This is a genomic window from Paeniglutamicibacter sp. MACA_103 (genome assembly GCF_045798555.1).
Taxonomy (GTDB): domain Bacteria; phylum Actinomycetota; class Actinomycetes; order Actinomycetales; family Micrococcaceae; genus Paeniglutamicibacter.
The window spans coordinates 1-57,146 of the sequence record NZ_JBIXLN010000028.1 but is presented as its reverse complement, the minus strand read 5'-3'; the positions used below and the strand labels follow the sequence as shown (position 1 = coordinate 57,146).

The 57,146-nt window shown below is 63.2% G+C and carries 49 protein-coding genes and 1 pseudogene (1 of these 50 running past the window's edge); 19 read left to right on the top strand and 31 right to left on the bottom strand.

What is annotated here, in order from left to right; all coding sequences use genetic code 11:
- The 3 genes in view from ACIPVK_RS14055 to eat are tightly spaced (at most 40 nt apart) and all read right to left on the bottom strand, a layout consistent with a single transcriptional unit that may run on beyond the window.
- Window positions 1-430, bottom strand: the 5' portion of a protein-coding gene (locus ACIPVK_RS14055; protein WP_407612602.1) for a gamma-glutamyl-gamma-aminobutyrate hydrolase family protein. 314 nt of this gene lie to the left of the window's left edge; only the first 430 of its 744 coding nucleotides appear in the window; the start codon lies at window positions 428-430; the stop codon falls past the left edge of the window.
- A complete protein-coding gene (locus ACIPVK_RS14050; protein ID WP_407612601.1) occupies window positions 430-1,803 on the bottom strand; it encodes a glutamine synthetase family protein in 1,374 nt (457 codons plus the stop codon). The genes ACIPVK_RS14055 and ACIPVK_RS14050 overlap by 1 nt, the downstream gene beginning before the upstream one ends.
- 40 nt (window positions 1,804-1,843) lie before the next feature.
- Window positions 1,844-3,280 (bottom strand): ethanolamine permease, encoded by a 1,437-nt coding sequence (gene eat / locus ACIPVK_RS14045; protein WP_407612600.1) that lies wholly within the window; start codon window positions 3,278-3,280, stop codon window positions 1,844-1,846.
- 182 nt (window positions 3,281-3,462) lie between these two features.
- Here eat and ACIPVK_RS14040 point away from each other — a divergent pair, with 182 nt between their 5' ends.
- The 3 genes from ACIPVK_RS14040 (at window position 3,463) to ACIPVK_RS14030 (ending at window position 6,432) form a co-directional block, all read left to right on the top strand.
- The gene (locus tag ACIPVK_RS14040; protein ID WP_407612599.1) at window positions 3,463-4,224 is read left to right on the top strand and encodes a FadR/GntR family transcriptional regulator; all 762 of its coding nucleotides are present in this window, start codon (window positions 3,463-3,465) and stop codon (window positions 4,222-4,224) included.
- Between the two features lie 58 nt (window positions 4,225-4,282).
- Complete coding sequence (locus ACIPVK_RS14035; RefSeq protein ID WP_407612598.1) at window positions 4,283-4,549, top strand: Lrp/AsnC ligand binding domain-containing protein; 267 nt, start codon at window positions 4,283-4,285, stop codon at window positions 4,547-4,549.
- A gap of 347 nt (window positions 4,550-4,896) precedes the next feature.
- Complete coding sequence (locus tag ACIPVK_RS14030; protein WP_407612597.1) at window positions 4,897-6,432, top strand: class I adenylate-forming enzyme family protein; 1,536 nt, start codon at window positions 4,897-4,899, stop codon at window positions 6,430-6,432.
- A gap of 106 nt (window positions 6,433-6,538) precedes the next feature.
- Here ACIPVK_RS14030 and ACIPVK_RS14025 read toward each other — a convergent pair whose 3' ends face one another.
- Genes ACIPVK_RS14025 through ACIPVK_RS14015 form a run of 3 tightly spaced genes read right to left on the bottom strand, consistent with a single transcriptional unit; the run spans window position 6,539 to window position 10,082 of the window.
- Window positions 6,539-8,182, bottom strand: a complete 1,644-nt coding sequence (locus tag ACIPVK_RS14025) for an AMP-binding protein (RefSeq protein ID WP_407612596.1) — start codon at window positions 8,180-8,182, stop codon at window positions 6,539-6,541.
- Complete coding sequence (locus tag ACIPVK_RS14020; protein WP_407612595.1) at window positions 8,179-8,658, bottom strand: MaoC family dehydratase; 480 nt, start codon at window positions 8,656-8,658, stop codon at window positions 8,179-8,181. Before ACIPVK_RS14020 ends, ACIPVK_RS14025 begins: the two co-directional genes overlap by 4 nt.
- A gap of 53 nt (window positions 8,659-8,711) precedes the next feature.
- Window positions 8,712-10,082 carry an MFS transporter gene (locus ACIPVK_RS14015; protein WP_407612594.1) on the bottom strand — a complete coding sequence of 457 codons (1,371 nt, stop codon included), beginning with the start codon at window positions 10,080-10,082 and terminating at the stop codon, window positions 8,712-8,714.
- 358 nt (window positions 10,083-10,440) lie between these two features.
- Between ACIPVK_RS14015 and ACIPVK_RS14010 the strand changes: the two genes are divergently transcribed.
- From ACIPVK_RS14010 to ACIPVK_RS13990, 5 genes are read left to right on the top strand one after another with little or no spacing between them, the layout of a single operon-like run.
- Window positions 10,441-11,094 carry a TetR/AcrR family transcriptional regulator gene (locus tag ACIPVK_RS14010; protein WP_407612593.1) on the top strand — a complete coding sequence of 218 codons (654 nt, stop codon included), beginning with the start codon at window positions 10,441-10,443 and terminating at the stop codon, window positions 11,092-11,094.
- A 55-nt stretch (window positions 11,095-11,149) separates the two neighbouring features.
- Entirely contained in the window at window positions 11,150-12,760 is a 1,611-nt protein-coding gene (locus tag ACIPVK_RS14005; protein WP_407612592.1) for a carboxyl transferase domain-containing protein, read from the top strand.
- Between the two features lie 46 nt (window positions 12,761-12,806).
- A complete protein-coding gene (locus ACIPVK_RS14000; RefSeq protein ID WP_407612612.1) occupies window positions 12,807-14,876 on the top strand; it encodes an acetyl/propionyl/methylcrotonyl-CoA carboxylase subunit alpha in 2,070 nt (689 codons plus the stop codon).
- On the top strand, window positions 14,873-15,388 hold the full coding sequence (locus ACIPVK_RS13995; protein WP_407612591.1) for a MaoC family dehydratase: 516 nt from the start codon (window positions 14,873-14,875) through the stop codon (window positions 15,386-15,388). The genes ACIPVK_RS14000 and ACIPVK_RS13995 overlap by 4 nt, the downstream gene beginning before the upstream one ends.
- Window positions 15,389-15,390: 2 nt before the next feature.
- Complete coding sequence (locus ACIPVK_RS13990; protein ID WP_407612590.1) at window positions 15,391-16,212, top strand: HpcH/HpaI aldolase/citrate lyase family protein; 822 nt, start codon at window positions 15,391-15,393, stop codon at window positions 16,210-16,212.
- 183 nt (window positions 16,213-16,395) lie between these two features.
- On the opposite strand, the gene ACIPVK_RS13985 is transcribed toward ACIPVK_RS13990, so the two are convergent.
- From ACIPVK_RS13985 to ACIPVK_RS13950, 8 genes are all read right to left on the bottom strand, one after another.
- Window positions 16,396-17,547, bottom strand: coding sequence for an acetyl-CoA C-acyltransferase (locus ACIPVK_RS13985; RefSeq protein WP_407612589.1), 1,152 nt, complete (start codon window positions 17,545-17,547; stop codon window positions 16,396-16,398).
- A gap of 5 nt (window positions 17,548-17,552) precedes the next feature.
- Complete coding sequence (locus tag ACIPVK_RS13980) at window positions 17,553-17,987, bottom strand: MaoC family dehydratase (RefSeq protein WP_407612588.1); 435 nt, start codon at window positions 17,985-17,987, stop codon at window positions 17,553-17,555.
- The gene (locus ACIPVK_RS13975) at window positions 17,920-19,197 is read right to left on the bottom strand and encodes an MFS transporter (protein WP_407612587.1); all 1,278 of its coding nucleotides are present in this window, start codon (window positions 19,195-19,197) and stop codon (window positions 17,920-17,922) included. The genes ACIPVK_RS13980 and ACIPVK_RS13975 overlap by 68 nt, the downstream gene beginning before the upstream one ends.
- Before the next feature lie 5 nt (window positions 19,198-19,202).
- Entirely contained in the window at window positions 19,203-20,582 is a 1,380-nt protein-coding gene (locus ACIPVK_RS13970; protein WP_407612586.1) for an MFS transporter, read from the bottom strand.
- Window positions 20,583-20,591: 9 nt separating this feature from the next.
- Window positions 20,592-21,032, bottom strand: coding sequence for a Zn-ribbon domain-containing OB-fold protein (locus ACIPVK_RS13965; protein ID WP_407612585.1), 441 nt, complete (start codon window positions 21,030-21,032; stop codon window positions 20,592-20,594).
- Window positions 21,029-22,192, bottom strand: coding sequence for a thiolase family protein (locus ACIPVK_RS13960; RefSeq protein WP_407612584.1), 1,164 nt, complete (start codon window positions 22,190-22,192; stop codon window positions 21,029-21,031). Before ACIPVK_RS13960 ends, ACIPVK_RS13965 begins: the two co-directional genes overlap by 4 nt.
- Window positions 22,189-24,144, bottom strand: a complete 1,956-nt coding sequence (locus ACIPVK_RS13955; RefSeq protein WP_407612583.1) for an AMP-binding protein — start codon at window positions 24,142-24,144, stop codon at window positions 22,189-22,191. Before ACIPVK_RS13955 ends, ACIPVK_RS13960 begins: the two co-directional genes overlap by 4 nt.
- 135 nt (window positions 24,145-24,279) lie before the next feature.
- Window positions 24,280-25,530, bottom strand: coding sequence for a PucR family transcriptional regulator (locus ACIPVK_RS13950; protein WP_407612582.1), 1,251 nt, complete (start codon window positions 25,528-25,530; stop codon window positions 24,280-24,282).
- 431 nt (window positions 25,531-25,961) lie between these two features.
- Between ACIPVK_RS13950 and ACIPVK_RS13945 the strand changes: the two genes are divergently transcribed.
- Window positions 25,962-27,317 (top strand): D-serine ammonia-lyase, encoded by a 1,356-nt coding sequence (locus tag ACIPVK_RS13945; RefSeq protein ID WP_407612581.1) that lies wholly within the window; start codon window positions 25,962-25,964, stop codon window positions 27,315-27,317.
- Window positions 27,318-27,346: 29 nt separating this feature from the next.
- Window positions 27,347-27,739, top strand: a complete 393-nt coding sequence (locus tag ACIPVK_RS13940) for a VOC family protein (RefSeq protein WP_407612580.1) — start codon at window positions 27,347-27,349, stop codon at window positions 27,737-27,739.
- Window positions 27,740-27,823: 84 nt separating this feature from the next.
- Here ACIPVK_RS13940 and ACIPVK_RS13935 read toward each other — a convergent pair whose 3' ends face one another.
- The 4 genes from ACIPVK_RS13935 to mmsB all read right to left on the bottom strand — a co-directional run bounded on the left by ACIPVK_RS13935 (window position 27,824) and on the right by mmsB (window position 32,708).
- Window positions 27,824-29,032, bottom strand: a complete 1,209-nt coding sequence (locus ACIPVK_RS13935) for a glycerophosphodiester phosphodiesterase family protein (protein WP_407612579.1) — start codon at window positions 29,030-29,032, stop codon at window positions 27,824-27,826.
- 125 nt (window positions 29,033-29,157) lie between these two features.
- Window positions 29,158-30,150 (bottom strand): quinone oxidoreductase family protein, encoded by a 993-nt coding sequence (locus ACIPVK_RS13930; RefSeq protein ID WP_407612578.1) that lies wholly within the window; start codon window positions 30,148-30,150, stop codon window positions 29,158-29,160.
- Between the two features lie 126 nt (window positions 30,151-30,276).
- Window positions 30,277-31,785 (bottom strand): CoA-acylating methylmalonate-semialdehyde dehydrogenase, encoded by a 1,509-nt coding sequence (locus tag ACIPVK_RS13925; RefSeq protein ID WP_407612577.1) that lies wholly within the window; start codon window positions 31,783-31,785, stop codon window positions 30,277-30,279.
- Window positions 31,786-31,787: 2 nt separating this feature from the next.
- Window positions 31,788-32,708 carry a 3-hydroxyisobutyrate dehydrogenase gene (gene mmsB / locus ACIPVK_RS13920; RefSeq protein WP_407612576.1) on the bottom strand — a complete coding sequence of 307 codons (921 nt, stop codon included), beginning with the start codon at window positions 32,706-32,708 and terminating at the stop codon, window positions 31,788-31,790.
- A 132-nt stretch (window positions 32,709-32,840) separates the two neighbouring features.
- On the opposite strand from mmsB, the gene ACIPVK_RS13915 reads away from it, so the two are divergent.
- Entirely contained in the window at window positions 32,841-33,719 is an 879-nt protein-coding gene (locus ACIPVK_RS13915) for a LysR family transcriptional regulator (protein ID WP_407612575.1), read from the top strand.
- A gap of 83 nt (window positions 33,720-33,802) precedes the next feature.
- Here the strand turns inward: ACIPVK_RS13915 and ACIPVK_RS13910 are convergent, their stop codons facing one another.
- Together ACIPVK_RS13910 and ACIPVK_RS13905 are read right to left on the bottom strand one after the other, a co-directional pair.
- Window positions 33,803-35,200 (bottom strand): MFS transporter, encoded by a 1,398-nt coding sequence (locus ACIPVK_RS13910; protein WP_407612574.1) that lies wholly within the window; start codon window positions 35,198-35,200, stop codon window positions 33,803-33,805.
- A gap of 645 nt (window positions 35,201-35,845) precedes the next feature.
- A complete protein-coding gene (locus ACIPVK_RS13905) occupies window positions 35,846-37,240 on the bottom strand; it encodes a PLP-dependent aminotransferase family protein (protein WP_407612573.1) in 1,395 nt (464 codons plus the stop codon).
- A 130-nt stretch (window positions 37,241-37,370) separates the two neighbouring features.
- Between ACIPVK_RS13905 and ACIPVK_RS13900 the strand changes: the two genes are divergently transcribed.
- Window positions 37,371-38,258 carry a dihydrodipicolinate synthase family protein gene (locus tag ACIPVK_RS13900; RefSeq protein WP_407612572.1) on the top strand — a complete coding sequence of 296 codons (888 nt, stop codon included), beginning with the start codon at window positions 37,371-37,373 and terminating at the stop codon, window positions 38,256-38,258.
- Between the two features lie 168 nt (window positions 38,259-38,426).
- On the top strand, window positions 38,427-39,686 hold the full coding sequence (locus tag ACIPVK_RS13895; RefSeq protein ID WP_407612571.1) for an MFS transporter: 1,260 nt from the start codon (window positions 38,427-38,429) through the stop codon (window positions 39,684-39,686).
- A 124-nt stretch (window positions 39,687-39,810) separates the two neighbouring features.
- Here ACIPVK_RS13895 and ACIPVK_RS13890 read toward each other — a convergent pair whose 3' ends face one another.
- The 6 genes from ACIPVK_RS13890 to betT all read right to left on the bottom strand — a co-directional run bounded on the left by ACIPVK_RS13890 (window position 39,811) and on the right by betT (window position 46,127).
- Window positions 39,811-39,969, bottom strand: coding sequence for a hypothetical protein (locus ACIPVK_RS13890; RefSeq protein WP_407612570.1), 159 nt, complete (start codon window positions 39,967-39,969; stop codon window positions 39,811-39,813).
- A gap of 232 nt (window positions 39,970-40,201) precedes the next feature.
- Window positions 40,202-40,999: an IclR family transcriptional regulator C-terminal domain-containing protein gene (locus ACIPVK_RS13885; RefSeq protein WP_407612569.1), complete on the bottom strand. Its 798-nt coding sequence runs from the start codon at window positions 40,997-40,999 to the stop codon at window positions 40,202-40,204.
- Between the two features lie 119 nt (window positions 41,000-41,118).
- Window positions 41,119-41,778, bottom strand: a complete 660-nt coding sequence (locus ACIPVK_RS13880; RefSeq protein WP_407612568.1) for a 3-oxoacid CoA-transferase subunit B — start codon at window positions 41,776-41,778, stop codon at window positions 41,119-41,121.
- Window positions 41,778-42,449: a 3-oxoacid CoA-transferase subunit A gene (locus tag ACIPVK_RS13875; protein WP_407612567.1), complete on the bottom strand. Its 672-nt coding sequence runs from the start codon at window positions 42,447-42,449 to the stop codon at window positions 41,778-41,780. The genes ACIPVK_RS13880 and ACIPVK_RS13875 overlap by 1 nt, the downstream gene beginning before the upstream one ends.
- A gap of 63 nt (window positions 42,450-42,512) precedes the next feature.
- A complete protein-coding gene (locus tag ACIPVK_RS13870) occupies window positions 42,513-43,724 on the bottom strand; it encodes a thiolase family protein (RefSeq protein WP_407612566.1) in 1,212 nt (403 codons plus the stop codon).
- A gap of 198 nt (window positions 43,725-43,922) precedes the next feature.
- A complete protein-coding gene (gene betT, locus ACIPVK_RS13865) occupies window positions 43,923-46,127 on the bottom strand; it encodes a choline BCCT transporter BetT (RefSeq protein WP_407612611.1) in 2,205 nt (734 codons plus the stop codon).
- 356 nt (window positions 46,128-46,483) lie between these two features.
- Here betT and ACIPVK_RS13860 point away from each other — a divergent pair, with 356 nt between their 5' ends.
- From ACIPVK_RS13860 to ACIPVK_RS13850, 3 genes are all read left to right on the top strand, one after another.
- Window positions 46,484-47,233: an IclR family transcriptional regulator gene (locus ACIPVK_RS13860; protein WP_407612565.1), complete on the top strand. Its 750-nt coding sequence runs from the start codon at window positions 46,484-46,486 to the stop codon at window positions 47,231-47,233.
- 39 nt (window positions 47,234-47,272) lie between these two features.
- The gene (locus tag ACIPVK_RS13855) at window positions 47,273-47,425 is read left to right on the top strand and encodes a hypothetical protein (protein WP_407612564.1); all 153 of its coding nucleotides are present in this window, start codon (window positions 47,273-47,275) and stop codon (window positions 47,423-47,425) included.
- A 465-nt stretch (window positions 47,426-47,890) separates the two neighbouring features.
- The gene (locus ACIPVK_RS13850; protein WP_407612563.1) at window positions 47,891-48,628 is read left to right on the top strand and encodes a PIG-L deacetylase family protein; all 738 of its coding nucleotides are present in this window, start codon (window positions 47,891-47,893) and stop codon (window positions 48,626-48,628) included.
- Window positions 48,629-48,838: 210 nt separating this feature from the next.
- Here the strand turns inward: ACIPVK_RS13850 and ACIPVK_RS13845 are convergent, their stop codons facing one another.
- Complete coding sequence (locus ACIPVK_RS13845) at window positions 48,839-49,729, bottom strand: LysR family transcriptional regulator (protein WP_407612562.1); 891 nt, start codon at window positions 49,727-49,729, stop codon at window positions 48,839-48,841.
- Window positions 49,730-49,886: 157 nt separating this feature from the next.
- Here ACIPVK_RS13845 and ACIPVK_RS13840 point away from each other — a divergent pair, with 157 nt between their 5' ends.
- Together ACIPVK_RS13840 and ACIPVK_RS13835 are read left to right on the top strand one after the other, a co-directional pair.
- Window positions 49,887-50,957, top strand: coding sequence for an MBL fold metallo-hydrolase (locus ACIPVK_RS13840; RefSeq protein WP_407612561.1), 1,071 nt, complete (start codon window positions 49,887-49,889; stop codon window positions 50,955-50,957).
- A gap of 31 nt (window positions 50,958-50,988) precedes the next feature.
- Window positions 50,989-52,413 carry an MFS transporter gene (locus ACIPVK_RS13835; RefSeq protein ID WP_407612560.1) on the top strand — a complete coding sequence of 475 codons (1,425 nt, stop codon included), beginning with the start codon at window positions 50,989-50,991 and terminating at the stop codon, window positions 52,411-52,413.
- Window positions 52,414-52,540: 127 nt separating this feature from the next.
- Here the strand turns inward: ACIPVK_RS13835 and ACIPVK_RS13830 are convergent, their stop codons facing one another.
- From ACIPVK_RS13830 to ACIPVK_RS13820, 3 genes are all read right to left on the bottom strand, one after another.
- Window positions 52,541-53,905, bottom strand: a complete 1,365-nt coding sequence (locus ACIPVK_RS13830; protein WP_407612559.1) for an MFS transporter — start codon at window positions 53,903-53,905, stop codon at window positions 52,541-52,543.
- Window positions 53,906-53,994: 89 nt separating this feature from the next.
- Window positions 53,995-55,005: a PDR/VanB family oxidoreductase gene (locus ACIPVK_RS13825; protein ID WP_407612558.1), complete on the bottom strand. Its 1,011-nt coding sequence runs from the start codon at window positions 55,003-55,005 to the stop codon at window positions 53,995-53,997.
- Between the two features lie 41 nt (window positions 55,006-55,046).
- On the bottom strand, window positions 55,047-56,141 hold the full coding sequence (locus ACIPVK_RS13820) for an aromatic ring-hydroxylating dioxygenase subunit alpha (RefSeq protein WP_407612557.1): 1,095 nt from the start codon (window positions 56,139-56,141) through the stop codon (window positions 55,047-55,049).
- A gap of 112 nt (window positions 56,142-56,253) precedes the next feature.
- Between ACIPVK_RS13820 and ACIPVK_RS13815 the strand changes: the two genes are divergently transcribed.
- Window positions 56,254-56,835 (top strand): PadR family transcriptional regulator, encoded by a 582-nt coding sequence (locus ACIPVK_RS13815; RefSeq protein WP_407612556.1) that lies wholly within the window; start codon window positions 56,254-56,256, stop codon window positions 56,833-56,835.
- 112 nt (window positions 56,836-56,947) lie between these two features.
- On the opposite strand, the pseudogene ACIPVK_RS13810 reads toward ACIPVK_RS13815, so the two are convergent.
- Window positions 56,948-57,146, bottom strand: a pseudogene (locus ACIPVK_RS13810) (ABC transporter ATP-binding protein); the annotation flags it as partial.

Below are 57,146 nucleotides of genomic sequence, written 5' to 3'. Positions count from 1 at the left end.
GCTGGTAGTTCGATTCGGGCAGCAGGTCCGGTACGTGTTGATGCAGCGTTCCCCCCAGGGCAACATTGAGGATCTGGGCACCCCGACATATTGCAAAGAGCGGCAACCCGATTTTCAACGCCGAGCGGGTCAATCGGATGTCGTGGTCATCCCGCTCGGGTTGCGCAGCGGTCAGCGGATGCGGGGTGGCGTCATAGTTGGCCGGGTCGACGTCTACTCCGCCAACGACGATCAGTCCGTCCAGCAGCCCGAGTACTGATTCGTCCGTGGCAACAGGTGGCAGCAGTATCGGCGTTCCGCCGGCATTCGCTACCCCGGTGACGTACTTGCCCGGGACTATGGCCGCGCGAGCGTTCCACACACCCCACGATGCGTCCTGCCAGTAGGTGGTCAGGCCGATCCTTGGCCGGTATGTTTCCTTGGTAGTCATCAGTGGCGCTCGAATCCGCGTCGGACTTCCCAGTCGGTGATCGCCGCATTGAAGGTTTCGATCTCCACGTCCGCATAGTGCGTGTAGTGGTCCACGACTTCCTGGCCGAAGACTTCCAGGGCAATCTCCGAGTTGGCAAAAAGGTCACGGGCCTCCGCCATGGTGTGCGGCACATGCAGGGCGTCCGATTCATAGGCGTTACCGTCGACCTTGGCCGGTAATTCGAGCTGGTGCTTGATTCCATAGAGCCCGCCGGCCAGCATGGCAGAAAGCGCCAAGTACGGGTTGGCGTCGGCACCGGGCAGCCGGTTTTCCATTCTGGCCGAATGGCCCTTGCCCACGAGGCGGACGGAGCAGCTGCGGTTGTCCAATCCCCAGGCGACCGCGGTCGGCGCGAAGGATCCCTTTGCGAATCGCTTATACGAATTGATGTTTGGCGCGTAGAAGAGCGTGAAGTCTCGCATCGTGGCCAGAACACCGGCAATGAAATGGTCGTAGAGGGGCGTTCGTTCGCCCTTCTCGGCATCCCAGAAGGCCATGGCACCGTCGAGTCCCCGCAGCGACATATGGATGTGGCAGGAAGATCCGTCGCGCTCGTTGGGCTTGGCCATGAACGTGATTGATTGGCCCCGTTGCGCAGCCATTTGCTTGGCTGAGAGCTTGTAAAAGGTGTGGTTGTCTGCGGTGGTGATGACATCGTCGTATTTGAACGCGATCTCATGTTGTCCGAGGTTGCATTCGCCCTTCGCGGATTCGACGATCATGCCGGCCTCATACATGGCGTTGCGGATATCCCGCAGTAGCGGTTCCACACGCATGGAGCCCAGGATGGAGTAGTCCACGTTGTAGAGGTTCGCCGGAGCCAGGTTCAGGTAATGCCCGTTCTGCGCATCTTCGTAGCTGGTGTTGTAGATCATGAATTCCAGCTCGGTGCCGGCAACAGCCTTGAACCCAAGCTTTCCGGCCTTCTCCTGCTGCGCACGCAGCAGGCTGCGGGGCGAAACCGCAACGCGTCCACCGGCGGTGTGGTTCAGGTCGGCCTGGATCATGGCCGTTTTCTCCAGGTACGGGACGCGACGAATCGTGTCGAGATCCAGGTCGAAGACCATGTCGCCGTATCCCTTGTCCCAGCTGGTCATGGCGTAGCCATCGACGGTCCGCATGTCGGTATCGACTGCCAACAAGTAGTTGCAGGCTTCGGAGCCTTCTTCGAGCGCAGAGTCGACAAAGAATCCGCCATGGATGACCTTGCCCTGCAGCCTGCCTTGCATATCGGTGAACGACAGAATCACGCTGTCGATCTCCCCCGCCCGGACGGCTTGGCGCAATTGCTCGACGGTGAGCATCTTCTCGCTTCTGGGATGCGAATTCATGGCAACAGGTTCCTCAATGCTTGTGGATGTAGTCATGGCTCTACTTCAGTCTCTTTTCTTGTTCTTGGAGTAAGGCAAATTCTTCTTCGGGGGCGCTGGCAACCAGCCGGTGACGGCTGTAGAACCAGAAGTATCCGATTGCGGCCAGGAAGACGGCGGCGGTGATGCTTGCGGCCACGACATCGACCACGAAAGTGGCAATGAGTGCGACAACGGCAAGGACCAAGGCAATACCCGTGGTGGCGACGCCACCGGGAGTCCGGTATCCGCGTTGGAGGTCGGGTTCCTTGATACGCAACATGATGTGGCTGAGGTTCAGCAGCACGTATGAGACGGTTGCGCCGAATACCGCGATGTTGATCAGCAATCCGCCGTTTCCGGTGATGGCGGCGAGCAGGAATCCAATCGTTCCCGGAACCAGCAGTGCCACCCACGGCGTGTGCCGGGATGATGTCAACGACAGGAATTTCGGGAGGTAGCCAGCTCGGGAGAGCGCGAAGAGCTGGCGCGAGTAGGCAAAGACGATGGAGAAGAAACTGGCAACCAGGCCCGCCAATCCTGCGTAATTGACGATGTCGGCAACCAAGGCATTTTGGCCGTAGACAGCGCGGATTGCCTCGGGCAATGGAGATTCCGATGTGCTCATGGCCGCGGCACCGGCCGTTCCCGGAACCAGAATCAGCATCGCCGCACCCGACAGAATCAGAAACAGCACCGCGACGATAATGCCGCGCGGCATGTCCTTGACCGGATCGGCGGTTTCTTCAGCGGCCAGCGGAACGCCTTCGACGGCGAGGAAGAACCAAATACCAAATACCAATGCGGCCAGCACTCCCGATACGCCAAAGGGCAGGAATGCGCTGGAACCCAAAGATCCATCGGGGATGATGTCGAACAACTTGGCACCCTCGAAGTGCGGAAGCAATGCGAGCGCAGTAATGACCAACGCGACGACGGCGATGGCAGTGATGCCAAAGATCAGTTTGAGTGCTTCACCGACGCCCCACATGTGGATGCCAATGAAAATGACGTAGGTAACCAGGTACACGGGCCATGAGTTGGTTAGGCCGAATAGTCCGAGCGCCTCGACGTAGCCACCAATAAAGGTGGCAATGGCAGCCGGAGCCACCGCATACTCGATCAAGACCGCCATTCCCGTTGCGAAACCACCCAACGGGCCGAGCGCCCGCCGCGCGAAACCGTACCCCGCGCCAGCCGTTGGCAACGTGGAGGAAAGTTCGGCGAGACCAAACACCATGCAGGTGTACATCAAGCCCATCAGGATGAAAGCGATAAGCAGGCCACCCCATCCGCCAACCGCGAGACCCAGGTTCCAGCCCGAAAAGTCTCCGGATATAACGTAGGCGATTCCGAGACCTGCAAGCAGGACCCAGCCTGCAGCGCCGCGCTTGAGCTGCCGGTGTTTGAGGTAGTCCTCTTTCACCTCGCCGTATTCGATATGGGATGTTCGCGCCATGGGTGCCTCGCTGCTCTGTGAAGGGTTTCAACTGCGATAACCGAACTTTAATGGAATGTTTTCAGTCCATTGAACAGAACCAAGAGTGACGCAAACCACGCTACGGTGTCAAGGGTCCCATTGCGAAGAGCTCCAAGGACGAGGCGACTCGCTGGAGATGGCGACCCAATTCATGGCATGCTATGACGATGGAAGCGACAGAGGAGTACCAGCCGGCGAGTGACCCTCGATACCGCCTTTTGGGGCGGGCTCGCAAGGGAAACGCCTTTGAGGAAACCGTCGAGCAGCTGCTTCGCGGCATCAGAATCGGCATCTTCGCACCGGGGGAACGACTACCCGCAGAGCGCGATCTTTCCGAGGTCCTGGGCGTTTCCCGCGCAACATTGCGGGATGCACTTGCCGAACTCCAAAAGGCTCAGTACCTAACCATTCAGCGCGGACGTTATGGTGGAGCCTTCGTGACATCCGACCCTCCGGCGCGGAGCGAAAAACTTGGATGGAAAGATCAGGAAATGGTTGAAGACGTACTGGCGTTTCGTGCGGTCGTCGAACCGGCGGCCGCTGCCTTGGCCGCCGAATCATCGCTTACCGCCGCACAGCGAACCCGCCTGCTCGATACGCTCCGCGCAGTCTCGACGGCGACGCCTGGACAGTATCGACCCTTGGATGCCCGTCTTCACATCTGCATCGCCGAGCTGACGCCATCACGCAGGCTCGCGGCGGCGGTTGCCGAAGCGCGAGCCGCAACAAGCGACATGCTGGATCGAATCCCCTTCCTTGAACGCAATATTGAGCACTCCGAAGAACAACACCAAGCCATCGTGGATGCAATCCTGGGCGGGAATCCCACCAGGGCACGCGCCCTCATGGAAGAACACCTCGAAGGTACGGCAGCGCTGCTTCGGGGATTTCTTGCAGGAAAGCGCGACGAGCCGTCCGCTTAGGTCGCTTTCGGCTCTGCTCCAGAAGCCGAGGCACCGCGTCATTCCTCGCGCAGGCTACGTGGATGAGCTGAACACCGAGGCGCTGCTGTGGATCCACACCGCCCCCAACCCGGTCGAGGCCCTCGGCGCGGCCCTGGCCAAGCGCCCGGAGGTCCGCTACGCCGCAGCGGTCGCCGGGGATTGCCAGCTGGTCGCCGACATCACTGTCGCTAATCCCGCGCAGCTCTACGACTTCCTTGCCGATTCGCCCTGGAGCAAGTCGATGACCCATCTGCAAACCACCGTGGTGCTGCAGGCGCGCAAGCGCGGCGGTCAGCTGCTCTGAAGCAGCGGCGGTTCGCCGAGGGAACACGAATGCCAGGAGCGGGGCCATCGCACCGAGGACCCACTCGGAGTCTCGGACACCCCGCACATGATCATGCCGACCCAACACTCCCGTGCCGACGGAACCAATTCGCCAGCGGACCTATTTACGCGAATCCCAATCAAACGATTGACAGTGACCCGCATTACAGTGTTTCCTGATCATAGAGAGTCAATCGATCGATTGAAGCCCTCTGTGATTCTAGGTCCAGGAGCACGCCGTGACGAACGGTTCGGCAAGGACCCTACGCCGACTGCCTCGTCGGGTCGGAATCCCACACGACCAACCTCTCGAACGAAGGACATGACATGAGCCCGCTCCACGGACCCGGGGAGATCCTCCCTGCGAGTGCAGCACAGTACGGGGACAAGGTTGCCTTGGTCACCGAGACCCGCACCCTGAGCTTCAACGAACTGGACGAGCTCTCCACCCGTATCGCCTCCCGTCTGTGGGAACGGGGTATCGCCCCTGGGGATCGAGTCTCGATCTACGCGGGCAATCGGTGGGAGTGGGTCGTGGCCTACCACGGCGCACTCAAGGCCGGGGCCGTGGTCAACCCCATCAACGTGATGCTGACCCCGGAAGAGGTCCACTTTGTGCTGCGCGATTGCGCGTCCTCGGCGTTGTTCGCCTCGGCCGACAAGCTTGAGGCGATGGCAGGGACAGGGCAGACGGTGGAAGGCTTGAAGCTCGTGGTTGACTTTGACGGGCACGGTCATGCCGCCGACTCATTCGAGGACTTGCTGTCCGCCGAGGCCTCAACGGACTTTCACCGACCCGCGGTCCTTCACGATTCCCCGTCCACCATTGGATATACCTCAGGAACAACCGGCCACCCCAAGGGAGCGGTCCAGTCACAGCAGGCAGTACTGCTCAATTGCGAATCAACGGCGCAGATGCATGGGCGCACCCAAGAGGATGTCGTGATTTCCGCGCTTCCGGCACCACACGTGTATGGAAACGTGGTCATCAACGGTACGTTGCTCAAGGGAGGCACCGTGGTGTTGATGGCACGCTTTGACGCCAAGGATGCACTTGCCCTGGTTGCCAGGCATCGCGCGACCCTCTTCGAGGGAGTGCCCGCCATGTACTCGATGATGCTCAATGACCCAACGGTTGCCGAGGCCGACCTCTCTTCGATCACCCGCAGCACCGTTGGCGGGCAGACCATTTCCACATCGGTGATCGAGGCCTGGGAAAAGCTGACCCATGCGCCCATGCTCGAGCTGTGGGGCATGACGGAACTGGCCGGACTGGGTGCCACCCATTGGTACGACAAAGAGCCGGTGCGCGGCTCGATAGGCGTGGCGCTGCCAGGTCTGGAGCTACGCGTCGCGGACCTTGCCGACCCGCACAAGGATGTCGAGCAGGGGCAGCCAGGCGAACTCATGGCGCGAGGGCCCATGGTGATGCTGGAATACTTCGGCAATCCCGCGGCAACCGCCGAGGCGCTTGAAACCGACGGCTGGCTGCACACCGGAGACGTGGCCATCCAGGATGAGGCGGGCTACTTTTTCATCGTCGATCGCCGCAAGGACATGATCATCACCAGCGGCTACAACATTTACCCGGCGGAAATCGAGCGGATCATTGCCGCCAACCCCGCGGTGGCCATGGTCGCGGTCGGTTCGCTGCCCGATCCCGTGAAGGGTGAAATCGCGTGTGCCTATGTGGTGCGCCGCGAGGGCACGGACCTGGAGGCCGAGCAGGTCCTGGCATACTCGCGGGAACACCTGGCCGCCTACAAGGTGCCACGCAAGGTGGTCTTCGTCAGTTCCCTCCCGCAAACCTCTACCGGCAAGATCATGCGCAGGAAGTTGAGCACGTTCGGCCACGAGCTGTAAAGAGCTATACGCACATCAGTTCCAAAGGGGGTCTTGGCGTCGCCAAGACCCCCTTTGGAACTGGATAAATTGCTGGTTCATGAAACGCCAGCGGAGACATCAACGCTCAGTCGGAGCCCACGATCTCACGCAAGCTGCGACGCATGATCTTGCCCGTGGTGGTCATGGGCAGTTCCTCGAGGTAGTTGATGCGCCGGGGGTATTGGTAGAAGGCGAGCTTATTCTTGACGTGGTTCTGGAGCTCCTTGGTCAGCGCGTCGGACCCGCAATACCCGGGGTTCGGCACGATGAAGGCCTGCACGGCCTGCCCACGAAGCTCGTCCGGGACGCCGATGACCGCCGCCATGGAAACCGCCGGATGGGTGGCGAGGCAACTTTCGACCTCGCTGGGGCCCACGCGGTAGCCGGCGGTGGAGATGACGTCGTCGGTGCGGCCGGAGTACCAGAAGTCGCCGTGCTCGTCCTTGCGTGCCAGATCCCCCGTGTGGATCCAGCCGTCGTAGACCTTGGAGCGGGTCTTCTCAGCGTCGTTCCAGTAACCCAAGAACTCTCCGGGGTTGCCCGTCTTGATGCAGATCTCGCCGACTTCCCCGGTGGGCACTTCCACTCCGTCAAAGTCCAGGAGTGCAGCCTCGAACCCGAGGAACGGGCGCCCCATGGAACCCGGGGCCGTCAGCCGCTGGGCGCGTGAGGTTCCGATCGTCAGGTTCATTTCGGTCTGCCCATAAAATTCGTTGATCGGGCATCCGAAGGTATTGTTGACCCACGTTTCCAGGGATTCGCCGAGCGCTTCGCCGCCCGTCGCCAAGGTGCGGCAGACCGTGCCGACCGCGTGATTGGACTCGACACCCGCACTGCGCATTTGTTTCAGCGCCGTTGGCGGGATGAATGCAGAGGTGATTGAATGCCGTTTCATCAGCCGAAGCGCATCTTCCGCCGTAAACTTTCCGGCAAATGCCACCACCGGTCGCCCCAGTGCGAGCGCCGGGAACAACACGTCGAAGAGTCCACCGATCCAGGCCCAATCCGCAGGTGTCCAGAATACGTCGCCGGCCTGCGGAGCGTTGTCGAATGTCGTCCGTACAGAGGTCATATGGGCCAGGAGCACCTGGTGGCTGTGCAGCGCACCCTTGGGATTCCCCGTGGTTCCGGACGTGTAGATAATAATGGCCTTGGACCGCGCCGTCGTTTCAACGGGGCGTTTAGAAGGTTCAACCGCGTCGATCGCCTGCCAAAAGTCATAGGTCCACTCGTCCTGCTTGAAGGTGGAGCTCTGCTCCGAACCGACCACGAGGATCTTCTGGACACCGGATGCCCGAACGGGCCCCATGTCCAGACGATCGAAGTTGGCGACATCGATCACCAGGACCTTGGATCCGGAGTTTTCCACGCGATATGCAACGGCCTCCGCTGCGAACTTGACCGACAGCGGCACGGTGATGAACCCGCCACGGAAGCCGCCGAGGTGTGCGGTGAGCACCTCGATGCCTTGAGGCACCATGATCGCCACCCGGTCCTCGGCCGCGAGACCAAACGAGTCGAGCAGAGCCACGAACTTGCGACTCAACTCCCCCAACTCGCCGAAGCTGAAAACTCGTGTGGAGTCCCCCGAATCGACAATGAGGGCCGGATCGCTGCTCGGCTGCAGGTCGGTACAAGCCTCGCCGATGTTGAATTGTGCCGGGATCGTCCATTCAAAGTTCTCGGCGTCAAGATCCTGCCACCACGAGTGTCTCAGTGCTGTACTCACCGCACGCGCTCCACCAGCATGCGCGGGTCATCCAGTGCGGCTTCAGTGCCTGCAACAAGCATCGAGAAGTCGCCGCTCAGCACAACGTTCCCGTCTTGGTTGATGACGCGTGCATAGCTGCCGACGACGGCAGACATTCCGCTTTTGCCTGGGTTGACCGACGTAATTTCGGTAACGACGTGAATCGAGTCCCCAAAATATGTCGGCGCTTTGAACTCCACGTTGTTCAAGCCATAAAAGCATTGCAAGTAACTCGGGTGCAGTTCGACCAAACCGAGGAGGGTGGAAATGATCAATGCACCATGCGCGATTTGCTTCCCAAAGCGGGTCTCTTGCGCATACTCCGGCATCAGGTGCAGCGGGTGTCGGTCGCCCGTCAGTTCTGCAAAGGCGCGTACATATTCCTCGGTGATGGTCTTTGATGACGTCGTTTCAATGTCGCCAATCGAAATCTCTTCATACGGTTTCGAGATCATGGAGGTTTTCCTTTTCTTTTCGAACTGTTTCGAGCACTGCAGCCATGCGAATGCTACGAATTGGAGGCGAGGTTGTCCTGTGGGTTGTAGACGCCATCATCATCGATGTGCATGTCGGCGCTTCCCTCTTCCAGGTCGCGGTCCCGAACGAGGTAGATGCTAACGAAGGAGACGATCGACAATGCCGTCACGTACAGGGCCACTGCATATCCACTGCCGGTTGCCGCCACGAGGGATGCTGCGATCATTGGTGCGATCGCCCCACCGAGCAGGACACCCATGTTGAAGCTGATTGATGCCGCAGAGAAACGAACACGGGCGTCAAAGAGTTCGGCGATGAAGGTTGCCTGAGGACCGTAGGAGACACTCAACATGAATCCGCCAACTATCAGCGCACCGGCGACAAGCCACGGGTTGCCTGAATTGATGGCTGCCATGGCGGGGAAGACCCACAGGCCCATCCCGGCGACGCCCCACATCAGCAAGCGGCGCCGCCCCACGCGTTCGGAAAGCTGGCCGAAGACCGGAATGAAGATCACGGCGGTCACGGCAGAAGCCATCACCGAAAGCAGCATGATGTTGCCCGGGACCAACTTGAACTGCTGTGCATAGGTCAACGAGTAGGTATTCAAGATATAGAAGTACGCCCCGGTGCTAACCATTGAGCCCGTGGCAAGAAGGATTTGGCGCGGGTAGACCTTGAACGCGGTCACCAAGGGAATCTTGGTTTCGGCCTTGGATTCCTTGACCCGAGCAAAGGTAGGAGTTTCTTCCAATGCGATTCGGATGTACAGACCGACGGCAACAAGCAGGATGCTCAACAGGAATGGAATACGCCAGCCCCACACCAGAAACTGGTCCCCGGTGAGCGCACGGGTAATGAAGATGACGGCAGTCGCCAGGAGCAAGCCGGCAGGGACCCCAACTTGCGGCAGGCTTCCGTAGAATCCGCGGCGGTTCTTGGGCGCATATTCGACGGCGGTGAGTACCGCACCGCCCCACTCCCCTCCGACACCGAATCCCTGGATGAGTCGGAGTAGAACAAGTAGTACAGGCGCCCATGCGCCGATCTGCGCCGAAGTGGGTAATACCCCGACGAGGAACGTTGCAAAGCCCATGAGTAACAGTGCAAGAACGAGCACTTTCTTTCGGCCCATGCGGTCACCGAAGTGGCCGAGAATGACGCCGCCAAGCGGACGCGCAAAGAATCCCACGGCGAAAGTTGCAAATGACAGGATGATGGCCAATGAGGGTTCGACCCCGGAGAAGAACAACGGCGCGAACACCAGAGCAGCTGAAGCGCCGTAAAGCTGGAAGTCGTACCATTCGATCGTTGTTCCAACCAGAACGGACCCTGCAACGCGACGCAACGCCGTCTTGTCAACGACTGTCGCTTCCTTGGAGACCTGAGAACTTGTTGCCATGCGTGTACTACTCCTTGCAACGTAAACGGGAAGTGCGAGGGCGAAGAATTGAAGCTGTCGATTCCGACCCTAAAGTGTGAGCCGCCACACAGTCAAGACAAATCTGTCAATCGATTGATTGACAATATGTAAATTTCGGCCAAATCACATGACTGCATCACCAATCGATCGATTGAGAAGCTCAACCCCGCGGCCACATTCGGAGATGCTGGTCGCAGCCTGTCAGGCCATCGATAAAACCCACACTGATTCCCAATCGATTGATTGACAGTGCTTGCAGTTTGGGTTTTACTAGTGAATAAGTACCAATCGATTGATTGGCTTCGATGTTTAGAACCACCAGAAACGAGTCATCCTCATGAATTTAGGCAAGGTACAGCAAGCAGCCGTTTCACTCTTTGCCACACGCGGTTTTGCTGCTACCGGAATTCGTGAGCTCGGTGCGGCTGCCGGCATCAACTCGGCAACGCTCTATCACTACGTTGGGAGCAAGGAAGACCTTCTCGTTAGCATCATGCGGGATTGCCTCGACGAGATGATTCGATCCGGCTCCGAAGCGCTGCGTGGCAGTGCCGAACCAGCCATCCAGCTAGCCGGCCTGATTTCTTCACACGTCGGCCTCACAGCCACCAACCAGCTCACCGCGAGGGTCGCAGAATACGAAATGCGCGCCCTCTCAGAGGCAAACCGTCCTGCCATGCAACAGCTCCGTGACGAATATGAGGCACTCTTTGCCCAGGTGCTCGAACGCGGGGCACGCGTCGGGACCTTCAACACCGATGACCTCACCATGGCCCGCCTGGCCCTCATGGAAATGGGCACCGGTGTCGCCCACTGGTTCCGCCACGATGGGCGTCTTCAGCTGGAAGAAGTTCAGCAGTACTTCGTGAATATGGCGTACAGGATCCTTGACGTGGACAACTCCACCCTCCAGGGGGTCGACTTCATCGTTGCCCCACGCCGCCTCGACAGCGAGCCCGAACCTGTGCCGGGACGCGCACACGCGTCCTAGTGCCCATCGGCTCTTATTCACTCCCATTCTTGATTCCCGCGACGAAAGAGACACCGTGGATACATTGAGCAGCAACGTTGACACCACCGACCCGGCTATTGTGCTGAACGCCGAGCGGCAGTCAGTCCTGGTCGACGAGCTCCGTAGCCGTTTGGCACGAGCGGCCCTGGGTGGCTCGGAAAAATCACGCCAGCGCCACCTGGACCGCGGGAAACTCCTGCCTCGCGAACGAGTCAACACCCTGCTCGACGAGGGCTCCCCCTTCCTTGAGATCGCGCCTCTTGCGGCCGAAGACATGTACGGCGGGGAATGCCCCGGTGCCGGAGTCATTGCCGGGATCGGGCTGGTACACGGTCGCCACGTCTTAGTGATCTCCAACGACGCCACGGTCAAGGGCGGCACCTACTTCCCGATGACGGTGAAGAAGCACCTGCGGGCCCAGGAAATCGCCATGGAAAACGGTCTGCCCTGCGTTTACCTCGTTGATTCCGGCGGGGCATTCCTGCCTATGCAGGACGAGGTCTTCCCCGACCGCGACCACTTTGGACGCATCTTCTACAACCAAGCCAACCTGTCGGCCCGCAAGATCCCGCAGATCGCCGCGGTCATGGGATCCTGCACCGCCGGCGGCGCCTACGTGCCGGCCATGAGCGACGAGACTGTCATAGTCCGCAACCAGGGAACCATCTTCCTTGGCGGCCCTCCCCTGGTGAAGGCAGCCATCGGCGAAATCGTCACAGCCGAGGAACTCGGTGGCGGCGACCTGCACGCCAAGACTTCCGGGGTGGTGGACCACTTGGCCGAAAACGATGCGCACGCCTTGGCGATCGTCCGCAACATCATCGAGACCCTGCCTCCGTCCCCGGCCCCGGCATGGGACATCGCAGCACAGGTCGCCGAGCCGCTGGCCGACGCCGAGGAAATCTACGGTGCAGTGCCCACCGACGTGAACGCGCCCTATGACGTCCGCGAAGTCATCGCCCGCGTGGTTGACGGCAGCGAGTTCCATGAATTCAAGGCCAACTACGGGACCACCCTGGTCACCGGGTTCGCCCGCATCCACGGGCACAAGGTCGGCATCATTGCCAACAACGGCGTGCTGTTCTCGGAATCCGCACTCAAGGGCGCCCACTTCATTGAGCTGTGCGACCAACGCGGTATCCCGCTGGTCTTCCTGCAGAATCTCGCCGGCTTCATGGTCGGGCGCGACTACGAGGCCGACGGCATCGCCAAGCACGGCGCCAAGATGGTCACCGCGGTGGCCACCGCACGGGTGCCCAAACTGACGGTCATCATCGGGGGTTCCTTCGGGGCGGGCAACTACTCCATGTGCGGCCGGGCCTATTCGCCACGTTTCCTCTGGATGTGGCCGGCTGCCCAGATCTCGGTGATGGGCGGCAACCAGGCCTCCTCGGTCCTCGCCACGGTCAAACGCGACCAGATCGAAGGTGCGGGCAGCACGTGGGGCACCGAGGACGAGGAGAGCTTCAAGTCTCCCATCAAGGAACAGTATGAATCCCAGGGAAATCCGTACTACTCCACGGCCCGACTCTGGGACGACGGGGTCATCGACCCCGCGGACACCCGTCGCGTGCTCGGCATGGCCCTTGACGTGTGCGCCCGCCAGCCGCTGCCGGAGACATCCTTCGGCGTCTTCCGCATGTAGTTCGGCTCCCGCCCCTCCCAAGATCACTTGACTCCAGAACGGACCAATCGTGAACAACCAACTTTTTGACACGGTGCTCGTGGCCAACCGCGGGGAAATCGCCGTCCGCGTCATCCACACGCTCAAGGCCCTGGGCATCCGCTCGGTGGCGGTGTATTCGGATGCGGATGCAGGCGCCCGCCACGTGGCGGAGGCCGACATGGCGGTGCGCGTCGGGCCGGGCGCCGCCAGCGAAAGCTACCTCAGCATCGAGGCAATCCTTGGGGCCTGCCGCCGCAGCGGCGCCCAGGCGGTGCACCCGGGATACGGCTTCCTTTCCGAGAACGTCGAGTTCGGCCGTGCCCTGGAAGAAGCCGGAATTGCCTTCATCGGTCCGGATGTCATTTCCATCAACCTCATGGGCGACAAGATCCGTTCCAAGAACCACGTCATGTCCCACGGAGTCCCGGTGGTCCCGGGCATCGCCAAGCCGGGCCTGAGCAACGGAGAACTCGCCGATGCCGCCGGCGAGGTGGGCTTCCCCCTGTTGATCAAGCCCTCCGCCGGCGGAGGCGGCAAGGGCATGTTTGTGGTGGAATCCCCGACCGAGCTGCCCGAGGCGCTGGCCAGCGCCCGCCGGACCGCAAGCAGTGCCTTTGGCGACGACACGCTCTTCCTTGAACGTTTGGTGCGCAACCCGCGCCACATCGAGGTCCAGGTGCTTGCCGACCGGCACGGCAACACCGTGCACCTGGGCGAGCGCGAATGCTCGCTGCAACGCCGGCACCAGAAGGTCATCGAGGAGGCACCCGCGCCCCTTTTGGAAAACCTCGCGGACGGCGAACGCATCCGTGCCGAGATCGGCGCTGCGGCAGTCGCTGCCGCCCGGTCGGTGGACTACGTGGGTGCGGGAACCGTGGAGTTCCTGGTCAGTGACGAGAACCCCGGCGAATTCTTCTTCATGGAAATGAACACCCGGCTGCAGGTCGAGCACCCGGTGACCGAGGAGGTTGTCCGTATCAACGGCCGGCGCCTGGACCTCGTCGAATGGCAGGTGCGCATTGCCGCCGGGGAAGCGTTGGACTTCACCCAGGACCAGGTGGAACTTCACGGCCACGCAGTCGAGGCCCGGGTCTACGCCGAGGACCCCTCCCATGACTTCCTCCCGTCGATCGGAACCGTCCTGTCGGTAACCGAACCCGCCGGAGAGCGCATTCGCGTCGACTCGTCCCTGCTCGACGGACTGGAGGTGTCCTCCTTCTACGATCCCATGCTTTCCAAGGTCATTGCCTGGGGCCGAGACCGGAAGCAGTCCCTGGCGCGCCTGGACCAGGCATTGTCGTCCACGGTGATTCTGGGGGTGCTCACCAACATCGAATACCTGCGGATGCTCCTTGCCGATGCGGACGTGGCCGCCGGCCACCTGGATACCAACCTCATCGGCCGCAAGATGCCGCAGATGCGCTTCCGGGCGCTCTCTGACTCCGAGCTTGCCCTGGCCGCGCACCTGTCCCTGGCCACGCACGGGCACTCCGCCAATCCGTGGCATCGGGCAGACGGCTGGCGCTTGGGCGAATCGGCCGGCACCACGCAACACTTCGAGGTCGATTCTCACACACGGTCGCTGGCCTTCCGCAACACCGCCGCGGGCTCCGCCATTGCCATCGACGGCCGGGAATTTATGGTGAAGCCCACCGGACCGGGCCGCTATTCCGTCAACGGGCTGCAGCACCGCGTGGCCACCGCACTGGCCGCGGACGGCACGGTGTGGCTGAGCCATGACGGGTGGACCGCCGGCGTCAGGCCCGTGGGCCGTGCCGAGATGCTGGGCCGCGAACTTGCAGCCATGGACCGCGGCGCCGGAGCCCTGTCCCCCGAGGTCCGCTCCCCCATGCCCGGAACCGTCATTGCGGTACAGGCCAGCGACGGGCAGCAGGTTGTCGCAGGACAGGTCCTGGCCTCGATCGAAGCCATGAAGATGGAACACCAGATGCTCTCGCCCAGCGACGGGGTCGTCCACATGAGCCACCTCAAGGTCGGCGACCTGGTCAAGGCCAACCAGATCATTGCCACGGTGAAAATCGTGGAAGCCGACGACACCGAACCCACCCGGACCGAATTGGAGCACAGCGCATGAGCATCCAGACCCCCGAACGCGTGGAGCAACGCGGTTTCTACCTCGACGAACTGCGCGAGGGGGTTGTGTACGCACACCGCCCCGGGCGCACGCTGACCGAGACCGACAACGTCCTGTTCACCTCGCTGACCATGAACAACCAGGGCCTGCACCTGGACGCGGCCTGGAGCGCAACCCAGCCCTTCGGGCAGCGGCTGATGAACTCTCTGTTCACGCTGGGAACCATGATCGGCCAATCGGTGCCGCAGATGACCGAAGGGACCATCATCGGCCAGCTCGGCATCGACGCGGTGAAATTCCCGCACCCGATGTTCCACGGCGACACCCTCTACACGGAAACCGAGGTCACCGGCATCCGGCTTTCCAAGTCCCGCCCGGGGCAGGGCATCGTCACGATGAAGCACACCGGGCGGAACCAGGACGGCGTCGTGGTGGCAACCGCCACGCGCACCTGCATGATGTGGACCAAGGACGCCCACGCGGCCTCCATGAATACCAACGAAGAGGACTAGGCATGGAGAACTTCACCATGGGCCCGGCCATCCTGTTCTGCCCGGCAGACCGCGCTGATCGCTATGCCAAGGCGCTGGAGCGGGCCGATGCGGTGATCCTGGATCTGGAGGACGCCGTCGCTACAGAGAACCGCGACGAGGCGCGCCGCATGCTCATCGACAACCCCCTGGATCCCGAGCGCACCATCGTGCGGGTCAATCCGGCCGGCACCCCGGACTTCGACGAGGACCTGGCAGCGGTCCGGCAGACCCCGTACCGCACCATAATGCTCGCCAAGGCCGAGACCCTTGACGACTTGGCCGCCGTGGCAGATTTCAGAGTCGTGGCCTTGTGCGAGACAGCGCTGGGGGTTATCAACGCCCCGCAGATTGCCGCCGCGGACAATGTGGTCGCCTTGATGTGGGGCGCCGAGGACCTGGTCGCCTCTCTGGGTGGCTCATCCTCCCGTAAGGAATCGGGCACCTACCGTGATGTGGCCAGGCACGCCCGTTCCCAGGTGCTGCTGGCCGCCGGCGCGTACGGCAAGGTCGCCATCGACTCGGTCTATATAGACATTCCCGACCACGCAGGGTTGCTGGGCGAATCCGTCGATGCCCAGGCGTCGGGCTTCGGGGCCAAGGCCTCGATCCACCCGGGGCAAATGCCGATCATCCGCCAGGCCTTCACACCGACAGCTGATCAGGTCGAGCGGGCACAACGCATTCTTGCCGCGGCGGACGCCGCCTCCGGCGTGTTCACGTTCGAGGGACAGATGGTGGACGAGCCGCTGCTGCGCCATGCCAGAGCAACTCTGGTTCGGCATCAAGTCTCCGGCACCGCTTGACCCTAGCCTGCTACTAACCCCAGTGCTTGCCAGACTTCGTCGAGAGCTGTTGGCCAGGCAAATGTGGGAGCCTTTTTGCAGCAGTGACACAAGGAGCCAATTGGGTGAGCAAACCCGATCCGATTTAGTGGGATTGGGGCTGCTCACGCAACGGTGGCGCGTAAGTGTATTCCCTTAGGTGATTTAGGGAAGTCGCAGCAGGACGGCTTGTCCCTGCCCACCCCCACCGCAGATTGCTGCTACCCCATATTCGACTTGGCGTTCCTGCATCTCGACCGCCAAGGTCTGTAAAAGCCGGAAGCCCGACGCGCCCAACGGGTGACCTAATGCGATGGCCCCGCCATTGACGTTGACATTCTCGAGGTCGATTCCCACATCACGCACGCTGGCCACCACAACGCCGGCGAATGCTTCGTTGATTTCCCAGAGCCCGATCTGGCTGGTTTCCAGACCGTTTTTTGTCAGAAGCTTTCGGATCGCATCGGCTGGCTTGAGGTGCAGCGAAGTGTCAGGACCAGCCACAACGGCGGAGTCGACGATTTCCACGATAGGGTCAAGACCCATCTGCCGGGCCTTTTCCCTCTCCATGATTACTCCTGCCGCGCCAGCATCCGACATTTGCGATGCGTTGCCTGCGGTAATGGTCCCCTCGAGGGAGAATGCCGAATTGAGCTTCCCCAGAATATCCACGGTGGTGACGGGGCGTGGTCCCTCATCGACGGTGGTCTCATCCGCCTGCACGATTTCGCGCGCAAAACGCCCCTTGTTCGTAGCGCTGGCAGCACGCCGGTGGCTCTCTGCAGCGAAGTCGTCCTGCACCGCACGTGAAATCGACAGGCGTGCGTTGGATTCATCGGAGATGGGCCCCATCCCTTGGTCAGTGATCGCGCAGCGAAGTCCATCGGACTCCAACAGATCCATGGCAGAGGTTTGTCCATACAGCGCTGATTGCCTCAATTGCAATCCGTGCAAAGCCCGGCTCATCGACTCGAAACCACCAACAAGTGCGCTGTCGAATTGGCCAGCCCGGATCAGGGTGGAGGCAAGCGTCGCTGAATAGAGACTGGCCAAGCACACATTGTTCAAGGTCATGGCAGGCACCGTAAGAGGCATTCCCGCTCGGATCGCAACCGAACGAGCTGGGTTCTGCCCGTTTCCGGCTTGCACTACGTTCCCCATGAACACGGTATCCGGGACATAGCCATTCATGTTGCGGAGTGCACCACGTGCAGCCTCGGCGCCGAGGTCAAGCCCCGAGGTGTTTCGGTGCATGCCGTTGAATTTGCCTATTGCCGTCCGGGCAGCTGAAACCAGGACCGGAGTTCGGTTAGACATTTGAATCAGCCCTTCTCCGCGTCCATGGCCATCGTGTAGCAGACCGCTGTTCCCTCGAGGACGACAATTCCGTCACCGCGCACTACTTTGGTTTTGATCTTGGTGATGGGTTTGTCCGTCCGAACTTCCGTGACTTCCACGATCCCAGTAATCACGTCACCAGGGCGGACGGGGGCTACGAAATCCCAGTTCACGTTCAAGAAGACGCTTCCTGGGCCGGGGAGCTCTTCCGCCACCACGGCATTCAATATCGCGCTTGTGACACCGCCCTGAACAACTATCTCCCCAAAGCGAGAGGCTTTGGCCGCGGCCGGATCATAGTGGATTGGATTGCGGTCGCCGCTGATGTCGGTAAAAAGCGAGATGTCATCGCTAGAAACGGTGCGAGACAACTGGGCGGTTTTGCCGACGTACAGGTGTGAGTGCGCGGTCGTGGTCATTGGAGTGCCTTTCGTTGTTTTTATTGAGTGTTGAGAGAGTGTGCATGGTCAGGACGCCGAAGACTGGTCCCGGGAGAAGTACCACGAATGCGTATTGCCAGCCGACAATTCCGGCAAACAGAGGAACAAGCTGGATCGAGCCGACCGTGATGAGGAATCCAACGGCGGTTTGGGTCGTCAGTGCCGTACCGATGAGGCGTTTGTCGACGCTTTCGCTCAACGCAGTCGAGAAGACCCCGGAATCGGCAATCACCGAAGCTCCCCAGAGCAGCAGGAAGGCAAAGAGCCATGGATCGGGTGCAGTAAACATGATCGGGGAGGCCAGGCAACAGGAGCCGCTGACGGCGAGGGCCACGGCCGCCGACTGCGGTCGACCCCATTTGTCGGCGGCCCATCCGCCGAGCATTGATCCAATCACTCCACCTATGCCCATGGTTGCGAAGACGACTATGCCCACGCCAAGCACGTCGCTTGGTTCACGCAATTGACGACTGCTTAGGATAAAGATGGGAAGCCAGGCCCACAACGCGTATAGCTCCCACATGTGCCCGAAATAGCCGACGTTGGCTAGGCGCGGCCGCTGCTGTCGAAAGAGAACAAGTACATGGCGGGGGTCCACCTTGGGCTTCTCTCGCTGGATGTATGGACCAACGCGTAGAAAGAGCGCCGAAATGATTGCGGCCAACAACGCGAAACCCGCAGCTACCCCCATGACTTGACGCCAAGGCAGTAGGCCAATCCCTCCAATCAGATGCGGGACCGTAGATCCAATTGTCAAGGCCCCGATGAGAATGCCGAAGGCCTTTCCTCGCCCGGCGGGAAGCGACCAGGACGCGATCAGCTTCATCCCGACGGGATAGATTCCCGCCAGAAATAGTCCGGTGAGAAAACGGAACAGGATTGCTGGCCCGAGGCTGTCGGCCGTGATGGCAAAAACCAATGTGCATGCGGATGCGCAGGCAGCGCTAGTTGCAAGAACGTACTGCGCTGGAAATCTGTCGGCCAAATTAAGGAACGCCGATCCGACTGCACCCACAACGAAACCCAACTGCACTGACGTGGTAATCCAGACCAGGGAGGCGTCATCGAGGGCCCACTCGCGTTGCAGGCTGGGCCCGACGGCAGTCGCCGAGAACCAGACCGCGAGTCCGAGTACCTGGACCAACGCAGTCGTTGTCCGCTGCCGGGTTGCTTGCTTGTGGGCCGACATCTTGGTTAGTTCCCTACCGGAGAATTCGCGCTGTTGTCATTCTCTTGGACGACCTCTGCATCGAATCTCGAGTGGATTCGCCCCTTTACCCGGTTGCCGCGGTGGGTTTCCTTGGCAATCCACGTGGCAATGATCGTGATCACGCTAATGCCCACCATGTACAGTGCCACCGCCCATGGTTTGTTATCCGAGATGCTCAGCAGATAGACGGCCAGGACCGGTGAGACAGAACCAGCAATCATCGACGCGATCTGGTAGCCCAGTGACGCACCGGTATAGCGGACGTTTGTGTCGAACATTTCGGCCATGAACGCGGCCTGCGGTCCGTACATCAGGTCGTGCAGGAGCAAAGCGATCACGATGGCCAGCCAAATCATCACCGAGTGTCGGGTATTCATCATCATGAAGAAGGGGAAAGCGAATAACCCGGATAGAACCGCACCAAGCAAATAGACTCGCCGCCGTCCGTACTGGTCCGAAAGCCAACCGGTAAACAACAAGTTGAATGAACTGAGGACCGAGGCGATCATGACACCAATCAAGGCAACCGAACTCGGAAGCCCAAGCGCCTTGCTGACGTAGGTGAGTGCGAAGACGGTGATGATGTAGAAGATTGCATTCTGCGAGACCTTAATACCCACAGCAATTGCAACAGCCCTCCATTGATTGCGTAGGACCTCAAGGACGGGGAACTTAGCAACCTCGCCTTGGCTCTTGGCCTTCTCGAAGGCCGGGGTCTCTTCCATCTTGAGTCGGATGAACAATCCGACGACGATAAGCAATACCGACCCCAGGAAACCAACGCGCCAGCCCCAGGCCATGAACTGTTCCGGGGTAAGCAATAACTGGCAACTCATGAAGACACCGTTTGCCAATAGCAGGCCCACCGGGACGCCTGCCTGCGGCCATGCACCGAACAATCCGCGTTTGTCCGCTGGGGCGTTTTCGACGGCAACCAGGACTGCACCGCCCCATTCTCCGCCGACACCGAAACCTTGGACGGTGCGCAGGACCAACAGAAGGATGGGCGCCCAAATGCCGATGCTGCCGTATGTAGGCAACATGCCGATCAGGGCGGTCGCCCCGCCCATCATGACTAACGAAAGGACCAACATGGCCTTTCGCCCAATTTTGTCGCCGAAGTGCCCCATGATCACGCCGCCCAGTGGACGGGCAATGAAGCCGGCCGAGAAGGTCAACAGTGCCAGAATCGTCGCTGTCAAGCCCGAGAAGTTGGGGAAGAACAGCTGCCCAAAGACCAGAGCAGCTGCGGTTCCATAGAGATAGAAGTCGTACCACTCGATGGTGGTGCCCACAAAGCTCGCAACACGTGCGCGACGGCGGGTGAGTGCCTGCTCTGGTGTCTCAATCAGATTGGATGACATGGTGGATCCTCAATTGTCTCTGGTGAATGGGGTGAATTGAAGTAGGGTTTGGTTGTCGCTTGCTCCGCGGTGCGGTCTGAGCTGCACGCGCTGTCCGCAATGCACCGATTCAGGGGCACAACCGACGATGTTGGTCATGAGCCGGGGGCCTTCGGCTAGCTCCACGAGCGCCAGGACGTATGGGGCTTCGTCACCCCAGGCCGGATGACCGGGAATGCCCACGACGGTAAAGGTCCAGATACTGGCATCACCTGCGGCTTCCTTCCAATGGAGGTCCTGAGACCAGCAGTTGGTGCAAAGGTTCCGGGGATAGTGCTGCAAATGGCCGCATTCCAGGCATTCCTGCAGCAACAGCTTTCCGGTTTCGGCCGCCCTCCAATACGGTGTTGTCAACCGCGTGGAGACAAAACCCGGCTTGGCGATTGAGGGGGTGGTTGCGGGGGTGCTCATTGGTCCGCTCCAATCAAAACGAGTGCAACTTCTTCGCTCATAGTTGCCCCGTTACCGGTCACCAAGGCCCTTTGGGGGGAGCGAATCTGGCGATCCCCGGCGGTCCCCCGAAGCTGATGGACGGCTTCGACGATGTGTCCCATTCCGCCGGCCAAGTCGGCCTGTCCGGTGGCCAGCTGGCCGCCGTGGGGGTTGATTGGCAGTCGGCTCGCAATGGAAAAATCGTGTTCCTCCAACCAAGCTCCGCCCTCTCCCTTGGCACAGAACCCCGCGTCCTCCACGGTCATCGCCACAACAATCGAGTAGCAATCGTAGATGGAAAGGAAATCTATGTCCGCGGCGCCGACGCCCGCCATTGCGTAGGCGTCGGCGACGGCTGAGGCAATTGGCGAAGTAGTTAATTCCGGTGCCTGGCTAAGCGCCCGGTGTGTGATCCGTTCACCGGCTCCCATCAGCCCGACCGATGGGTGCGGGGCATCGTTGGCCCGCCGTCCCGAGGTGAGAATCACGGCTGCTCCACCACCGCAGGGCATGACGACCTCCAAAAGACGCAGGGGTGACATCACCATCGGCGAGGTCAGGACATCTTTGATGGTGATCGGCTTTCCATGGAAAACCGCTGCCTTGTTCAGCATGGCGTTAGCACGTTGCTTCACCGGGACGCAGGCCAGTTGTTCCGGAGTGGTTCCGAAACGCGCCATGTGCTGCTGCGCAATCATGGCGTATGCCTGATTGGCACCGCTGCCTCCATAAGGAACATCGAACTCGCGGATGGGATTGCGGTTCGGTGAACGCGGCGTGACTTCCGGATCACGGGTGTTGGCCAGAACGCACAACACTGTGTCACACATCCCCGCTTGGATGGCAGATGCCGCACGCCACACCATGCCGGCCCCGGTGGCTCCACCCAGATCCACTATGTCTGCGTATCGGGGCTGCAAGCCGAGATATTCAGCCACCGTGGCAGGAACGTGCTGGGGGGTCTCGCCGACTTGGGGTCCAACGACCAGCCCATCGATGTCCTGTGGCTTCAGGCCAGCGTCTTTCATGGCTAGGCGTGCAACGTTGGCGATCATACCCAGGGTCGTTTCCCCAGATGTTGTTCGCCGTGGCGGTAGCTCTGCCACACCGATGATTTCGGCGTCGAAGTGGCTCTTCATCGAGCTTCTCCGATCGCGGTAAGGGCGGAGGGATCTTCCATGGAAGAAACGTCGCCGGGGGAATCTCCGAGGTATACGGACCTGATGACCCTGCGCAGGATCTTGCCGCTTCGCGTTCGAGGTAGCGCTTCAACAACATGGACGTGTTTTGGCTTGAGAGGTTTCCCCAAGGCCCGGGTAACTGCCGTTTCGATGGCTGCAGCCAGGCTTTCGGCATCACCCATGACGGCCGGTGCCACGCGGGCGAATATGACCAGCGCCTCGCCCTTCACAGCGTCGGGGATGCTGATGGCCGCTGATTCGAGTACGAATTCGAAGCCGTTGACCACCGATTCCACTTCCGCGGGTCCCAGCCGCTTGCCCGCAATCTTAAGGGTGTCGTCGCTGCGGCCCCGGATGTACCAGACATTGTCGTTACCGACCTCGACCCAGTCGCCGTGGTACCAAATGCCCGGCCAGCGGTTCCAGTACGTGTTGAAGTATCGTTCGGGCGCACCCCAGAATGTCACGGGCATGCCTGGTGAGGGCAAGCGCAAGGCAAGTTCCCCAAAACCGGCTTCTATGCTGGCGCCATCGGTGTCTATGACTGCTGCCCCCATTCCCGGCAAGGGGCCCGCAAATCCGCAGGGATGGATAGGCAATGCGCTTAGGTTGGAGAGGATGGCCCCGGAAACCTCGGTTCCGCCGCTGTAATTGATGATGGGAAGGGAACGGTTAGTGACCCTTCCGAAAATCCATTCATAAGCGTCGGGAGTCCATGCCTCGCCGCTGGACGCGATGACACGCAATTCCCCGTATTCAATAACGGATCCGTCATCCTGACTCATGAGCGTCCGAACCAGCGTCGGGGAGATCCCGAGCATCGTAACCCCGTGCCGCCGTACGACTTCCCAAAGCCGTGTGTGTTCCGGGTAATCAGGCGAGCCGCTGAAGAGCGCAACGCTACTTCCGGCAATGAGCCCACCCAGAACGGTGATAGGACTCATGATCCACCCCGGATCAGTGATCCACATAGCGGTATCGCCCTGTCCGATGTCAAAACTGAACGCCGCATCGCTGGCGGCTTTGATGGCGAAGCCCGAATGGCTTAGTACAACACCTTTGGGAGCACCAGTGGTTCCCGAAGTGAATGCAATGAGCAATGGATGGTCGGCCGGGCAGTGGGCCGCCCTAACCGGGAGCCCCTCACTGCCGGCTCCCAAGTCGTCCCAAGATACCTCGCCGTCCAATGCTGGCTTCTCACATCCCGGGACTACCTGAAGGACGATCGTGTGCTTGACAGTACCGGCGAGGCTGAGCGCCTTTGCGGTTTCAGCACGTGTTTCCACGATCTTTCCACGGCGCTCGAAGCCGTTGGAAACGATGTGCACCACAGCACCGGAGATACCTAGTCGATCGGCTACCGCAGTCGAGCCATATCCAGAAAATACGGGGACCGCAATAGCACCGATCTTGGCGCATGCCAGTTGGGCAACGGCTGCTTCGCGGACCATGGGGAGCTGGATCCCCACAGTGTCGCCGAACTCTATGCCCAAATCCAGCAGTCCATGCGAGACGCGGTTAATTTCACGGTCCAGTTCATTGAAGCTCCAGGCACCAGCAGAACCGTTTTCCGATTCCCAAGTCAACGCAATTTCTTCGCCTCGACCCTCACGAATCCAGCGGTTCACGGCGTTCTCTGTCAAGTTGAGATGACCGCCAGGAAACCAGCGTGTGAGGTGCGGTTCAGTCAACTGGTCGGCTACGGAATCGGGTTCCGACTGCCACTTCAGACCCAGCCAGTCAGAAACTCGGCCCCAGTACCATTCCGGATCTGCGTCGGCCTTCGCGTGAAGTTCCGATAGCGTTGAACACCCGACCCAAGATGCGAACTTGAGAATACGACTGCGCTCGAGTTCAGCTGGCCCGGGATTCCATATGGTTTCTGTGGCCGGTAGAGAGATAATCGTCAAGGCGTCTCCTATGAGAATCGGTGATGCAAATCACGTTGATAGCATCAGCGTAGGAGCGTTGCGCAGGGGTGGTCTCTAGACCTAAGTGCGAAGTATTAGCGAAAGATTTGCGTATTTTGCAAAGACGCGCGAAACTCAGGCTGAGTCGGGGCCCGGCGGGATCCGCAGAGCGAGAGTAAACAACGTCATGCCTTGGACTTGGAGCGGATCGTGACCCGTGACTTGTGCGATGCGATTAAGCCGATATTTGACGGTGTTGGGCTGGACTCTCAGGATCTCTGCCGTCTGGACGAGCTTGAAACCACAGTCAACGTAGGCACGGATGGTTTCCAACAAACCAGATCCACGTTTCGCATCGCATGCGGCAATTAGGTCAGTAGTGTCCCCAGCAAGGTCATGACGGAATGGGCTGGAGCGTGCGATCTGGTCCAAAAGGGTGTCAGAAAAAAGATATGCGCGGGGAGTCTTGTTCAGCACCGCGAACGACGTCGCGTTTTGTGCGTCAACGTACCCCTGAGCCACACTCGGAAGCCCCTCACGTAGTCTGCCCACCGTTACTGAAAACTCAGGCAGAGAGCTGGCTAGACGGTCCAATTGGTCGCGGGAATCCAATGGGGTTCCTCTGATCGCCTCGACGATTGCAACTACTTCTTCGTCGCGTGCGCCGGCCAAGCCTACCTTGGCCTGTGTTCCGGAGATAGACTTCTGCACAGTCTCGAGGCAGACCCGCATTGAGATTGATGTGTTCTGTCTACCGGGGCGGCGTCGAACCAAGACAACGAAGTAGGAGCCGTCCACTTTCAGGTTGAAGTGTTTCGCATGAGTTGCGATGCGACCTGGTTGGTTGCCGGCGATGAGTGCTTCAAGAAAGTCGCGCCTCCCCTTTTCGCGGTCATGAATCATGCCTGAGGCCTCATCCAGGTAGGCTTCCGTAACTGCGGCAGAGACGTAGTCGACGTGCTGCATGATTTTGCCGGCAATACGAAGGGCTCCCTCTGGATAATCCGCCACCTGCGGAGCCATCTGCACTTGGTCCCACACCGTATGTCCCCAAAGCCGGTATGCATGCAGGAGGGCCTGTATTGGAACGCCTTGGCGAAAACGCCGGACAGCACTTTCGCGGAACCTATCCAGATGCTCGTTGGTAATAGTGGCATCATGACTGAGCCCAAGAAGCATGGTTTCTAGGTTGTGGCGGGCCGTCGGGGCCACATCCTGCTCGATAAAGCCCTCGGGAAGGGAACGGTATTCGACGATTTCTTCACGGTAACGCTTTGCCAGCAGGACGCCGATTGAATCGGCCTTGGCCATGAGAAAATCCACCATCTCCGAGATCTGCGAATCTTCAACTGGGCTTGCTCCAGTAGGCTCCACCGTCACCTCCATTTATTCTCAGCATGGGCGTCTCTAACCGACGCTTGTCCACGATTCTGCCATGGTGCAAGAACGGTGGTACTGACACGCCAGATTGAGTGTCGAATCTTGACTTTGGGGACTAAAGCCACGTCATAAAGCCCCCATAGGACTGGTCTTGGAGGGCGTTGCTGGTTCAGTCGCCGCGTGTTGCATCGCCGGACCACGGACTTTCGTCGGGAGGAGCCGAAGATGGGTTTTATCAAGAGCAATAGTTACCTTGGGTTGGACAGACCATGTGCCCTGTCCGGAGCTCACGAGGTTAGAACGAGCCGTCATGGTCATGCATCCACAATGGATCTCCGACCGCAAACAACATCCACCGCCACCGACTCGCCGGTAGCGCGCCGGTGCCCTACATTTGGAAGCTGAACACACTCCCGACCTTGAGAAGAGCCGCCGCGATGACCCAGATTCCCGACCTCGAGCAGTTGCTCTCCGATCCATTGGTTGCAGCACTCGCCCGGGCCGAGGAAACCGCCTGGTTCAGCGAACGGCCCACGCCAAGCGCCGCGGGGATCGAGGCGTCCGGCATCGACCCCGCCATCACCGATGACGCCCGGGCGCGCTTCCGCCGCTTCGCTCCGTGGTTCGCCGAATGCTTCCCCGACACCCGTGCCACGCACGGCATCCTGGAATCCCCGCTAACCGGCATCCCGGACATGCAGGCCGAACTCGGCGCCCGCTTTGGCACGGACCTTCCCGGCAAGCTTTGGCTCAAGCGCGACGATGCGCTGCCGGTCAGCGGCTCGATCAAGGCACGCGGCGGGATCCATGAGGTTCTGCAAGTGGCTGAGCGGATCGCCATCGAAGCAGGGCTCATGGCCGAGACCGATGACGCCCGGGTGCTGATGACACCCAAGGTGCAGGCAGTGCTCTCGGAGCACGGCATCGCCGTGGGCTCCACCGGCAACCTCGGCTTGTCCATCGGCATCGTCGCCTCCGAACTCGGCTTCAAGACCACCGTGCACATGTCCATGGACGCCCGGGCCTGGAAGAAGGACCTGCTGCGCTCGCGCGGGGTCACCGTCGTGGAGCACGAGGGCAACTTCTCCGACGCCGTTGCCGCGGGGCGCCGCACCGCACAAGAGGATCCGAGCGTCTGGTTCGTCGACGACGAGGCCTCGCTGAGCCTGTTCGCCGGCTACTCCGCCGCCGGGTCGCGGCTTGCCGGCCAGCTGGCGTCCTTGGAGGTCACCATCGATGAGCGCCACCCGCTCTTCGTCTACCTGCCGTGCGGCGTGGGCGGCGGCCCGGGCGGGGTGACCTTCGGGCTGAAACAGGTCTTCGGGGACGCGGTGCACTGCATCTTCGTCGAACCGACCCATGCCCCGTGCATGTCCCTGGGCGTGCGCACCGGGTTGCATGATGCCATTTCCGTGGCCGACATCGGGCTGGACGGACTCACCGCCGCGGACGGCCTGGCCGTGGGCCGCCCGTCCCGACTGGTGGGCGAGCACCTGCAGCAAATGATCGACGGATATGTGACCGCCACCGACGAACGCATGAAGGCCTTCGTCGGATTGCTCCACGATTCCGAGGGCATCGACGTGGAGCCCTCCGCCGCGGCCGGGTTCGCCGGCCCCTGGCGGATCCTCGAAGACGAAATATACCGCACCGCGTTCGGGCTCGACGACACGGCCCTGGCCAACGCCACGCACATCGTCTGGTCAACCGGCGGCTCCATGGTTCCGGCCGCCGAGATGGCCGGCTACGTGGCCGAGGGCCAGGCACTTATCGGCGAGGTTCCCTGGCGCTAGGCGCCGCACCCACCGGTAGATTGGGTTCCATGGAGATCCTCTCAAGCCGGGTGCTCTTGCGGCCCGTGGACCTGCCCGCGACCCAGGGCTTCTACCGCGACGTGCTGGGATTGGCCGTCGCCCGCGAATTCGGCACCGCCGAGCACCTTGGGCAGGTGTTCTTCCTGGGCAACGGGCTGCTGGAGGTCTCCGGCAACCGCGGGGCCGGCGAACCGTCCTCGCTGGTGCTGTGGCTGCAGGTCCGCGACGTGCATGTCGAGCTGGAACGACTGGCGGGACTCGGCGTCCCCGTCGTTCGGGAGGCGCGGACCGAGCCGTGGGGACTGATCGAGGTATGGATCGAAGACCCCGACGGCACCCGGATCGTGCTGGTGCAGGTCCCCGAGGACCATCCGATCCGGCGCGATGTGCGCAAATTGTAAGTGGACGCAAGAAAGCCGTGCCCACCCCTAGAGCGATTAGGGCGGGCACGGCCGTCTGTTGGGCGGCAGGTGTTGCTGCCGGAATTAGTTGGCGAAGGTGTCCAGCAGCCGGCCCTTGGCGTTCCAGAGGCCGAGCGAGTCGCCGCCGTTGTTCAGGACCGCGACGTCGCCGCCGAGGTAGAACGCCTCGGCGCTGTTGGTGCCCGGTCCCGAGAACACGCGCAGTTCGGCACCCGGCACCAGCTTGAATCCCTCGCCGACGCGCAGGATGTTGTTCGCCGCGTCGCGCAGCACGTAGCCGCTGACGTCGATGGTGCGGTTGCCCTTGTTGGCGAGGATGACATGCTCGCCGGTCTCTGGGTGCAGGTCGTTGCCCGGCACGTCGTTGACCGAACCGGAAATGACGACCCCGTTGTTCGACGGGAACACCTTCTGGCCCTCCAGGTGGCGCTCGATCTGCTGCGGGAAGTCGCCGGTGATGCGCTCGACGCCCAGTTCCATGGCGGCATCCGCGGCCTGGGTGGAGTTCACGGTGTAGACGCCGAGGCCAAGCCCGGCCTCCTTGACCCGCTCGGCGCCGTCGGCACCGAGGGTCCGGTAGCTGGTGCCGAAGGAATCGGCGTAGGTGGCGTAGTCGGCCAGGACCTCTGCGCTGGGGACGGTGCCGGTCAGCTGCTGCAGCGGGACCTCGGGGGCCAGCTGCGCGAACAGCTTGTTGGACATGGCGTCGAAGCCCAGGACCTCGATCTTGCCGGTCTGCTCCAGCTCGCTCCATTCCGGGTCGTTGGCCAGGGCCTCGGCGACAACCTGCTCGACGCCCGGGGACTTCGCCGGGGACTTGATCTCAATGAAGACTCCCGCTTCCCCGGCGAGGACGTCGGCCACCGCGTCGAAGTGCGGGATCTTCTCGCCGGCGAAGTCGGCCGAGAAGTAGGATCCGGCGTCGAGCCGCTGCAGTTCGTTCCAGGTGAAGGACGTGATCGGGTCGTTGACGCGGTCCGGGAACAGGTCGGCGACGTTGGTCGTGCGTGCGGCCGTGTCGTCGTGGAAGATGAACGGGACGCCGTCGCTGGAGAGCTGGACGTCGATCTCGACGAAGTCGGCACCCGACTGGCTGCCGGCCTTGACGCCGGCCAGGGTGTTTTCCGGTGCGACGCCGGCGGCGCCGCGGTGGCCGATCAGGATCGGGGGCACGCTGTCCTGGGGGACATCCGGTGCGGCAACGGCCGGGCCGGCCAGCCCGGCGAGCATGCAGGCAGCCAGCGTGCCAAGCGTGAGGGTGCGAAACTTCATGGTGGGGATCCTTCGGTGTCGGGGATGGACACCCACCACGCTGCCCTTCCCGGACAACGCTGCGGCCACGATGAGGTGAACCGCGCGTTAAGATCCCACGTACTCGGAAGAGGGCGCCGTCCCGTTTACCTGCCGACCATCGGATGCTTCAGGACCACCTTGCCGGTGGTGCCGCGGGATTCCAGCGCCCTGAATGCCTCCGCGACATCCGCGATGCCGTACCGGGTCACGTGTGGGACCTTGATCGCGCCGGAAGCGATCCAGCCGAAGATTTCTGACGCCCGCCCGGATATTTCCTCCGCCGTGCGCACGTGGTGGAGAACGGTCGGACGCGTCACGACGAGGGACCCGAGCCCGGCCAGCGCGTTCACGTCCAAGGGCGGAATTGGCCCGCTGGCGTTGCCGATCGCGACCAGCGTGCCGCGTATCCGCAGCGCCCGCAGGCTTTCGGCGAAGGTCGTCTTTCCGACCCCGTCGTAGATGACCGACGCGCCTTCCCCTCCGGTGAGCTCGCGGACCTGATCGGCAAAACCTTCGTATCCGATGACCTCGTCGGCCCCGTTGGCCAATGCCACCTCCGTCTTGGCTTGGGTGGATACCGTCCCGATGACCCGGGCGCCCTTCAGCTTGGCCATTTGCGTCAGCCACTGGCCCACTCCCCCGGCGGCCGCATGGATGAGCACGGTGTCGCCCGGGCCGACGGCGTAGGTGTCGTGGGCCAGGTAGTGTGCCGTGAATCCCTGCATCAGGGCGGCCACGCCGGTGGAGTCGTCGATCCCGTCGGGGATCGCGACCAGCTTCGCGGCGTCGACCACCGCGAACTCAGAGAAACTCCCCTGTCCCCCGGCAAGCCACCCGACGCGCTGTCCGGTTTCGAGGCCGGATACGTTCGGTCCCAACGCCTCGATGACGCCGACGCCCTCGACCCCGGCACGGAACGGGGCCCGCAACGGTGTTGCCCCGTTGCGCTGGGCGACGTCGAGGTAGTTCACCCCCGCGACGCTCAACCTCACCAGGACCTGGCCCGCCGTTGGCGCCGGCCGCTCGACCTGCTGAAACTCATAGCTTTCCGGGCCCCCGTGTTCGGAAACCACCACGGCGTTCATCGTCTCTGGCATCCCGCGTCATCCTCTCTTGGCGTTCGAAGTCCGGTGCCGGTTCACGGGTTCCGGCCCATGGCGCCAGAACCGAAGATGTCGGCAACCCAGGCGGGGCTGCCGACATCTCCTGCACTCGGTCCCCGGTCAGTGCGTGGGGAATCCCAGTTCGATCTGGGACTCGCTCGGATCGGGCCACCGGCTGGTGACGACCTTGCGCCGGGTGTAGAAGTTGAACGACTCCGGGCCGTACATGTGGGTGTCGCCGAAGAGCGAGTCCTTCCAGCCGCCGAAGCTGAACGCCCCGATGGGCACCGGGATCGGCACGTTGATGCCCACCATCCCGACCTCGATGTCGAACTCGTATTCGCGCGCGGTCTTGCCGTCGCGGGTGAAGACCGCGGTGCCGTTGGCAAACCGGTTGGAGTTGATCAGTTCCACGGCCTGCGCGTAGTCCTCCACGCGCACCACCGCCAGCACCGGGCCGAAGATCTCCTCGTCGTAGACCCTCATGCCGGGCTTGACGTGGTCAACAAGCGAGACCCCGATGAAGAAGCCGTTGGAATCGAAGCGCTGGTTGCGGCCGTCGACCAGCACCGCGGCGCCTTCTTCCTGGGCCGAGGCGATGAATCCGGCCACCCTCTCGCGTGCTGCGGCGGTGATCAGCGGCCCCATCTCCGAGTCCGGATCGGTCCCGTCGCCGACAGTGAGGCCGGGGATGCGCTCGGAGATCTTGGCGACCAGCTCATCGGCGATGGAGCCGACGGCCACGACGACCGAGACGGCCATACAGCGTTCGCCGGCCGAACCGTAGGCACCGGAGATCGCGGCATCCGCGGCGGCGTCCAGGTCCGCGTCGGGCATGACGACCATGTGGTTTTTGGCGCCTCCCAGTGCCTGGACCCGCTTGCCGTTGGCAGCCGCGGTGGAATACACGTACTTGGCGATCGGCGTGGACCCGACGAAGGAGACGCCGGTGATGCCGGGGTTTTCCAGGATCTCGTCGACGGCTTCCTTGTCCCCGTGCACGACGTTCAGGATCCCGGCCGGCAGGCCGGCGTCCTCGAAGACACCGGCGATCCAGTTCGCGGCCGAGGGATTGCGCTCGCTGGGCTTGAGGATCACCGCGTTGCCGGCGGCGATGGCCGTGGTGATCATCCACAGCGGCACCATGGCCGGGAAGTTGAACGGGGTGATGCAGGCGACCACGCCGAGGGGCTGCCGCGTCTGGTGCACGTCCACGCCGGTGGCGACCTGTTCGGCGTACTCGCCCTTGAGGTGGTGCATCAGTCCGGTGCAGAAGTCCACGTTTTCCAGGCCGCGGACGATCTCGCCGTCGGCGTCGGAGAGCACCTTGCCGTGCTCCGCGGTGATGATGGCGGCCAATTCCGCGCGGCGCTCGTCGATGAGCTGGCGGACCTTGAAGAGGATCTGGCTGCGCTTGGCCAGGCCCAGGCGGCGCCACGAGCGTTGGGCCTCGGCCGCGGTCGTGACCGCTTCGCGCACCCTCTGTGCGCTGGCCAGGGCGACCTGGCCGGTCTGTTCGCCGGTGGCAGGGTTGTAGACCGGGCCGAAGCGCTCGGATTCGGTGATGGATTTGCCGCCGATGCGGTGGCCGATCGTGGTTGTTGCCAGGTGCTCAAGGGTCTGGGACATGGTCAGTTCTCTTCCTGGGTGTAGCCGGCAACGGTGCCGTCGGGGGAAACGTTCTTGACGATCAGGGAGCAGTCCTTGGCCCCGAGTCCTTCGTTGATCAGCGCGTCGAAGTGTTCGCGCGCCAGGGCCGCGGCGGGGAGCTTGACCCCCGTCATCTCCCCGGCGTCCAGCGCCAGGCCGATGTCCTTGCGGGCCAGGTCCACGCGGAAGGTGGCATCGAAGTTGTTGTTGGCCGCGGCGGTGTCGATGACGCCCGGCACCGGGTACCAGGTCTGCTGCGCCCAGGACCGTCCGGAGGAGACCGAGGCGATCTCCCAGAAGACCTTCGGGTCCAGCCCGAGCTTCTCGGCGAGCTGGGAGCCCTCGGCCGAGGCCATCAGGTCGATGAAGAGCATCATGTTGTTGCAGATCTTCGCGGCGATGCCGGCCGTCGCGGCACCGGCCACGATGGTCTTGCCCGCCATGGGCTTGATGTGTCCCACCGCCTCCGCCGTGTGCTCCGGAAGTCCGCCGACCATGAAGGCCAGGGTTGCCGCGGCGGCGCCGGAGATCCCGCCGGAGACCGGCGCGTCGACGAACTTCAGGCCGCGTGCGGCCGAGCCCTCGTGGCAGAAGCGCGAGGTCTCGATGTCAACGGTCGAGCTGTCCAGCAGCAGGGTGTCGGCACCCGCGGTCGCCCAGATCCCGTTTTCGCCCTCGTAGACGGCGCGGACGTGTTCGCCCTTGGGCAGCATGGTGAAGACCGCGTCGGATCCCGTGACCGCCTCGGCAATGCCGCCGACGATCTCCACGCCGTTTTCCTTCGCCGCGATGCAGGCGTCCGGGTTCAGGTCGTAACCCTTGACCCGGTGCCCGGCGGCCACCAGGTTTGCCGTCATGGGTCCGCCCATGTTCCCGAGTCCGATCCAGCCGTAAACTGCCATGATTCCTCCTGTGCCGTTCCCCGCCCACTTGGGCTGTGATAGCCACCACACTATGGGTAAACCACCTCGCGCTCAACGCACAAGAGTGGCTCAGGTTTGCACCATCGATGTGCGTCAACGCACAATGAGTGCATGGAACGCAGCATTGACCACCACCATCTGGAATCCTTGATCACCTTTCTCTCGGTGGCGCGACTCGGGCGCTACACGGCGGCCGCGGACGTGCTGGGCGTGAACCACTCGACGGTCTCGCGCCGCATTGCGGCCCTCGAGAAGGCCATGGGCGGCCGCGTGCTCACGCGCACCCCCGCCGGCTGGGAGGTCACGGACCTGGGCCGGCGCGCACTGGGGGCCGCCGAGGACATCGAACGGGCGGTCTCGGGACTCACCGAGACGCGGGCCGCCGGCGAACTCGCCGGGACGGTGCGCATCGGGGTGCCCGACGCCTTCGCCGCGCACTTTGCCACCCCGGCCATGGCGGCCCTGCAACGCAAGCACCCGCGGCTGGCCGTCGAGCTCATGAGCGCAACGCAGCGGGCCCGGCAGACCCGTTCCGGCGTCGACCTGGAAGTGGTCGTGGGCAAGCCCCACGTGCACAAGGCGGTGGCGACCGAGCTGCTCACCTACCACCTGGGGCTCTACGCCTCCCGCGACTACCTGGCCGAGCACGGGGAACCGCGCAGCATTGCCGAGCTGGTGTCGCACCGGTTGAACTACTACGTGGAGTCCGCGCTGACCATCGACGAGCTGGACAGCGCCACCGAACCGCTGCCGCCCATGCCACGTGGCATCACCTCCACCAGCGTGTTCTCACACATTGCGGCGACCAAGGCCGCCGCGGGGATCGGGATCCTCCCCGACTTCCTGGCCGACCTCGAGGCCGATCTGGTCAGGCTGCTGCCCCAGGACTATGCGTATGCCGCCACTTATTGGGTGGTCGGGCGCGAAGAGGCACTGCGGAACCCGGCGGTCCAGGCCGCGGTTGCGGCCATGGGCGAGGCCGCCGCGTAGGACGCGGACACGCAGATGCCCGGGGAAGCGGTGCTCGCCGCTCCCCCGGGCATGTTTGCAATGCGGCCCCCAGGCCGGTGCGTTTACTTCACGCTGTCCCTCGCCGCGGCATCGGAGGCCTCGGTGTTGATGACGATCGTCCGGGCCCGGTCGGCCTCGTCGATGTCGTGGAGGGAAATGCCCTTGGTTTCACGCATGAAGTACACGACCACCAGAGTGATGATCGCGGCGAGACCGATGTAGATGGCCACCGGCACCCACGAGCCGTAAACGCTCAGCAGGAAGGTGGCGATGATCGGCGCCATGGACCCGGCGACGATCGAGGTCACCTGGTAGCCCAGCGAGACGCCCGAGTAGCGCATCCGGGTCGGGAACATCTCGGCCATGATGGCCGGCTGCCCGGCGTACATCAGTCCGTGGACCAGCAGGCCCGCCACGACCACCAGCAGGATCACGAAGTCGTTCTGCGTATTGAACAGCGGGAAGGCGACGAAACCCCAGACCAGCATGAGCGAGGCCCCCAGCGCGTACACCGGGCGGCGGCCCAGCTTGTCCGTGTAGCGCCCGATCACCGGAACCACGGCAAAGTGGATCACGTGCGCCACCAACATCAGCAGCAGGATGGTCGAGGTGTCCATCTTCAACTGGGTCTTCAGGTAGGTGATCGAGAACGTCACGACCATGTAGTAGAGGATGTTTTCGCCCAGCCGCAGCCCCATGGCGGTGAACACGCCACGCGGGTAGCGGCGGAAGACCTCGGCCACGCCGTAGCCGGCTTCCGCGTTCTGCTCCAGCTCGGCCTTGGCCTCCTTGAAGATCGGGGCGTCGGAAATCCGGGTGCGCACGTAGTAGCCAACGGCCACGATGACGACCGAAAGCCAGAAGCCAATGCGCCAGCCCCAGGCCAGGAAGGCCTCCTCGGAAAGGGTGGAGGACAGCACCAGCAGCACGATGGTGGCGAGCAGGTTGCCTGCCGGCACCGCGGCCTGCGGCCAGGATGCCCAGAACCCGCGTTCCTTGTCCGGTGCGTGCTCGGCGACCAGGAGCACCGCGCCTCCCCATTCGCCGCCCACTGCGAAGCCTTGGAAGAAGCGGAGGACCACCAACAGGATCGGTGCCGCGTAGCCAATCGCGTCGAAGGTCGGCAGGCATCCCATCAGGAAGGTCGTGACGCCCACGAGCACGATGGCGACCTGCAGCAGGTGCTTGCGGCCGTACTTGTCACCGAAGTGGCCGAAGACGATGCCGCCGATGGGCCGGGCGATGAAGCCGACGGCGTAGGTCAGGAACGCCTTGATGATGTTGTCCAGCTCATTGGCCGCTTCGGGGAAGAAGATCTTGTTGAAGACCAAGGTTGCCGCGGTTGCGTACAAGAAGAACTCGTACCATTCGACGACCGTCCCGGCCATCGATGCGACGACCACGCGCTTGAGTCCCTTGCGCTCCTGAATACTGGCACTGCTGGGGCGAGATGAAGCCACTTCCAACCTCCGAAGGTTCCATGGATGGCACTTGGGGCAATTGCCACCTGCCGATCACCCCATGAGTATGGCCCAGATCACATTGAAGTTGGAAGCGGTTCCAGCGGTCATGACGGAGTCCGTTTGGGCACATGTGCCGTGCAGCAATGCACACCTCTGCGGCAAACGTCGAGACGCGAGGCCCAACCTCCCGTTGCAGAGACTGGTCGCCGGCCTGTCGGAAGGAGCACGCGACATGGTTGAGCGCTTGGACACGGATGTAGTTTTTGGCGTGGCCATGGGCTCGGCAGCGGTGTGGGCGCTGGTCACACGCGGTGGCGTGGTCACATTGTTGGAGGGGTTCGCCCCACGGAAGCACCCGGAACCTGAACCTCGGTATACAAATCCGGTATACGAGTCCAGACTCGCCGAGTCCTTTGAGCTCTGGGATTCGTGAATCGACGTCCCAAGAGCGGCGTCCTGTTCAGTCTGCCGGCCAGTTCATTCCCCTCGTTGACATTATTGTTTCCAAGGAAGTCCTGGAGGGCCGCTAGGTCGGGGACGCCACCACGCTGGCGGATAACACCGTGATGACGCAGATCGCCGAATGCGGGGACAAACACGGCGCCGGGTGCTGGACTTGCGGAAGGCGTTGGGTTGCAGCGGTCAGCATCCGTCAAGCAGTTCGGCGATGATGTCAAGGGCCTTGGTGAGCTGAAGGTCGCTGGGGGCGCCGTAACCGATCACCAGGCCGTTTTCGGGCCGGCGGTCGACATAGTAGGCGGCCAGTGTGGCCATGCGGACTCCCCGGCGAAGGGCCTCGTCGGCCAATTGCCGGGCGTCCCTTCCTTGGAAATGCAGGACCGCGTGGAGCCCTCCGTCGAGGGCGGAAATGCGGACATCCGGGCGGGCACCGAGGCGTTCCAGGAGCAGGGCCCGGCGGTGTGAGTACTCGCGGCGGGCCCGGGTGATATGCCGGGAGAGGCCCCCGGCCTGGATGTAGTGGGCCAGGGCCGATTGCATGATGCCGGGGACCGGTGTGTCGAGGTCTTCGCGCATGGCCTTCAGCACCTGGCCTGATTCCCCGCGGACCACGAGGTAGCCGCAGCGCAGCCAGGGACTGAGGGTTTTGGAAAAGGTCCCCAATAGCGCAACATCGGCCTTGGATGGAAGTGAGGCAATGGCGGGCAGGGGCATCCGGCGGTGGCGGAATTCGCTGTCATAGTCGTCTTCGAGGACGAGCACACCATTTTTGGCTGCCCAATTCAGAAGATCCAGCCGTTCCTGGACAGGCATCCGTCCGCCGAGTGGGTACTGGTGGCTCGGGGTGATCAGCATGGCGTCCGGCAGCCGTTCAAGGGTGGCCAGCTGGGAAACCCTCAGTCCGTCTTCATCGATGGGCACTGTTTCCACCACGGCACCGGCAGCGGCCATGACCCGTCGCGCCGTGGGATACCCCGGATCCTCGACGAGTATGCGTGGATGCTCCCTGCGGCTTCGGAGGGAGGCCACTGCCAGATGCAAGGCGTCGCTTGTTCCTGCCGTAATGATGACGTCTTCGGGTCCGACGTCCAGTCCCCGGGATACGGCCAGGTGCCCGGCGACTGCCTTCCGCAGGGCGTCGGTGCCAAGAGCCGGGGGCAGATGCGTGGTTCCCTGTTCGGATACCGCCTTGCGCCAGGCGGTGTGCCACTGACGGTCCTTGAACGGTGTGCCCGAAGGACGTCCCGGCGTGAGATCGATGATCGGCCTGCTGTCCTGGATGTGCGGAACCGGGCGTTCCTTGGCGGAAGCGTGTTGAACGTCCGGGCGGATCGCCACCCGGGTTCCACCGGCACCGTGGCTTTCAAGGAATCCCTCGCCGGCCAACTGCTCAAACGCCCGGACCACCACGCCGCGTGAAATGCCGAGCTCGGAAGCCATCCTGCGTGTTGCCGGAAGCGTGTGGTCCGGCCGGAGCAGCCCACGGAGGATGGCCTTGCGGAGTTGGCCGGCCAGTTGGGCGGTCAGTGGACTCGGATCATTCCTGTCGAGTGTGAGCGGCAGCTCGATCTCTCCCATATGGACCTCCAGAATTGAACTTTCTTGGACCTAGTGTAGGACCAAATGGGGTGCCACGATGGACACCGGAATCAAATGTTCATGCGCTGCTCCACTTTGGGCAGTCCGCAGCCGGTTGAAAGAAGGACTCATGTTTGACGGTCTCTGTGCTTTTCCCCTCACGCCGGTTGTTGATGACCGCATTGACGTGAAGGCCGTTGCGAAGTTGGTGTCGCGAGCTGCGGGAGCGGGCGTGAACTCGCTGGGCGTGCTCGGCTCCACCGGGAACTATGCGTACTTGTCCCGGGATGAACGCCGTGCCGTGCTCGAGGGCGCCGTCGGTGCCGCCGACGGGGTCCCGATCATTGCCGGGGTGGGCGCCGTGCGCACGCGCGATGTCCTTGCGCACGTTGAGGATGCGCAGGCGGCAGGGGCCTCGGCCTTGCTGCTGGCGCCGGTGTCGTACCAACGTTTGTCGGAGGAAGAAGTGTTCGGCCTGTACCAAGACGTTTCGGGGGCCTCTTCCGTACCTATCGTCGTCTACGACAACCCGGGGACCACCGGATTCACCTTTTCCGATGAGCTGTATTCGCGCATTGCCGGCATTCCGGCGGTTGCCTCCATCAAAATCCCGCCTCCCCAGCAGGGGCAGGCTTCTGCACGCGTGGCGGAGTTGCGTTCGCTTCTTCCGGAACGTACTTCTGTGGGTGTCAGCGGCGACGGGGCCGCTGCCGAATCGCTGCTTGCCGGCTGTGACGCCTGGTACTCGGTGATCGCAGGCGTGCTTCCCGGCAGGGCCAAGGTGATTGCTGACCATGCGTTGGCTGGCCGCGGGAATCTGGCGGGTGAAGCGTCGGCGAATCTCGAGCCGGTATGGTCGCTTTTCCGCATGTATGGCAGTCTGCGCGTTACCGCAGCCATTGCGGAGGACTTGGGGCTGATTTCGCCGTCAAGCTTGCCGTTGCCGCTTCGCGGTCTGGACGGTGAAGGCCGCCTGAAGGTCGCGGACGCAATTCGCCGGTGCGGATTGGAGGCGTGAACCCATGCCTCGGGCCGTGCCGCAGGAATCCTTGGTCCGGTGGCTGCATCGGCATGGAGGACCTTCACGGTGCGAGGGCCAAGGCCCTTTGCCCGCCGCCGTGGTCCAGCTTGGAGGGGGCAGAGGGAGACTTCTTCATGAATGTGGCCATATTTGGGGGTATGCCGGATGAGTTTTCAGGGCCGTAGCGTCTCTGCCCGCACCTCCGACGGCGGCACCGACGTGCGCGGCGGCCTGGCCCGCTATGTCATCGCAGCCACCTTGGCCCGCAGCGCGGATGGGGGCGCGGTGATTGCCATCGTCCTTATGGTGACGATGAGTGGGTCGCCGGGATGGCTGGCCGGCGTTCTTGGTGCCTGCATTACCGCTCCGCATCTACTCGGACCCTTTGTTGCAAGAATCCTTGACACCGCCCGCGACGGCCGCTCCGTGATCGCACTGGCGTGCATGGCCCACGGGGTGACGCTTGCGGCAGCCGTACTGCTGTATCCGGTGACCTGGCCCGTCATCACCGGAATACTTCTGATTGCTTCCGGACTGGTCGGCCCCCTGCTGACCGGGGGCATCAGCAGCCGACTGCCGGCCATCGCGGGGCCCGACAGATCCAGCCAGCGCCGGGCCCAGGGCTGGGACGTGGCCACCTATGGTCTGGGCGGTACGATCGCGCCCTCCCTTGTCGCGGTGGTTTCGGCGTGGTCGGGTCCGGCGGTGGCAGCGCTGATGCTGGCCGCGGCCACGTTTGTCGCGGCAGCGGTCATCAGGCTCCTGCCATATTCCCCACCCGCTGCCGCAGCCTCGGAAGTCCCCCACCCGGGACGGACCCTGGTGATGATGTGCTCGAACGGTCCGTTGCGCCGGACTCTCTATATGACGGTTGTGGTTGCCCTGTCGGTTGCGGTGCTGCCCATCACGGCCGTGGCTTCCACGGGCGACTTCGCCGTCGAACCTGCCGCGGCAGGCGTCCTTGCCGCGGCCTATGGTTTAGGTGGCCTGGCCGGTTCGGCAGGGGTGATGCTCCGGCCGATGCGGAGCGACGCCGACCGGTTGATGACGTGGCTTGCTGCCGGGGTAGGCATGACCCTGGCCGGAGCGGCATTTGCCGGAAGCTTCCCTACCGCAGTGGTCGCCTATTCCTTGGCCGGGATCATGAACTCGTACTTCTTCGCCGCAACCCTGGCTGCCCGCAGCGAATATGCACCGCCGGAGGCACGAGGCCAAGTCTTCGTATGGGTTGGTGCCCTCAAGATCACTGCCGGCTCGGCAGGAACGGCTTTGGCCGGTGCAGTCGTTTCGCACGCCACCCAGCTGCCGTTGTCCCTGGCAGTAGCCGTCATCGCCGCACTAGTCGGTCTCTCGGTCCTGGATCGCCGGACCTCCTCGGGGATACGAGCCAAGGCACGGGCAACGCAAGGACGCGACTTGAATTGACTTCAGCCGGCTCGCGTTCTGCACGTTCTGGGCACTGAGACACGACGACGGAGGGTGGCCGCTACCTCTCAACCTTGGTCGACGAGACAGCTTCCACCCTCCTGGGTATCGTTTTGGCGAATCCTTATTCTGTGGGAATTAGCGACGCTTTCGCTGACTTCGAACCGTGCAGCCCTCGCCCGGCTCCGGTGAAGGGGGCGGTTTCATCGTTGAGTTCGCGCCCCTTGGTTTTGCGGCTGTGGCTCGCGTTCGTGGCCTTGCCGTCGTAGTCCAGCGTGGTCATGGTGGTCTACCGATCGACGGTGTTCCAGAAAGCAATGACAGCGACAAGATGATTCCGTTCTGGACCCCGGTATCGATGTCGCCCGAAGGAGTGATCGCGGGAGATGCTGTGTGCATTGCCGCGACCCAGTATGAGGGGATGTCACCTGCCGTTCATGAGGCCGAGGCATGCTTTCCTCGTGCGCTCCCGTTCAACGCTGTCGCAGAGGCTCGGGATGTTATGAGCCGAATCGTCAGCGGCTGGCGGCCAGCGCGTCCTGGACCTGCGCCGCGGCCTGCTGCAGTGCCGGCAGCACCGCATCGGCGGCTTCCTGCGCGCCGGTGTGCGACGCCGGGCCCACGCTCATGGACACGTTCATGGCAGCGGCGATGCTGCCGTCGGGGCTGAACACCGGGACGGCGACCGAACGCAGCCCGATCTCCAGTTCCTGGTCCACGATCGCGTAGCCCTGGGCACGCACGCGGTCCAGTTCCGACCCCAGCTCGGCCACGGTGTTGATCCCGTGCCCGGTCGGGGCGCTGACGCCCTCGGCCAGCAGCTTCTGAAGCACGCCGGGTGCCTGGTAGGCCAGCAGCACCCTGCCCATCGAGGTGTTGGCCGCGGGGAACCTGGTTCCCACCGAGATCCCCACGCGCATGATCGAGCGGGTGTGCACCCTGGCGATGTAGAGGATGTCGCTGCCCTCGAGGACCGAGGCGGAGGCCGACTCGTGGACCTGCGAGGAAAGCTCCTCCAGCACCGGCTCCATCAGCTGCGGAAGCGTGGCGCTGGAAAGATATGAATAGCCCAGCTGCAGGACCTTGCTGGTGAGTTCGAAGAACTTCCCGTCCCCGCGCACGTAGCCCAATTCCTGCAGGGTGAGCAGGAACCGGCGGGCGGTGGCGCGGGAAAGGTTGGTGCGCTTGGCCACGTCGCTCAGGGTCATCGAGGGGTGTTCGGCGTCGAAGGCGCAGATGACGTCCAGGCCGCGGGCCAGGGACTGGACCGAGGCGGAACCGCCCGTCGCCGGGGTACCGGTTTCCTGACTCATCGCGTTGAACTCCTGTGTTGTAACGTGGCCGTAAATGACTGTGCCCGCGCTTCTCCGTGCGCGGGCAACGGGTGCGGCCCCGGGCCAAAGACCCCAAGCCGCACCCACAAATCTACTGCCTACGCGGCCTTCACCAATTCAACGGGCAGGCGCTCGGCGAGCTCCTCGAAGGTGATGCCGTGGGTGGAGCGCACGGTGACCGTGGAATCGGCGAGCTCGAAGATGGCCGACTCGGTGTAGATGCGCGAGACGCAGCCCAGCCCGGTGACCGGGTAGGACAGGGCCTCGACGAGCTTGGACTCGCCGGTCTTGGTGAACAGGCCCATCATGACCCAGGTCTGCTTCGCGCCGATGGCCAGGTCCATGGCGCCGCCAACGGCCGGGATCGCGCCCGGTGCGCCGGTGTGCCAGTTGGCCAGGTCGCCGGCGCCGGAGACCTGGAAGGCCCCGAGCACGCAGACGTCCAAGTGGCCGCCGCGCATCATCGCGAACGAGTCGGCGTGGTGGAAGTAGCTGGCGCCGGGCAGCTCGGTGACCGGGATCTTGCCGGCGTTGATCAGGTCCTCGTCGATGTCATCGCCCGTGGCGACCGGGCCCATGCCCAGCATCCCGTTCTCGGTGTGCAGGGTGACGCCCTGTTCCGCGGTGAGGAAGTTGGACACGTTGGTCGGCTGGCCGATGCCCAGGTTCACGAAGGCGCCGGCCGGGATGTCGGCGGCGACCAGGCTTGCCATCTCGTCGCGGGTCAGTGCCGCGTCGGTGGTGGTGAACGCGCTCATTACTTGGTGCCTCCAATGGTGACGAGGGTGTCGACGAAGATGCCGGAGGTGACCACGTTTTCGGGGTCGATCTGGCCGGCGGGAACGATCTCGGAAACCTGCACGATGGACTGCTTCGCGGCGGTGGCCATGATCGGTCCGAAGTTGCGGGCGGTCTTGCGGTAGACCAGGTTGCCCAGCGTATCGGCGCGCAGCGCCTTGATGATGGCAAAGTCGGCGCTGATCGGGGTCTCGAGCACGTAGCCCTTGCCGTCGATGACGCGGGTTTCCTTGCCCTCGGCCAGCATGGTGCCGTAGCCGGTGGGGGTGAAGAAGCCACCGATGCCGGCGCCGGCGGCGCGGATGCGCTCGGCCAGGTTGCCCTGCGGGACCAGCTCAAGCTCGATCTCCCCGGCGCGGTAGGCCTCATCGAAGTGCCATGAGTCGGACTGGCGCGGGAAGGAGCAGATGACCTTCTTGACCCGGCGTTCCTTGATGAGCAGGGCCAGGCCGGCGTCGGCCTGGCCGGCGTTGTTGTTCACGACCGTGAGGTTCGTGGCGCCGCAGTCCATCAGGGCATCGATCAGTTCCATCGGCTGGCCGGCGTTGCCGAACCCTCCAATGAGCACGGTGGCGCCGTCCTGGATGCCGGAGACGGCTTCCGCGGCGGAGGTGGCAATACGTGGTGCCATGGGTTGTTCTCTCCTAGATCTTTGAGGGTGTGGGCGAGGGGGAACAAGATCCCCCGAGGGTGCTTAGGCGGTGGCGTTCGGGTTTTCCAGGACGACTGCCAGGCCCTGGCCGACGCCGATGCAGATCGCGGCAACGCCCCAGCGCTGGTTGTTCTCCTGCAGGCGGCGGGCGAGGGTGCCCAGGATGCGCAGGCCGGAGGCACCCAGCGGGTGGCCGATGGACAGTGCGCCGCCCCAGGCGTTGACGATGTTCTGATCGATGTCCCAGGCGCGCACGCAGGCCAGCGACTGGGCGGCGAAGGCCTCGTTGAGCTCGACCGCGGCGACGTCCGACCAGGAGATCCCGGCCTTGGCCAGGGCCTTGTTGGCGGCTTCCACCGGCGCGAAGCCGAAGTACTGCGGGTCAAGGGCCGAGGAGGCACGGCCGGCGATGCGGGCCAGCGGGGCCGCTCCCAGCAGCTCGCCGCCGCGTTCGGAGCCAATGAAGGCGGCAGATGCGCCGTCGTTCATCGGCGAGGCGTTTCCGGCGGTGACGGTTCCGGTGGCGGCGTCGCGGAAGACCGGACGCAGCCCGGCGAGGGTTTCGGCGGTGGAGCCAGGGCGGATGGTTTCATCCATGGTCACCTCGGTGCCGCGCTTGTTGGCCGGGGGCACGGAGACCACGAGGTTCGAGTACTTGCCGTTGGCCCAGGCGTCGGCTGCAAGCTTGTGTGAGAGAGCTGCGAATTCGTCCTGGTCTTCGCGGGTGACCTCGTACTTTTCGCGCAGCTGTTCGGTGGCCTCGCCCAGGGACACTGTCCATTCCTTGGGCATGGCCGGGTTGACCAGGCGCCAGCCCAGGGTGGTGTTGGCCAGTTCGAGGTTGGCCATCGGGAAGGGGCGTTCGGTCTTGGGCAGCACCCACGGGGCGCGGCTCATGGATTCGACGCCACCGACGAGGACCAGGTCGGCATCGTCGGTGTTGACCTGGCGGGAGGCGGCGATGGCGGCGTCCAGCGAGGAACCGCAGAGGCGGTTCATGGTGGTGCCGGGCAGCGAGGTGGGCAGTCCGGCCAGCAGGGTGGCCATGCGGGCGACGTTGCGGTTTTCCTCGCCGGCTCCGTTTGCGTTGCCGAAGATCGATTCGTCGATGGAAGCCGGGTCCAGTTGCGGTGCACGGGCGACGAGTTCGCGGACCACGTGCGCGGCCAGGTCATCGGGGCGGTGCGAGGAAAGGCTTCCGCCGATCTTGCCGAAGGGGGTGCGGATCGCGTCGTAGAGGTACGCCTGCTTCATGGTGTGGGTCCTGGCTTCCTGGTCAATTTGTTCGCATCGCGAACGCTTGTTCACTAAATGAACTTTATCAGGTGGCCCGGCTCCCATCAAGGGTTTGGGAAGGATTGCAGTGCGCCGACGGTTCGCGACCTCCACCGGGAGACGCTCTTGCGACCACATGGGAACACCCCGGCCCGCCGGGCCGGGGTGCGGCAGAGTCTACTCCCTGCCCTTGCCTTCCTCATGGTCCAGGTCTTCGTCGATCTGCGGGATCATGCCGGTGGCCGGGCGCGGCGGCGTGAGCATCGAGGCATAGTCGTGCTCGGAGGAGTACTGCAGGAAGGACAGGTGCGCCTCGTAGCGGTCCAGCACGTCGTTGATGACCTGCTCCTTGCCCAGCCCCATCAGGTCGTAGCCCTCGGTGCCGGTCTGGGTGAAGACCTCGAGGCGGTAGTAGACGTCGACCTCGCGGGCCACGGTGCGTGCGCCGAACGCGGGAACCGGCGCCTCGACGGCCGCCACCTGGTAGTGGAAGTTGCGGTGGTCGTGCATGTGGACCACCAGGGTGTGCTCTTCGATGTGGGTGGTGGCGTTGGGCGTGGAAGTCAGCTCCGCGTCGTAGCCCAGCTCCCGGAATTCCTCCTTCACGTCCACCAGTGCCGGGTGGATGACCTTGTCCACGAACTGGGCCACCGCCTTGTTGGACGGGTAGGCGCGCAGCTGCCCCAGGCGCTGGCGCCAGGACTTCTCCGGCGCGGCACCGCCGTGCGCGGCGGCCGTGCGGCGCCGCATGACCGTGCCCTCGCGCTCGGCCCGCTCCATCCGCAGCACCTTGGAGAAGGAGGCCATGACCAGGTAGGCGATGATCGTCACCGGCAGCGCGAAGATCAGCGTCGCGTGCTCCATGGTCGTCACCCCGCCGGCGATCAGCATCGCCACGGTCAGCACCGCGGTGACCAGCGCCCAGAAGATGCGCAGCCACTTGGCGCCGTCCTGGGAGGGATCGGGGATCGAGGAGGAAAAGTTGGACATGACCATCGCGCCGGAGTTGGCGCTGGTCAGGTAGAAGAGCAGGCCGGAGAGAGTGGCCAGGCCGATGAGGAAGGGGGCGCCGGGGAACATCTCCAGCAGCGCGTACCAGCCGTGTTCGGGACTGTTGATCGCCATGTCCGCGAACTCCGTGTTGCCGCCGAGCACCTCGTTCATCGCGCTGTTGCCGAAGATCGAGACGATGAAGAAGTCGCAGAGCACCGGGGCGGTGATCGCGGCAATGACGAATTCGCGCAGCGTGCGGCCGCGCGAGATGCGGGCCAGGAAGAGGCCGACGAACGGGCCCCAGGCCAGCCAGAACGCCCAGAAGAAGAGGGTCCAGCTGCCCATCCACTCGGCTCCGCCGTCCTCGTAGGCGAAGGTCTGCAGCGTGCGCTCGGGCAGGGTGAAGATGAAGCGCCCGATGTTCTCCACCAGGGCGGTGAGCAGGAAGGAGGTCTTGCCGGTGATCAGGATGTAGAGCATCATCGCCGCGGCCGACCAGAGGTTCAGCTCGGAGACCAGCCGGATGCCCTTGTCCACCCCGGAGGTGCAGGCCGCGATGGTCATGATGACGGCCACCAGCACCAGGGCGATCTGCAGGGCCAGGCCCTCGGGCAGGCCAAAGAGCCAGGAGAAGCCGACGTTCAGCAGCACCACGCCGATGCCCATCGAGGTCGCCACGCCGAACACGGTGCCGACCAGGGCGAAGATGTCGATGACATCGCCCGTCACCCCGCGCACCCGTTTGCCCAGCAGGGGGTAGAGGGCTGCGCGGATCGACAGCGGCATGCCCCAGCGGTAGGCGAAGTAGCCCATCGCCATGCCCAGCAGCGCGTACATGGACCAGCCGGCGATGCCGTAGTGGAACATCGTCCACACCACCGCGTCCTGGGCTGCGGCGGCCGACTCGGCGTCGACGGAGGGCGGGGCGATGAATTGGGTGATGGGTCCGGTCACCGAGTAAAAGAGCATGTCGATGCCCACGCCGGCGGCAAAGAGCATCGCGACCCAGGTGAAGAGGTTGTACTGCGGGCGCGAATGGTCCGGCCCCAGCCTGACACTGCCCTCCTTGGAGAAGGCCACCCAGAGGACGAAGAGCACCACCAGGGTGACCGTCACGACGTAGAACCAGCCCAGGTTGATGGAGATCCAGGAAACCATCGAGCGCATGGTGGCGGCGGCGTTGTCCGGGACGATGATGGCCCAGATGGAGAAGGCGAGGATGATGCCCGCGGCGATGAGGAAGACGCGCCAGTTGACCGTGGGACCGGGGTGCTCGACGAGCTCGGAAGGCCCCTTGCTCAGCTCGGTGCTGGTGATCGGTGCACGGAATTCCTCGGCGACCGGGTCCTTGCGCCGCCCGCTGACGCCGAAGCGGCTTCGCTCCGGCATGGACTCGGGGCGTTCGTGCAACTGTTTCCCGGCGTCTTCTGGCTCGGCCACGTGGTTCTCCTTTGCTCTGTGGACCAGGTGCTGCCACACGTCCGTCCACGAGTCGGGGAACCGCTAGTCAAACGGTAGGAAGCGGGTTCGGAAGGACCTGTTGCACCTGAATGCCTGCTTTGCTCATCGTAGGCTTTGTCCGCCCGAATCCGGAAGATTGCTCGCGGTAACCTTAATCTCCACCGACCGCGCAGCCGACCCTGATTGGCGATGCGGGGAACCCGGACACACCCGCGATGGCCGATGCCGGTCCTCCGGAATCCCCCGGGGCAAATGGATCAGGCCGACTGTTCTACAGTGGTTTCATGGCCAATTCTCCGAGCGGGGACTCGATGCTGGACCGCCTCGTGCGGATCCTGGATGCCTTTGACGCGCAAAATCCCACACTGACGGTCAATGCGCTCGCCCGCCGTGCCGATGTGCCCCGGGCGACCACTTATCGGCTGTTGGAGAACCTGGTGTCGCACGGCCTGCTGGCACGCGATTCCGACGGCCAGGTGCGACTGGGCCTGCGGCTGTGGGAGCTGGCCAACCGAAGTGCCTCCACGCTGAACCTGCGCCAGGCGGCGCTGCCCTTCATGGAGGACATCAACCAGCTGGTGGGACAAAACACGCAGCTGGCGGTGCTGCACGAGGACGACGTGCTGGTCATCGAGCGGCTTTCCCGCCCCGGCTCGGTGGTCAACCAGGCCAATGTCGCCGGCCGCATGCCGGTGCACCTGACTTCCATGGGCATGGCCTTGCTGGCCTACTCCCCCGCCAATGTTCTGGAGGGCTATTTGGGACGCCACGGCGAAACCATGCTCGGCCAGCACCCCCGGCTGCGGCACGAGCTGGCCGAGATCCGGCGCACGGGTTACGCGACCTTCGACGGGTTTATCGACACGGACACCACCGGGGCCGCTGTTCCGATCCTGGATGAGCGCGGGCATGCCCTGGCGGTCCTCGCCGTGGTGGTCCCCCTCGGATCCGACCTGTTGCCCGCCGCCGTCATGGCACTGCAGACCGCGGCGCGCGGGATTGCCCGGGCACTGGCACCGGTCACGGAACCATGACCCCGCGTTTCCCCGGGAGTCCTTGAATTTCGCCGACCGATGGCACTCAATGACCGAAGGGGATTGAGTGCCATCGGCGCCTCCGGACTACGGACAGGAAAACTCATGCCGCTGGGCGGAATCAGCCACATCGCCATCATTTCCAAGGGTGCCAAGTGGCTGGGCCCGCAGGAACTCGAGGTCCTTGGGTGACACCGTGGCCAGTACAACGCGAGTGTTCCTTCGGTGCACGGCAGCCAAGGCCAGATCCATGCCCTCCTCGTTCAGGGGCCCTCTTTCACCTCGGACGACTGCCACAAGTGGTACCCAACCAGTTGGATGAGGAAGATTGGATCTGCAGACCGTAGGCGAATTCATCGAGCAGCCCGGCTCGGCCGATCAGCTGCGGCGGCTCGGCTCCGGCAGTTGGCCGAAAAGGATTCTGCGTTGGAATTCGTTCAACCATGAAACCTGCTGTGTACTTCTGTGTACTTAGTGTATTTCTGTGTACCTAATGAACAATGGTGCCCACGCCTCCGGAAGCGGCCATGCGCTGGCCGTGCTGTCTGTGGCGGTCCGGCAGGGGCCCGGACTACTGCCGGCCGAGGTCATGACGACCGCCCGGCCGGTGCACAAAGCCCCTACACTCAAGGAATGGGCAACGACTCCGAGGTTCCAGTGGATTTCGAACCGGCTGGACAGCTTCCGATCCTGGACGATTCAGCCATCAAACGCGTGCTGTGCGTGGTGGCGCACCCCGACGACATGGAATACGGTGCCTCGGCCGTCGTGGCCGAGTGGGCTTCCAAGGGAATCGAGGTGGGATACCTCTTGCTGACGTCGGGCGAAGCAGGGATACGGAGCCTGGCCCCGGCCGCGGCGGGTCCCCTGCGCGCCGAAGAGCAAAGGCGAGCCTGCGAAATCGTGGGGGTTGCCGACCTAGCCATCCTGGATTTTCCCGACGGGCTGCTGGAACCCGGGCTTGCGCTGAGGGAGCGGATAGCCCGCCACATCCGCCGGTTCAAACCCGATGTGGTCATGACCATGACTTGGGACCTGGAGACCCCGTGGGGGATCAACCACGTGGACCACAGGGTTGCGGGGCTCGCCGTCGTGGACGCAATCCGTGACGCCGACAACCCATGGCTGTTTCGCACCCAGCGCACGGATGAGGGGTCCGAAACGTGGGCAGTCTCGTTGCTGCTGGTCGCCGGTTCCCAAGACACCCACGCCATACCCGTCAGCAAGCAGTCGGTGGACCTCGCAGTCGCCTCGCTCGGTGCGCATGAAGCCTATCTTGCAGCGCTGCCGATTCACCCGCCACCCGATGAACTCGTAACCTCGATCCTGGCCCGCACCGGCAAAGCGGCCCGGAGCGACCATGCTTTGGGTGTTCGGTCCATCAGGATGGGCTGACTTCCAGCGGCGCCGCGGACTCCTTGCCTGCATTTTCAGGAACGGTGGACAGCTAATGTCCGGACATGGTCCCGAGCCGTAGACCATCAGGATCCGCCTCCGGTCTTTTCCGTGGAGAATCTTGCGGGGCGCCGCTGCCCCGCTACGGCAGATACCCCAGGCAACTACCCGGGCGGATTCCCATCCGGTAAGCATCCTGCCCGACCGGCCTCACTGCCATTGGGCGTGCAGGGCGGCCAGCGCTTCCGACACCATGGCACTGCGACTGACGCCCGTGGGCACCGCAGCCACCAACGAGTTGGTCTGGGTTTCATCGGAGAGGGGACGGAATACCAGCGGTCGGTTTTCCATGCTGTTCTCCGTCGGTTGCATCAGCAGCGAGTATGCCAATCCCCTGCCCACGATCGAATGGATGGACGGCACATTGGCCAAAAGCCAGCCGACGTTCGCGGTGACACCATGGCGCTGGAATTCCGCCAGCGTGTGTTGCAGTGCCGGCTCCAGGTTCAGGAAGGCCGCCGGGTACCGTGCCAGCTGGGCGAAGCTGATCTCCTCGAATTCGGCCAGCGGATGCGAAGGGCTCACCACGACCTTTCTGTGGAATTCCTGGAGCATTTCCAGAGTGCAGTCCTGCCCGAATTGGGTCTCGTAGCCTACGGACAGCTGCGTGCGCCCGGCGAATAGAGCTTCCTGGATCTCGGGGCCGCTGCCCTCGACGAATGAGAGCTGAAGCTCGGGATGGCGAGTGCAAAACCATTCGATGAGGTGCGGGACAACCTGAACGGCCACCGTCGTGAAGACCCCGATGCTCAACCGGCCGGAGAGCCCGGTATGCACCTGGGAGACGGCGTCGCGCAGGCGCTCCACCTGCTCTGTGATGAACCGTGCGCGCGTGGCCACTTCCTGCCCCTCGGGCGTGAGTGCGATGCCGCGGCCGCGCTGGCGCATGGCGAGCGTGACGCCCAAGGCATGTTCCAGTTGCCCGAGCGCCAGGCTGACCGCACCTTGGCTGACATGGCAAAGACGCGCCGCGTGGGTGACCGACTGGGTTTCGGCGACTGCCGCGAAGTACTCGAGTTGGCGCAGGGTCAATTCACTCATTAGCTCTCCTTATGACCGTATGCAGTAATTATAGCTAGTCAAATGTGACCGCCGACACCAAAATGGAATGAAGCAAGCATCGGCCCGCAAAGTTCCGGCCGCAAGCCCTGCCAAGCCGAAGCCTCATCCCATACGCCGGAAAGCGAGAACCTCCACCATGACCGACGCCGAACACGCCGAGCTGATTCCGTACGTTGTCACCCTGGGCACCGCCGGCGGCCCACGCTGGTGGAAGGACCACGAAGGAACCCCGCGCTTTGGCATCGCCACGGCCGTGGTCGTCGGCGAGACCTGGTATCTGGTCGATTGCGGCCAGGGTGCCGGGCGGCAGGCGAACGCGGCGGGCCTGTCGATGTCTAATCTGGGCGGTATCTTCATCACCCATATGCATTCAGACCACACCGTTGACTTGCCCTCACTACTGCTCTTCGGTGCCTTTGAACTCAAGAACAGCCCCCGCGGGCCGATTCCCGTGGTGGGGCCGGGCGACCGGGGAAAACTTCCGCCGCTGTCTCCGCGGGCCACCACGGTGCCCGAACCCATCGCCCCCGATCGTCCGACCCCTGGCATCGAAGGCCTTGTTTCAGGGATCCTGTCCGCCTACGCCACCGATTGCAACGACCGAATCTTCGACTCCCTGGCGGTTTCCCCCGCGGCGCAGTTCGATCCGAGGGAAATCAACCTTCCCGAGGGAATAGGGTTCGATCCCGACACCAACGTGGCTCCGGAAATGGAACCAATCGAGGTTTTCCGCGACGGCAACGTCATAGTGACCGCGATCCTTGTTTCCCACCACCCAACCGCACCCGCCTATGCCTTCCGGTTTGACACGGCCCACGGATCAGTGACCATCTCCGGGGACACCGCACCGTGCGCCAACATGGTCACGCTCGCCCGGGGCACTGACCTGCTGCTGCACGAGGCCATCAACCTCGACATCCTCGCCGCGCAGTACTCCGACGCGCAAATGCTGCAGGCCACCATGGATCACCACCGCCGCGCCCACACCACGGCGGCGGAGGCCGGTCAGATTGCCTCCGATGCAGGTGTCGCACACCTGGCGCTGCACCATCTGGTGCCCAGCTACTCACCACCGGAAGCCTGGACCGAAGCGCGAACGACTTTTGGCGGCGCTCTCTCGATCCCCGACGACCTCGAGATCATCCCCTTCGGCGCGGCCTCCCGCGTCACGGCGGCCCTATCCGCGTCCAGCACGAGCAATAGCTAACATCCATTTCCAACACAGAAAGGACGTCGCCATGAGTCAGAACGGACATTCCTCGGCAGGAAGCCCGGCCCCCGAAGGCACTGTTTACCACGCCAGCCCCAAGGAGATGCGCAGGATCCTGTTCTCAAGCTTCCTGGGCACGGCCGTTGAGTATTACGATTTCATCCTTTACGCCACGGCCGCGGGGATCGTCTTCAACCAGGTGTTCTTTGCCGGTCTCGACCCAAATGCGGCGCTGTTCGTATCCTTCGGGACTCTGGCGGTGGGCTACATTGCCAGGCCGCTGGGGGCTTTCCTCTTCGGCAACCTGGGCGACAAGATCGGGCGCAAGGCCATTCTGATCACCACGGTCTTGGCCATGGGCATTGCTTCCACCCTGATCGGGCTGCTGCCGACCACGGCCCAGATCGGCGTCTGGGCGCCCATCCTGCTGGTTTCGCTGCGTATCTTCCAGGGGCTGGCCGTGGGCGGGGAATGGGGCGGGGCGATGCTCCTGGCCTTCGAAAACTCCAAGAAAAGCTCCCGCGGCTTCGCCTCGGCCTTCGCCTACATGGGCGCACCCGCAGGAACCATCCTGGGCACGTTGATCCTCTCCGCCATGTCCACCCTGCCCAAGGCCCAGTTCCTGGCCTGGGGATGGCGCGTGCCGTTCATTTTCTCGGCCGTGCTCATGATGTTGGCCATCTTCATCCGCATGCGGGTTTCCGAGTCCAAGATCTTCACCGAGGTTTCCGCTTCCTCGCAGAAGGCCAAGAAGCGCATCCCGGTTGCAGAGCTCTTCCGTGATCACCGCAAGCCGCTGCTGATCGCCATGGTTTCAGGACTCTCCGGCCAGATGGCACAGGGCCTCATGGGCGCCTGGGCGATCTCCTTCGCCGTGCAGCAGGCCATCTTGGCCCAGACCGAGGTGCTGAACATCAAGGCCATCGGCGGCGTCTTCACCGTTCTGGCCATCATCACCGCATCGAAGCTCAGTGACCGGCTGGGGCGGCGAAAGATCCTCATCTGGGGCAACGTTGGAGCCATCATCCTCGCCTTCCCCGTCATGGCATTGCTCGACATGGGCAACACGATGGCGTTCATGCTGGCCATCGTGCTGGGGCTGAGCCTCGTCCAGGGCTTCACCTCAGGTCCCTACGGTGCCTTCGCCGGCGAGCTCTTCCCCACGGCGGTGCGCTACTCGGGCACCTCCATCGGCTACCAAATGGCATCCACGCTCGGTGCCGGATTCACGCCCATGATCGCCACTGCACTGGTCATCGCCGGTGGCGGCGACCTCTGGCTGGTCGCCCTGTTGTGGATGTCCTTCTCGACCATGTCTCTGGTTGCCCTGCTGTACTCGAAGGACCGTTCCGGCTCCGACATCCAGAACCTGGATACGGACATGGGTGGGGATGGCCCAACCCGGGTATCCGAACCCTTGCGCCGTGACAGCGGTGTTGCACTTCAACGCTGAATTCCCGCAAGAACATCGATGCCCGGTACGGACGAAGTGGTCCGCACCGGGCATCGATGCTTCAGATGACTTTTCTGGGCGATACCGGGTTCCCGTCGCGGAACCGGCGCGCGAACAATGGCTACCGCTACCGTCCTTCCGCCGAGTCAAACACGTCGGCGGCCACGATGGTGCTCGAATTGGCCAGTTTCGGCGAACGCATGAACGCGATTGCGGCGGCGGCCACCAGTACCACGATGCCCACACCCAGGTAGAGCTGCCCGGCGCTCCAGGCGGCATCCAGCAGCGCACCGGCGGCCAACGGGGCAAGGATTGCCCCGAAGCGCCCGATGCCGATGGCCCAGCCCACGCCCGTGCCGCGGGTTTGCGGGGCATAGGAGGCTGGCGCCAACGTATACAGGCCGGCGATGCAGCCGTTGATAAGCATGCCCACGACGATTCCCATGGCAAACGCGAGTGCCAGGATGCCCACCGCCGAAATGAACACCACCATGGTGATCGAGGAGAGCACCGTGAAGGCCAGCAGCACCTTGCGCGTTTGCCATTTGGTGGTCAGCGCGCCAAAGAGCAACGACCCGAAGGTGCCGCCCAGGGTGAGCATGAGCCCGCCGACCACCCCCTGGCTTTCGGTCATGCCGGCGGTCACCAACAGCTTCGGCGTCCAGCTGTTGACGAAGTAGAAGCCAAACATGGTTGCGAAGAAGGCCACCCAGATGAGGCCGGTGGCACGTCGGTTGGCTGGCGAGAACAGTGCCGTCAGCTGCTGGCCTTTCACTCCACGAGCCTCGGGACGGCCGGTGAGCCCGGGAAGCAGTATGGTATCCGAGCCAAGACGAAGCTTGCTTGCCAGCGCAGTGAGTCGCTTCTCGGCACGCGGCGGCCTCTTGGTGACAAGGAAGTCCACGGATTCGGGCACGACCGCCAGCAGCAGGAAGAAGGCAACGGTGGTGGCGATGCCGCCAAAGACGAAGACCGCACGCCAGCCGTAAGAGGCCTGTAGTGATACCGCGGCCATGCCGCCGAGCGTGGCGCCCACGCCGTAACCGGCGGTGTAGATGCTCACGGCCATGCCGCGCCAGCGCTTGTTGGAGTACTCGCTGGTGATGACGTTGGTGCAAGCCAGGATGCCGCCGACGCCCAGCCCGGTGACCACACGCCACATCCCCAACTCGGTCACCGAGTGCGCGGTGGAGGAAAGGAACATGCCGGCAGCGGCCAGCCCGGTGGTGAACAGCAGCATCGGGCGACGCCCGAAGACATCGGCAAAGGGTGCGAGGAACAGGGAACCGGCGGCCATGCCAAGGAGTCCGGCGCTGAGCAGCACGCCCAGCTGCGAGCCGCTGAGCCCGAATTCGGTGGAGACGCGGTTGGCGGTGAAGGCCATGGCCAACACGTCGAATCCGTCCAAGGCGTTGAGGAAGGTGCAGACACCGACGACCACCCACTGGAAAGGTGACATGGGCGAGGCATCGATACGTTCTCTGATGTTCATGGTGGTTTTCTTCCGTGATTTGGGCTCGACAAATCGCCCGAGGGCTCCGGTCGGGAGCCCTCGGGGCGATGTGTCGGTCGGGGTTGGGTTTAGTTCGGTTCGATGGTGATGACGGCCGGCCCGGCATGGGCCGCGTCGGTCCGGGCGCCGGTGGCCGAGGTGACGGCGCGCGAGACGCAGCAGTTCATCTTGGTCGAGAGCCGCTGCTGGCGTTCGGAATAGAACACGTCGCGGTGGTCGATGGCGCCGGAGAGTTGCAGGATGCGGACCTCGCAAAGCCCGCACTCGCCCTTGCGGCAGTCGAACATCATGTCCGCCCCGGCGTCCTCGAGGGCCTCGAGCATTGAGCGGCCCTGCGGGACTGTGACCTCGAGGTCGAGCTTCGGGACCCTGACGATGAACTCCTCCGGGTCGTACCATCCGCTGTTGCCGAAGGTCTCGTAGCGCAGGTTGGGCAGATCCAGTTCGCTCTCGACCCAGGTGCGGCGCACCGCGTCCATGAGGCGGATGGGCCCGCACATGTACAGCTCGGTGTCCGCATCTGCGCGGCCCACCAACTCGGGGACCTTCAGGGAGCTTCCCTCGTCATCGACGTGGACCTCGAGCCGGTCCCCGTGCATTTCGGCCAGCTCGCCCAGGTACGCCATGGCCTCGCGGCTGCGCCCCACATACACCAGCGTGTAATCGGCTTTGAGCCGCTTGAGCACCGCGGCCATGTTGGCGATGGCGGTGATGCCGATGCCGCCGGCGAGCAGGACGTAGCGCTGCGCACCCACGCGCAGCGGGAAGTTCTGCAGGGGCTGGGTGATTTCCAGCCGCTGTCCCGCCACGAGCCCGTGCATGAAGATCGAACCGCCCCTCGAAAGCGGCGCCCTCATTACGCTGATCACCAGGCGAGTTTCGTCATTGGTGGATTCCACCACCGAGTAGGAGCGTCTGGTTGGTTCCCCGTTGATGTCGACCATGAGGTCGATGTGGGATCCCGGTTCCGCCTTGGTCGGCAGAGAGGGCTCGAGCACGATGCGTGCGATGTCCTTGGCCACCGGAACAACCTCGATGACGGTTGCCGATTGCCAGGTTTCAATGTTTGTTGCTGCCATGGTTCTAATCCGCTTTCCTTGCTGTCCGGTGTTCCGCTCCGCTAGGCGGAGGCGGCCAGGCGTCCCTCGGCGGCCAGCATGGACTCGATGATCCGCCGCACCCACATGCCACCGGCATCGATGTTCAGGTTGTAGAACTCGTAGTCGGGATTGGCGTCGATGGCCGCCTGCTGGGCCTTGAGCATTTCCTCGTCCTCGCCGAAGACCCCGTGCACGCCGTCGCGCAGCTGCGTGGTGATCAGCTGGCTGTCCAGGCAGTAATTGCGCATGAAGGCCCAGAAGTAGTGGGAGGACCTGTCGGTTTCCGGGGTGATGGTGTTCATGACGAAGCCGTTGACGCCCTGGCTGCGGTCGCCCTCCGGGGCGCCGGTGCCGGCCTTGGCCACGCCCACGTCGATGCTGATGGTCGAGGGCGCCTCGAAGTTGATGATCTGCCAGCGGTCGACCTTGCCCTCGAACCCGGGGAACTTGTCGCGCATGTTCTTCAACCAGAATGGCGGGGCGTCGATGTTGTGCATCCAGCGGGTGACCGTGACCTTGTTGCCCTCGCGCACGGTGACGAAGTCGGACTCGCTGAGCTCCTCCTGCCCGATCGTGGAGGAGTGGACGAACTCCTCGTGGGTCAGGTCCATGAGGTTGTCCAGCACCAGCTGGTAGTTGCACGCCGCATGGATGGTCAGCCCGTCCCCCGCCCACTCGTCGCTGGTCATCTGGTGCATGTCCGGCACCAGGTCCGGGTCGGCCAGAGTCGGGTCGCCCATCCAGATCCACACATAGCGGTAGCGCTCGACGGTGGGGAACGAAGGAACCGTGGCCGAGGGGTTGATGGTTTCCTGGGCCGGCATGGAGACGCAGCGGCCGGCCGAGTTGTAAACGATGCCGTGGTACGGGCACTGGATCCCGTCCTTGCCGACGGTCTTACCCATGGACAGCGGGGCCAGCCGGTGCCAGCACGCGTCCGCCAGCGCCACGATCCCTCCATCCTCGGTGCGGTAGAGCGCCACCGGGCGGTTGGCAATGCGTCGGGACATGGGCTTGCGGGTGACCTCGTGGTCCCAGGCGGCAACATACCAGGCATTGAGCGGGTGGGGCAGGATCTTGTTCGTGGTGGAGCTGGTCGCGGCGACGACGGTCATGGGATTTCCTTTCGATGCGGCAGATAACTACCTATCGACATAGTTAGTGACGTTCCTCATAGACTAACTACCGATATAGTGATTGGCAACACCTAGGTATCGGAAAGTTGCCATGAGTCTTCCCAATGCATTGCTGGCCCTGCTCGTCGTCGAGCCCATGACTGGATACGACCTGCACAAGAAGTTCGAGTCCTCGGTCGGGCACGTCTGGCATGCCCCCGACTCACAGATTTATCCCGCACTCAAGCGAATGGAAGCCGAGGGGTTGCTCGAGGGCGAGGACATTCCCTGGGGCCCGCGCGGCAAGAAGCGCCAGTACCACGTCACCGCGGCAGGAAGGGCCGCGTTCAGGAACTGGATGAACACGCCACTGGAATATGCGCGCACCCGCGACCCTGCCCACCTCAAGGCCGCCTACCTGGAGTGGGCCGAACCCGAGGCCGCCCGGGAGCAGCTGCGGGCACACATCGAACACCACACCGGCATGCTGGAACAATGGCGGGACACCGTGCAGGAAATCGAGGATGGCACCAGCACCATGCTCAACCGCCGCCTGGCCCACACCCCGGAAGCCGACCACGAAAAGACCCGTGCCTACAAGCTCTTCACCTATGAGGGACTGATGTCCCAGGCCGAGGCGGAAATCGCTTGGGCAAAGCGCGGGCTGAAGCTCATCGACCGGCTCAACGGCTGAAACACGGCGGTCGCCGAGGTAAGGGCAAAGGCAAAGGACACTGTTTGGTGGCCATCTCCACTCGTGTGGGGATGGCCACCAAACAGTGTCCCGAAGGAAATTGCGGGTCGTGCTACTTGGCGACCATGGTGATGGCTTCCTCGGGGCGGTGGCCCTGCTTGGCCTTCTGGATCTCCGCGTAGACGTGGTGGCGCAGCTCGGTGAAGCGCGGCAGGGAGCGGGTCTCGAGCTGGTCGCGTTCGGCCGGAAGGTCGATCACGATGTCCTCCTGCACGATGGTCGGCGAGGAGGACAGGATGATCACGCGCTCG

Coding starts and splice junctions, on each gene's coding strand:
- ACIPVK_RS14050 (WP_407612601.1), bottom strand. CDS start 1,803: ATGAATTCGCATCCCAGAAGCGAGAAGATGCTCACCGTCGAGCAATTG.
- eat (WP_407612600.1), bottom strand. CDS start 3,280: ATGGCGCGAACATCCCATATCGAATACGGCGAGGTGAAAGAGGACTAC.
- ACIPVK_RS14040 (WP_407612599.1), top strand. CDS start 3,463: ATGACGATGGAAGCGACAGAGGAGTACCAGCCGGCGAGTGACCCTCGA.
- ACIPVK_RS14030 (WP_407612597.1), top strand. CDS start 4,897: ATGAGCCCGCTCCACGGACCCGGGGAGATCCTCCCTGCGAGTGCAGCA.
- ACIPVK_RS14020 (WP_407612595.1), bottom strand. CDS start 8,658: ATGATCTCGAAACCGTATGAAGAGATTTCGATTGGCGACATTGAAACG.
- ACIPVK_RS14015 (WP_407612594.1), bottom strand. CDS start 10,082: ATGGCAACAAGTTCTCAGGTCTCCAAGGAAGCGACAGTCGTTGACAAG.
- ACIPVK_RS14010 (WP_407612593.1), top strand. CDS start 10,441: ATGAATTTAGGCAAGGTACAGCAAGCAGCCGTTTCACTCTTTGCCACA.
- ACIPVK_RS13995 (WP_407612591.1), top strand. CDS start 14,873: ATGAGCATCCAGACCCCCGAACGCGTGGAGCAACGCGGTTTCTACCTC.
- ACIPVK_RS13990 (WP_407612590.1), top strand. CDS start 15,391: ATGGAGAACTTCACCATGGGCCCGGCCATCCTGTTCTGCCCGGCAGAC.
- ACIPVK_RS13985 (WP_407612589.1), bottom strand. CDS start 17,547: ATGTCTAACCGAACTCCGGTCCTGGTTTCAGCTGCCCGGACGGCAATA.
- ACIPVK_RS13980 (WP_407612588.1), bottom strand. CDS start 17,987: ATGACCACGACCGCGCACTCACACCTGTACGTCGGCAAAACCGCCCAG.
- ACIPVK_RS13975 (WP_407612587.1), bottom strand. CDS start 19,197: ATGTCGGCCCACAAGCAAGCAACCCGGCAGCGGACAACGACTGCGTTG.
- ACIPVK_RS13970 (WP_407612586.1), bottom strand. CDS start 20,582: ATGTCATCCAATCTGATTGAGACACCAGAGCAGGCACTCACCCGCCGT.
- ACIPVK_RS13965 (WP_407612585.1), bottom strand. CDS start 21,032: ATGAGCACCCCCGCAACCACCCCCTCAATCGCCAAGCCGGGTTTTGTC.
- ACIPVK_RS13960 (WP_407612584.1), bottom strand. CDS start 22,192: ATGAAGAGCCACTTCGACGCCGAAATCATCGGTGTGGCAGAGCTACCG.
- ACIPVK_RS13950 (WP_407612582.1), bottom strand. CDS start 25,530: ATGGAGGTGACGGTGGAGCCTACTGGAGCAAGCCCAGTTGAAGATTCG.
- ACIPVK_RS13945 (WP_407612581.1), top strand. CDS start 25,962: ATGACCCAGATTCCCGACCTCGAGCAGTTGCTCTCCGATCCATTGGTT.
- ACIPVK_RS13940 (WP_407612580.1), top strand. CDS start 27,347: ATGGAGATCCTCTCAAGCCGGGTGCTCTTGCGGCCCGTGGACCTGCCC.
- ACIPVK_RS13935 (WP_407612579.1), bottom strand. CDS start 29,032: ATGAAGTTTCGCACCCTCACGCTTGGCACGCTGGCTGCCTGCATGCTC.
- ACIPVK_RS13930 (WP_407612578.1), bottom strand. CDS start 30,150: ATGCCAGAGACGATGAACGCCGTGGTGGTTTCCGAACACGGGGGCCCG.
- ACIPVK_RS13925 (WP_407612577.1), bottom strand. CDS start 31,785: ATGTCCCAGACCCTTGAGCACCTGGCAACAACCACGATCGGCCACCGC.
- mmsB (WP_407612576.1), bottom strand. CDS start 32,708: ATGGCAGTTTACGGCTGGATCGGACTCGGGAACATGGGCGGACCCATG.
- ACIPVK_RS13915 (WP_407612575.1), top strand. CDS start 32,841: ATGGAACGCAGCATTGACCACCACCATCTGGAATCCTTGATCACCTTT.
- ACIPVK_RS13905 (WP_407612573.1), bottom strand. CDS start 37,240: ATGGGAGAGATCGAGCTGCCGCTCACACTCGACAGGAATGATCCGAGT.
- ACIPVK_RS13900 (WP_407612572.1), top strand. CDS start 37,371: ATGTTTGACGGTCTCTGTGCTTTTCCCCTCACGCCGGTTGTTGATGAC.
- ACIPVK_RS13895 (WP_407612571.1), top strand. CDS start 38,427: ATGAGTTTTCAGGGCCGTAGCGTCTCTGCCCGCACCTCCGACGGCGGC.
- ACIPVK_RS13890 (WP_407612570.1), bottom strand. CDS start 39,969: ATGACCACGCTGGACTACGACGGCAAGGCCACGAACGCGAGCCACAGC.
- ACIPVK_RS13885 (WP_407612569.1), bottom strand. CDS start 40,999: ATGAGTCAGGAAACCGGTACCCCGGCGACGGGCGGTTCCGCCTCGGTC.
- ACIPVK_RS13880 (WP_407612568.1), bottom strand. CDS start 41,778: ATGAGCGCGTTCACCACCACCGACGCGGCACTGACCCGCGACGAGATG.
- ACIPVK_RS13875 (WP_407612567.1), bottom strand. CDS start 42,449: ATGGCACCACGTATTGCCACCTCCGCCGCGGAAGCCGTCTCCGGCATC.
- ACIPVK_RS13870 (WP_407612566.1), bottom strand. CDS start 43,724: ATGAAGCAGGCGTACCTCTACGACGCGATCCGCACCCCCTTCGGCAAG.
- betT (WP_407612611.1), bottom strand. CDS start 46,127: ATGCCGGAGCGAAGCCGCTTCGGCGTCAGCGGGCGGCGCAAGGACCCG.
- ACIPVK_RS13860 (WP_407612565.1), top strand. CDS start 46,484: ATGGCCAATTCTCCGAGCGGGGACTCGATGCTGGACCGCCTCGTGCGG.
- ACIPVK_RS13855 (WP_407612564.1), top strand. CDS start 47,273: ATGGCACTCAATGACCGAAGGGGATTGAGTGCCATCGGCGCCTCCGGA.
- ACIPVK_RS13845 (WP_407612562.1), bottom strand. CDS start 49,729: ATGAGTGAATTGACCCTGCGCCAACTCGAGTACTTCGCGGCAGTCGCC.
- ACIPVK_RS13840 (WP_407612561.1), top strand. CDS start 49,887: ATGACCGACGCCGAACACGCCGAGCTGATTCCGTACGTTGTCACCCTG.
- ACIPVK_RS13835 (WP_407612560.1), top strand. CDS start 50,989: ATGAGTCAGAACGGACATTCCTCGGCAGGAAGCCCGGCCCCCGAAGGC.
- ACIPVK_RS13830 (WP_407612559.1), bottom strand. CDS start 53,905: ATGAACATCAGAGAACGTATCGATGCCTCGCCCATGTCACCTTTCCAG.
- ACIPVK_RS13825 (WP_407612558.1), bottom strand. CDS start 55,005: ATGGCAGCAACAAACATTGAAACCTGGCAATCGGCAACCGTCATCGAG.
- ACIPVK_RS13820 (WP_407612557.1), bottom strand. CDS start 56,141: ATGACCGTCGTCGCCGCGACCAGCTCCACCACGAACAAGATCCTGCCC.
- ACIPVK_RS13815 (WP_407612556.1), top strand. CDS start 56,254: ATGAGTCTTCCCAATGCATTGCTGGCCCTGCTCGTCGTCGAGCCCATG.